We start from the raw sequence: 56,309 nt of genomic DNA, 5'->3' as shown, positions 1-56,309 counted from the left end.
TCGTTGAGACCGGCGGCGTTGCCCGCGGTGACCCGGCCGTGCGTACGGAACGGGGTCTTCAGGCCGGCCAGGTTCTCCAGCGTGGTGCCCGGGCGCATCGGCTCGTCGGCGGTGACCAGGCCCCAGCCCGTCTCACCGGCCTCCGCGTTGGTGTTGCGCACCGAGATCGGCACCAGGTCCTGCTGGATCTTGCCGTCGGCGTACGCCTTGGCGGCCTTCTCCTGCGAGCGCACGGCGTACTCGTCGGCGCGGAGCTTGGTGATCGTGGGGTACCGGTCGTGCAGGTTCTCGGCGGTCATGCCCATGAACAGGGCGGACTCGTCGACCAGCTTCTCGGAGACGAAGCGCGGGTTGGGGTCCACGCCCTCACCCATGGGGTGGCGGCCCATGTGCTCGACACCGCCGGCGAGGGCGACGTCGTACGCACCGAAGGCCACACCGCCCGCGACGGCGGTCACGGCGGTCAGCGCGCCGGCGCACATGCGGTCGATGGAGTAGCCCGGGACGGACTGCGGGAGGCCCGCGAGGATGCCGGCCGTGCGGCCCAGCGTCAGGCCCTGGTCACCGATCTGCGTGGTCGCGGCGATGGCGACCTCGTCGATCTTCTTGGGGTCCAGGTCCGGGTTGCGGCGCAGCAGCTCCCGGATCGCCTTCACGACGAGGTCGTCGGCGCGGGTCTCGTGGTAGATGCCCTTCGGGCCCGCCTTGCCGAACGGGGTGCGGACGCCGTCGACGAAGACGACGTCCCTGACGGTACGAGGCACGTTGGCTCTCCTCCAGGTGCGGGTGTGCACTGCTGCGCGGCGGAGCGCTCCGTCTGGACTGAGCGCCCGCTCACCCGGCCCATGCTACTTGCGGGTAACCCATGTGCACACCCCCGCCCCGAACAGCGGCGAAGGTCACACCGTGAGGGGACCCGCCCCGCACGCGAAGAGCCCCCGTCCGCACTGCGGGGACGGGGGCTCTCGGGTGGGACACGGGTCAGGAGGCGGCCGACACCAGGGCCGTCACCAGGGCCGGGGTGACCTGCTCGACCTGCCACGGGCGGGCGCCGTAGCCCGCCAGGGCCTCGGCCACCGCGTCCGTGTCGATCCGGCGGGGCGGCTCCCAGCACAGCCGGCGGACCGTGTCGGGGGCGATCAGGTTCTCCTGGGGGAGGTTCAGCCCCTCCGCCAGCGCCGAGACGGCCGCACGGGCCGCCGACAGCCGGGCCGCGGCGGCCGGGTCCTTGTCCGCCCAGGCGCGCGGCGGCGGCGGGCCCGACGGGGCGGCGCCGGGCTGCGGCAGCTCGCTCTCCGGCAGGGCCTTCGCCCGGTCCACGGCGGCCATCCACTGCTCCAGCTGACGCCGGCCCATCCGCTGCCCGTACCCCGGCAGGGCGGACAGCGCGTGCACGTTCGCCGGAACGGCCAGCGCCGCCTCGACGATCGCGGCGTCACCCAGCACCTTGCCCGGCGAGACGTCGCGGCGCTGCGCGATCCGGTCGCGGGCCTCCCACAGCTCCCGCACCACGGCCATCTGCCGGCGCCGGCGCACCTTGTGCATACCGGACGTACGGCGCCAGGGGTCCTTGCGCGGCGGGGCGGGCGGGGCGGAGGCGATGGCGTCGAACTCCTGGCGGGCCCACTCCAGCTTGCCCTGCCGGTCCAGCTCCTTCTCCAGCGCGTCCCGCAGGTCGACCAGCAGCTCCACGTCCAGCGCGGCGTAGCGCAGCCAGGGCTCGGGCAGCGGGCGGGTGGACCAGTCGACGGCGGAGTGTCCCTTCTCCAGCACGTAGCCGAGGACGCCCTCGACCATCGCGCCGAGCCCGACCCGCGGGAAGCCGGCCAGGCGGCCCGCCAGCTCGGTGTCGAACAGGGTGGTGGGCGTCATGCCTATGTCGCGCAGGCAGGGCAGGTCCTGGGTGGCGGCGTGCAGGATCCACTCGGTGCCGGACAGGGCCTCGCCCAGGGCGGAGAGGTCCGGGCAGCCGACCGGGTCGATCAGCGCCGAACCCGCGCCCTCGCGGCGCAGCTGCACCAGGTAGGCGCGCTGCCCGTAGCGGTAGCCGGAGGCGCGCTCGGCATCGACGGCGACGGGTCCGCTGCCCGCGGCGAAGGCCGCGACGACCTCGGCGAGCGCCTCGGCGTCGGCCACGACGGGCGGGATGCCCTCACGGGGCTCCAGCAGGGGAATCGGCAGCCCATCGGACGAAACCTCTTCGTCCGGGGGGCCGCCCCCGGTGGTGGTGCGCAGGTGTGCTGCGGTCTCTTGGGCGTCGGTCACCGGTCAAGGGTATCCGGGTATGTGACGCGCCCGTCGCCGGAACGTTCCGTCGACGGGCGCGAGGGGGAGGGTACGGGCCCTGCCGGGATCGCCGGCTCCGGCCCGGTGGGCTCAGGGCCGGATCAGTGGATGATTCCCGTCCGCAGTGCGACGGCGACCATGCCGGCGCGGTCGCCCGTGCCGAGCTTGCGGGCGATGCGGGCGAGGTGGGACTTGACGGTCAGGGCGGACAGGCCCATCGAGACGCCGATGGCCTTGTTGGACTGGCCCTCCGCGACGAGGCGCAGGACCTCGACCTCGCGGCCGGACAGCTCGCGGTAGCCGCCCGGGTGGCTCGGGGCACCCGGGGGGCGGCGGTGCATACGGGCGGCGGCGGCACCGATGGGGGCGGCGCCGGGCCGGGAGGGGAGGCCGATGTTGGTACGGGTGCCGGTGACCACGTAGCCCTTCACACCGCCCGCGAGGGCGTTGCGGACGGCACCGATGTCATCGGCGGCGGACAGGGCCAGGCCGTTCGGCCAGCCGGCGGCGCGGGTCTCGGACAGCAGGGTGAGACCGGAGCCGTCCGGCAGGTGGACGTCGGCCACGCAGATGTCGCGCGGGCTGCCGACGCGGGGGCGGGCCTCCGCGATGGACGACGCCTCGATCACGTCGCGGACCCCGAGGGCCCACAGATGGCGCGTCACGGTGGAGCGGACGCGCGGGTCGGCCACGACGACCATGGCCGTCGGCTTGTTGGGACGGTAGGCGACCAGGCTTGCGGGCTGCTCGAGAAGAACGGACACCTGAGCCTCCTGGGGGAGTGGCGGGACGGGCCGGCTCGGGGAAGGAAGCCGGTGCGCCGTGCGGATGGTCACTGACTCCTTCGGCACGTCACCCGCCCGGCTTTAGGGAATGATCACGATTTGGTGAGTAACAATTCGGGCAATTCGGACGCACGATCGATCAAGGGATGATCAGAAGCCCGCATCACCGCAAGGCTTTGACCCTCCGTCACGACCGTGAACGATCGCTCCCCGCCGCCGGACACCGCCCGCATGTCCCCCGCACCCTCCGGACAGCCGTACGGGGCCGCCCGCTACGGGTGGTGCGGACCGCGCCGCTGTGGCAGGGACACCACGCCCGGCGCGCCCTCCGCCGGCCCCACCGGCGGCAGCCCCGCGACCTGGCACAGCAGCTCGCACCAGGCCGCCAGGTGCGCGGAGGTGTCCGGCACCCCGCCCACCCCCTCCCGGGGCGTCCAGGAGGCCCGGATCTCGATCTGGGTCGCCGGACGCCGCTCGCCGAGCCCGCCGAAGTAGTGCGAGCTCGCCCTCGTCACCGTGCCGCTGGGCTCCCCGTACGCCAGCCCGCGCGCCTCCAGCGCCCCGGTCAGCCAGGACCAGCTGACCTCGGGCAGCAGCGGGTCCGCGGCCATCTCGGGCTCCAGCTCCGCCCGTACCAGCGTCACCAGCCGGAAGGTGCCCTGCCAGGCGTCGTGCCCGGACGGATCGTGCAGCAGGATCAGCCGGCCGTCGGCCAGGTCGTCCTCCCCGTCCACGACCGCGGCTTCCAGCGCGTACGCGTACGGGGCCAGCCGCTGGGGCGGTTTCGTGGGGTCGATCTCGATCCCGGGCCGCAGCCGTGCCTTGCGCAAGCCGTCGACCGCCCGTCGGAACGGGAGCGGGACCGAGCTCTCCTTCGCGCCGTCCATACCGTCAGCGCCATCTGAAAATCGTCCCTGAGCCGCAGCCATGCCGGGAAGACTAGGCGGAACGGGCGCCCGTGCGGCGCAGGGACACCCGCCCCGGGGCGGGCTCTTCTTCATACGTGCGAAGATTTGCCGCGTGAGCGCCACTACCAGCCCGCAGGGCCAGCCGAGTCAGACGTACGATTCCGCCTTCCTGAAGGCATGCCGGCGCGAGCCGGTGCCGCACACCCCCGTGTGGTTCATGAGGCAGGCCGGCCGCTCACTGCCCGAGTACCGCAAGGTCCGCGAGGGCACGGCCATGCTGGAGTCCTGCATGCGCCCGGACCTGGTCACCGAGATCACCCTCCAGCCCGTGCGGCGCCACGGCGTGGACGCGGCGATCTTCTTCTCCGACATCGTCGTGCCGCTCAAGGCCATCGGCGTGGACCTCGACATCAAGCCCGGCATCGGCCCGGTCGTCGCCCAGCCCATCCGCCGCCGCGAGGACCTCGCACAGCTGCGCGACCTCACCCCGGAGGACGTCCGCTACGTCACCGAGGCGATCGGCATGCTCACGGGTGAACTCGGCGGCACGCCGTTGATCGGCTTCGCCGGTGCGCCTTTCACCCTCGCGAGCTACCTCGTCGAGGGCGGTCCGTCCAAGAACCACGAGCACACCAAGGCCCTGATGTACGGGGACCCGGAGCTGTGGTCGGCCCTCCTCGACCGCCTCGCGGAGATCACCTCCGCCTTCCTCAAGGTCCAGATCGAGGCCGGCGCCTCCGCCGTCCAGCTCTTCGACTCCTGGGTCGGCGCGCTGTCCCCGGCGGACTACCGCCGCTCGGTGATGCCGGCGTCGGCGAAGGTCCTCGAGTCCGTCGCCTCCTACGGCGTCCCGCGCATCCACTTCGGCGTGGGCACCGGCGAGCTGCTCGGCCTGATGGGCGAGGCCGGGGCGGACGTCGTCGGCGTGGACTACCGGGTCGCGCTGGACGAGGCCGCCCGCCGGGTGGGCCCCGGCAAGGCGCTCCAGGGCAACCTGGACCCCGCCGTCCTGTTCTCCACCCCGGAGGCCGTCGAGGCCAAGACGGACGAGGTCCTGGCCGCGGCGGCGGGCCTGGAGGGCCACGTCTTCAACCTGGGCCACGGCGTCCTGCCCACGACGGACCCCGACGCCCTGACCCGCCTGGTGGACTACGTCCACACCCGCACGCAGCGCTAGCGTCCGCGCGCTACACCCCCGCGGCCCGCACCGCCGAGACGGCCTTGCGGGCCGCGACCAGGACCGGGTCCCAGACCGGGGAGAACGGCGGGGCGTAGCCCAGGTCCAGGGTGACGACCTGGTCCACCGTCATCCCGGCCGTGAGGGCCACCGCCGCGATGTCCACCCGCTTCGCGGAGCCGGCGCCGCCCACGATCTGGACGCCCAGCAGCCGCCCGGTGCGCCGCTCCGCCAGCATCTTCACCGTCATCTCCGCCGCCCCCGGGTAGTACCCGGCGGTGTTGGTCGAGCGGATCGCGGCCGTCACGAAGCGCAGCCCCGCCGCCAGCGCGTCCTTCTCGCGCAGGCCCGTCCGGGCGATCTCCAGGTCGCAGACCTTGCTGACCGCCGTGCCGACCACGCCGGGGAAGGTCGCGTAGCCCCCGCCCACGTTGGAGCCGATCACCTGGCCGTGCTTGTTGGCGTGGGTGCCCAGCGGGATGTGCCGGTCGCGGCCCGCCACCAGGTCCAGCACCTCCACGCAGTCGCCGCCCGCCCAGACGTCCTCGTGGCCCCGGACCCGCATCGACAGGTCCGTCAGCAGGCCCCCCGACTCCCCGAGCGGCAGTCCCGCCTCCCGGGCCAGTGCGGTGCGCGGCTCCACGCCGAGGCCGAGGACCACCACGTCCGCCGGGTACTCGTCCCCCGTCGCCGTGGCCACCGCCCGGGCCCGGCCCTCCTCGTCCGCGAGGATCTTCACCACCTCGGCGCCGGAGACCGTCACGATGCCCATGGCGTTCATCGCGCTGTGCACCAGGGCGCCCATGTCCGGGTCCAGCGTGGCCATCGGCTGCGGGCCCCGGTGCAGGACGGTGACCTCGTAGCCCCGGTGCACCAGGGCCTCGGCCATCTCCACGCCGATGTAGCCCGCGCCGACCACCACCGCCCGGCGGCCCGGCGTCCGCTCCAGGGAGTCCATCAGGCGCTGGCCGTCGTCCAGGGTCTGCACCCCGTGCACCCCGTGCGCGCCGATCCCCGGCAGCTTCGGGCGGACCGGGCGGGCGCCGGTCGCCAGGACCAGCTTGTCCCAGCCCGTCCAGGACTCCTCGCCGCTGTCCAGGTCCCGGGCGCGCACCCGGCGGCCCGGCAGGTCCAGCTCCAGGACCTCCGTGCGGGTGCGCAGGTCGATGTCCCGGGCGCGGTGCTCCTCGGGGGTGCGGGCGACCAGGTCGTCCCGCTCGGCGACCTGGCCGCCGATCCAGTAGGGGATGCCGCAGGCCGAGTACGAGGTGAAGTGCCCGCGCTCGAAGGCGACGATCTCCAGCTCCCCGGGCCCCTTGAGCCGCCGTGCCTGGGAGGCGGCGGACATTCCCGCCGCGTCACCGCCGACCACCACCAGTCGTTCCGCCGCCATCTCTCGTCCGCCCTCCGCGCCGTGCGCCGTCGTCTGTCCAGTACGGGGACACGCTACGGGCGGACGGGCCGTCAGTCCTCGCCGCCCTCCGTGCCGCCCTCCGCGCCGGCCGCCGGAGCCGGGGCCGGCCCTGCGGCCCGGCGGGGTACGAGGATCCACCGCGGGCCCGTCCCCGGCTTCGCCGGGCGGAACCTGCGGTAGACCCGGAACCCGAAGGCCAGCAGGGCGGCGGTGACGGCGAAGGGCAGCACCGCCGCGACCGCGAGCCCGAGGTAGCCCACGAGCCGTACGAACACCGACCAGCCGCCGGCCAGGGCATCGCCCAGGCCCGGCCGCCGACCGTCCTTGGGCTCCTTCTCCACCGGCGCCGGAGCGGGTTGCGAGACCGACACCGTGATCGTGCCCATGGCGGTCTGGTCCTTCAGCGCGTTCTGCTGGGCCAGCAGGGACTCCAGGTCCGACTGGCGCCGGCTCAGCTCGCTCTCCAGCATGACCACATCACTGAGCGCGGACGCCTTCTCCATCATCTCCCGCACCCGCGCCACGCTGGCCTGCTGCGACTTCACCCGGCTGTCGACATCGGCGACCTTCTCGGTGACGTCCTGCGCCTCCACCTTCCGGTTCAGCAGCTTCCCGCTGCCCTCCACAGCGGCCAGCACCGCGTCGAACCGCTCCCCGGGCACCCGCAGGGTCAGCGTGGAGGTGACGCGCCCGTCAGCGCCCCGGTCGGTGGTCTCCGCGCCCACGTAGCCGCCCGCGCCCTCGGCCGCCGTCCGGGCGGCGGCGACGGCCTTCTGCGGCTCGGCCGTCTCGATGCCCAGCTTCCCCGTACGGATGACGTTCGGCCGGACGGGGGCCGGGGCCTGGCCCTGGGCCGCCGGGGAAGCGGCCGCCCCCGCTCCCGGCTTGCCCTGGGCCGCCTCCCCGGGCCCCGCCGCGGCCGGGCGGGCGGAGGAGGAGGTCCCGTCTCCGGCGCCGCAGCCCGCGAGCGCGAGCCCTCCGGCGAGGGCCAGGCCGGCCAGGGCGGCCGTCGCGCGGTGCCGTCCGCTGAACGTGTGCATCGTCAAGTACCCCCGGATGTGCGGCGGATGTCACCGCTTCGACGTACGCGTCGCCGCCCCGGGTTTCGCCTCCCGGATCCCGACCCGGTTCCGATGCGGTCACGTTCGGGCCTCGGACGCGTTCTGGCCGCGGCGGCCGGTCTGCGACCATGGGTCCATGCACGAAGCGGACACGCGTACGGAAGCGGGCGCGCGCACGAGCGGGACGGGCCGGCCGGCCCCGTCCCGTCATGTCGTCGTCATCGGCGGCGGCATCGCGGGCCTCGCGGCCGCCCACCGGCTGCTCGCCGACGGCGTCCGCGTCACCCTCCTGGAGGCCGGCCCGCGCCTCGGCGGCAAGCTGTACGCGGGCGAGCTCGCCGGCCTGCCCGTCGACCTCGGGGCCGAGTCCGTCCTGGCCCGGCGCCCCGAGGCCCTGGACCTGGCCCGAGCCGTCGGCCTCGGCGAGGACCTCCAGCCCCCGGCGACGGCCACCGCCCGGCTGTGGACCCGGGGCGCGCTGCGCGACATGCCCCGCGGCCATGTGATGGGCGTCCCCGGCGACACGGCCCCGCTCGCCGCCTCCGGGGTGCTGTCCGCCGAGGGCCTGGCCCGGATCGGCGCCGACACCGGCCTGCCGCCCGCCGAGGTGGGCGAGGACGTCGCCGTCGGGGCGTACGTCGCCGCCCGGATGGGCCGCGAGGTCGTGGACCGGCTGGTGGAACCGCTGCTCGGCGGGGTCTACGCCGGTGACGCCTACCGCATCTCGATGCGCGCCGCCGTCCCCGCCCTCTTCGACGCCGTCCGCACCCACCCCACCCTGACCGCCGCCGTCCGCGCCCTCCAGGAAGGGGCCGCGGCCCGCGCGGCCGCCGAGCGGACCACCGTCACCGGCGCCGGCGCCACCGGCGCCTTCTTCGCCGGGATCTCCGGCGGCATCGGCCGGCTCCCGCTCGCCGTCGCCGACGCCTGCCGGGCCGCCGGGGCCCACCTCCTCACCTCCACCCCCGCGCGCGCCGTCAGCCGTACGCCCCGGGGCTGGCGGGTCACCACCGACACCGAGGCCCTGGACGCCGACGGCGTGGTCCTCGCCACCCCCGCCGCCCCGGCCGCCGTGCTCCTCGACCCCCTCGCCCCCGCGGCCGCCGCCGGGCTGCGCGAGGCCGAGTACGCCTCCATGGCCCTGGTCACCCTGGCCTTCCGCCGCCGCGACCTGCCCCCCGCGATCGCCGACGGGAGCGCCAGCGGGTTCCTCGTACCGCCCGTGGACGGCCGCACGATCAAGGCGTCCACCTTCTCCAGCAACAAGTGGGCCTGGGCCGGCGCCGATCCGGACCTCTTCCTGCTGCGGACCTCCGTCGGCCGCCACGGGGACGAGGCCGATCTGGGGCGCGAGGACGCGGAACTCGTCGACGTCTCCCTCACCGACCTCGGCGAGGCCGTCGGGCTGGCCGCCCGCCCGGTGGCGTCCACCGTCACCCGCTGGGACGGCGGACTGCCCCAGTACCCGGTGGGCCACCTCGCCCGCGTCGCCCGGATCCGGGCGGCCGTGGCCGCCCTGCCCGGCCTCGCGGTCTGCGGAGCCCTCTACGACGGCGTCGGGATCCCGGCCTGCATCGCCAGTGCCGCAAAGGCGGCGGACGCCGTCACGGCCTCGATGGCCACCCCTGGCACCGACCACTGATCAGCACACGGGACAATGGACACATGACTGCACCAGAGAAGATTCCCAATGCGGGGAAGAAGGCGAAGGACCTCAACGAGGTCATCCGCTACACCCTGTGGTCCGTCTTCAAGCTGAAGGACGTCCTGCCGGAGGACCGCAGCGGCTACGCCGACGAGGTCCAGGAGCTGTTCGACCAGCTCGCCGCCAAGGACATCACCGTCCGGGGCACCTACGACGTCTCCGGCCTGCGCGCCGACGCGGACATCATGATCTGGTGGCACGCCGAGACCTCGGACGAGCTGCAGACCGCCTACAACCTGTTCCGCCGCACCAAGCTGGGCCGCGCGCTGGAGCCGGTGTGGTCGAACATGGCCCTGCACCGCCCCGCCGAGTTCAACAAGTCGCACATCCCGGCCTTCCTGGCCGACGAGGTCGCCCGCGACTACGTCAGCGTCTACCCGTTCGTGCGCAGCTACGACTGGTACCTGCTGCCCGACGAGGACCGCCGCCGCATGCTCGCCGACCACGGCAAGATGGCCCGCGGCTACCCGGACGTGCGCGCCAACACCGTCGCCTCCTTCTCCCTGGGCGACTACGAGTGGCTGCTGGCCTTCGAGGCCGACGAGCTCTACCGCATCGTCGACCTCATGCGTCACCTGCGTGCCTCCGAGGCGCGGATGCACGTCCGCGAAGAGGTGCCCTTCTACACCGGTCGCCGCAAGTCCGTCGCCGATCTGGTGGCCGGGCTCGCCTGATACCTCCCCTGGGGGGAAGGACCGGAGGACGACCGCGCTCCCGCGACGGGAGCGCCCTCCGGTGGATCGGGAGGCCCTGCCCCCGAAACGACGCAGCCGGAGATCCCGCCCGGAAGTTCAGACGAGTGGCGGCAGCAGCGCCCTGGGAGCGCTCGCTGCCCCCTCGTCCAGTGTCACCGGTGCGGGCTCCGGATGCGGCGCACATGTCACACGCCACCCCGGGGTGGCCCCTGTGAGCAGGTACCGCTCCACATGCCGGTCCACGCACGCGTTGCGTCCGCCGGCCACGCCGTGGGCGCCCGCCGCCCGCTCCGTCACCAGCGCGGCCCCGGCGCCCAGGCGCCGTTGCAGCTCCAGCGCTCCGGGGTACGGAGTCGCGCCGTCCCGTTCCGCCGCCACGATGAGCGTGCCCGGGAGCGGCCCGTCCGGCGCTTCCCCGACGGTGACTGGCTGCTGCCGCTCGCGCACCGGCCAGTCGGCGCAGGGCAGGTTCAGGAAGGCGTTGGACCAGGTCTCGAAGGGGGCGCGGCGGGCCAGTTCGCTGTTGTCGCGGTCCCAGGTCTGCCAGTCGGCGGGCCAGGGGGCGTCGTTGCAGAGCACCGCCGTGTACACCGCCGTCGTGTTGGCCGCCTCCCCGGCCGACGCCGGGTCACGGGCCGCCTGGCCGACCAGCGGGGCCGGGTCCCCGCGCAGGTACGCCGCGAGGGCCGCCGCCCGCTCCGGCCACACGTCGTCGTAGTACGCCGCCTGGAGGAAGGCCGCCTGGAGCTCACCGGTGCCGACGAGGCCGCCGGCCGGGGTACGGGCCACGGCCGCGCGGACCTTGTCGTAACTCTCCTGTACCGCCCGGGCGGTGGGGCCCAGCCCGTACACGGCGTCGTGGCGGGCCGTCCAGGCGCGGAAGTCGGCCCAGCGGCGTTCGAACGCCTCTGCCTGGCCGAGGTTGTCCAGGTACCAGACGCGCCGCGGGTCCGGGTCCACCGCCGAGTCGAACACCATACGGCGCACCCGGTCGGGGTGGCGGGTGGCGTACACCGCGCCGAGGTAGGTGCCGTACGAGGCCCCGACGAAGCTCAGCCGCCGCTCGCCCAGGGCGGCCCGCAGCACGTCGAGGTCGCGGGCGTTGTTCAGGGTGGTGTACTGCGCCAGGGCGGCTCCGGCGTGCCGGGCGCAGCCCTCGGCGTAGGCCCGGGCGGCCGCCAGCCGCTCCCGCTTGTACGCGGCGGAGGGCTCGGCGGGCACCTGCGTGGGGCCTTTCGGCTGTTCTGCGGGGTCCTGGCAGGTCAGCCCGCCGGAGCGGCCCACTCCGCGCGGGGCGTAGCCGACCAGGTCGTAGGCGGCGGCGATCCGGGTCCAGGCGGGGCGGCCGGCCAGCAGGGGGAAGTACGTCCCCGAGGCCCCCGGGCCGCCGGGGTTGAACACGAGCGCGCCCTGCCGGACGGCGCCCCCGCGGCCGGAGGCGGGGATCCGGCTGACGGTGAGGGAGATCTGCGGGCCGTCGGGGCGGGCGTAGTCCAGCGGGACCCGCAGGGTGGCGCACCGGACGGGCGCGGGGAGCTCCTCGGCGGCGGGGCACGGCTGGAACTCCAGCGGGCGGGTGCCCTCGGGGGCGGCGGGGCGGGGCATGGGGCGGATCACGGGGCGGGAGCCCTGGGTGGGCCGGGTGCCCGGCGCGGGGGCACCGGCGGCCCCGGTGACCGGCCGCAGGGCGGCGGCCGCGGCCACCCGGCGGGCCACCAGCTCGGCCCCCGCGTCCTCGGCGGCGACCCGGTCGGGGCCGGGGCCGTGAACGCCGGGGCCGTCGGGACCGCCGGGGCCGCTCGCCCGGGCCGGGGCGGCGGGGGCGCACAGGGTGAGGCAGAGGGCCGCCGAGGCGGCTCCGTAGCGTGCGAGCGTCGTCCGCGTCCGCATGGCGACCCCTTCGTCTCATCGTCTTGTCTGATGAGACGTCAGGAGTGCCCCGCTGTACAGGCACGCCGCCGGGGTGTCGGCCCGGGTCCCCCCGGTTGCACCAAGCCGGCCTCAGGAACTGCTGGAGCAGCTGGAACCGGACGAGCTGCCGCAACTGGACCCGCTGGAACAGCTGGATCCGCTCGAACAGCTCGACCCGCTGGAACAACTGGACCCGCTGGAGCAGCCGCTGGACCCTCCGCAGCCAACGCCGCCGGAACCGGAACCGCCGCAGCTGGAGCCCGCCCCGCAGCCTCCGGACCCGGAGGACCCGCCGCCGTCGCTCGCGGCGCACCACAGCACGGGTACCAGGTCGGCGGACGAGGACCCGCAGGAGTCGGACGAGTCCCGCCCACGGGAGGACCGCGCGGCGCCGGCCCGCCCCCGCGCCTGGGCCGCCGCCAGCCGGGTACCGCGCGCCGCGGGCACCAGCTGCGCCCGCAGCCCCGGGTCCCGCAGCCCCCGCAGCCCGAACAGCGCCGTCCGCACCGCCGGGCTCTGGTCGGCGGCGTACCGCGCCCGGGCCCGCTTCAGCGCGGCCCGGCCCGCCGGGGTCACCCGCCGCCGGGCCCGCCCGGCGCAGACCGCGCCCACCACGACACCGCCCACCAGGACCGGCGGCAGCGGAAGGAAGGACACCGCCCGCGCCCCCTCCGCCAGCGCCAGGGCCAGGAACACCAGCGGAAGCGCCAGCGGGATCAGGGCCCCGCACACCACCGTCTGCACCAGCGCCCAGCGCCGCAGGCCCCGCCCCGTCCCGGGCGGTGCGACCAGCCCCCGCGCCGCGAGGGCGTCCCCGGTCTCCTGCACCGCCGGGTCCAGCATGGCGGCGTACCGCACCTGGTACAGCCAGCCGGACGGCGCCGCCCGCAGGGCCGCCAGCACGGCCCGCTCGGCGGGGTCCGCCCCGCCCGCCCGCCGCCCCTCCTGGACGATGCCCGGGCCGCCCGCCACCAGCCGGCCGTCGCCGAGCAGCGCGACCAGCGCGGCGTCCACCACCGCTCCGGGCCCGCCCGCCAGGAACGCGGCCTCGGACAGGTCGTACACCTCCGGGGCCCCGGCCGACCGCCCCCGCCGGAGCCCGAGCAGCAGCCCGAGGCTCGACAGGAGGACGGGGGCCCACACCGCCACCGCCAGCACGTTCACCGCGCCCGCCCCGCCAGCGCGCGCGCCCAGCGCACGATCCGCCGGGGCGGCCGGGCCCCGGCCCGCTCCCGCCACCAGGCGGTGAGCCGGCGCCGCGCGGCCGGGTCCTCGGGAAGGTCGCGGACCAGCAGGTGCTCCGCGAAGTCCAGTGCGTCGCGCCGGTATCCGACCGTCATCGGCCGCCGCCGCGCGTACGCCAGGAAGGCGGTGCGGTAGGCGTCCGGTCCGCCGAGGATCCCCGGCAGTTCGGGCGCGACCTTCGCCACCACCGAGGCCCGCTTGGCGGCCAGCGCCCGCGCCTGGATCCGCACCCGCTGCCGGTCGAACCCCTCGGGCACCGGCGTTCCGGCGACCAGCGCCGACAGCAGCGCGGCCTGCCCCAGCCCCACCCGCGTCCGTGCGGCCTCGCCGGCGCTCCCGGCGGCCCCGTCCCGTACGGCCACGGGCTCCCGTACCGACGCCCGTACGCCGCCGTCCGCCACCACCGCGCGGATCCGCTCCAGCTCCCCGGCCAGCTCCCGCTCCCCGGGGAAGTCGTCGTCCCGCTCCAGCAGGACGCCCGGCGGGTCGACCCGCTCGCGCAGCCGCGCCAGCACGTCGAGCACCACCGGCGGCACGGGGTGGGCGTGCGTGTCGTGCCAGACGCCGTCGCGCTCCACACCCCCCGCCACGTGCACGTACGCCAGGGCCTCCAGCGGGATCGCGTCCAGTACGGCGGCGGGGTCCTCGCCGCGGTTGACCCGGTTGGTGTGCAGGTTCGCCACGTCGATCAGCAGCCGTACGCCCGTCCGCTCGACGAGTTCGGTCAGGAACCGGCCCTCGGTCAGCTCCTCCCCGGGCCAGGACACCAGCGCGGCGATGTTCTCCAGTGCCAGCGGCACCGGGAGGGCGTCCTGGGCGATCCGCACGTTCTCGCACAGGACGTCCAGGGCGTCCCGGGTCCGGGGCACGGGCAGCAGGTGCCCGGCCTCCAGCGCGGGCGAGGAGGTCCGCACGAAGGCGATGTGCTCGGTGACCAGCGGCGCCCCCAGCGCCACCGCCCGCTCCCCGAGGGCGGCCAGCTTCCCCGCGTCGGGCCGGTCGGCGCCCCCGATCCCGAGGGACACCCCGTGCGGCACGACCCGTACGCCCCGCTCGCGCAACCGCACCAGGGACTCGGGCAGATGGCCCGGGCACACGTTCTCGGCCACCACCTCGACCCAGTCCAGCCCCTCCAGCCGCTCGACCGCCTCGGCGATCTCCGGCCTCCACCCGATGCCCACCCCCAGGCGTGCCATGGGCTTCATGTCCCCCTCGCCCCCTCTCCAGGACTCTGTGCCGAAGTGATGGCCCGCCCGCGAACGGGCCAACCACCGCGAGGGGACGTTCAGAGCAACATTTGAGGTTCCCGCCCCACCGCCACGGCGGCGGATCGCCTCAGCCCCGGTACCGGTCGCCGGCCGCGGGCGGCGGCCCGGACACCGGCTCCCGCCGGTTCACAGCCGGGACCGCAGGGCCGGGTGGTCCGCCACGAGGGTGCAGCTGCCCGGGGCGATCTCCGTGAAGCCCGCGTCACGGACCACCGGGAGGCCGCTGGTGGTCAGTTGCGCCCACTGCTCGCGCGGGGCGGTGCGGACGGCCAGGCGGAAGCCCGAGACCCGCCACAGGGCGCGTTCCGCCTCGGTCAGCTCCCACCAGGCCAGCTGCGCCGCGTGGCCCGCCTGGGCCATCGCCTTGCCGGCCGACATGCCGAGTTCCGGGTTCAGCCACAGCACCGGCACGCCCGGCTCCGGAGCGGGCGGCGGCTGCGGGTCGTCCAGGTCGGTGCCCGACACCTGGAGCTTGGCCAGCTCCTTGGGCCAGCCGTCCAGCGGGACCGGCGGGAAGACCCGTACCTCGGAGGCCGCCCCCTGGACCGTGACCCCCGGCAGGGCGGCTGCCTTGCGCCACTCCGCGCCGCGCGCCCGGCGCACCACCTTGCGGATCCGCGCGTCCTGCCAGTCCCGCACCGCCCGCGCCCAGTCGCCCTCGCCCTGCGCGCGCTCGTCCGTGAGGAGGACCAGCACCGCCCGGGCCGCCGTCTCCAGCGCGTCCGTCCGGGCCGGCGGCTCGGCCTTCTCGATCCGCACGACCAGCGGCAGGACGAACTGCGGTGCCTCGTCGCGCCGTTCGTGGTCCTTGCGGAAGGGGCTGTCCGCCCCCACCGCGGGTACCCCTGAGGTCGGGTTCGTGTGCTGGCTGCTCATCCCGCCAAGGATGCCAGGCTCCGCCTTGAGGAGGATGTCCCGGGGGGCCGGGGCGGGTGAGGATCGGGTCCATGAAGAGCGACCTTTTCGCCGGTGAGAACCTGGCCCAGCCCGCCGCCGCCCCCGGGATGACCCTGCAGAACGCCAAGTCCGTCAAGTACGCCGTCAACGGCGAGATGCTCGCCCGGCAGGGCTCCATGGTCGCCTTCCGCGGCAACCTCCAGTTCGAGCGCAAGGGCCAGGGCATCGGCGGCATGCTCAAGCGGGCCGTCACCGGTGAGGGGCTCGCCCTGATGTCCGTACGCGGGCAGGGCGAGGCGTGGTTCGCCCACCAGGCCGGCAACTGCTTCCTCATCGACTTCGAACCCGGCGACGCCCTCACCATCAACGGGCGCAACGTGCTGTGCTTCGACGCGACGCTGTCGTACGAGATAAAGATGGTCAAGGGCGCCGGGATGACCGGCGGCGGCCTCTTCAACAGCCTCTTCACCGGCACCGGCAAGCTCGCCGTCGTCTGCGACGGCAACCCGATCATCATCCCGGTCACCGCGCAGTCGCCGGTCTACGTGGACGCGGACGCGGTCGTCGGCTGGAGCGCCCACCTGGAGACCGGGCTGCACCGTTCCCAGTCTGTCGGCTCGATGATCCGCGGCGGCTCCGGCGAGGCCGTCCAGCTGATGCTGCGCGGCGAGGGCTTCGTCATCGTCCGGCCCAGCGAGCTCACCGAGACGGCGGCGGCGCACTGAGGCTGACGGGCGTGGGCCGCCGCTACGGCAGGCGGGGGCCCTGGGTGCTGCGCGGGGTCGAGGCGGAGCTGCCGCCCGGCTCCCTCGTCCGGATCGAGGGCGGCAACGGCGGCGGCAAGTCCACCCTGCTGCGGATTCTTGCCGGTATCGACACCCCGACCGAGGGGCGGATCACCGGCCGCCCGCGCCGGACCGCGTACGTGCCCGAGCGGTTCCCCGCCGCCCTGCCGCTCACCGTCCTGGCCTATCTGACCCACCTCGGCCGGGTGCACGGCCTCACCGGCGCCGAGGCGGCCCGGCGGGCGGCCGAGCGGCTGGAGCGGTTCGGCGCCGCCGCGTACGGCCGCACCCCGATGGCCGCGCTGTCCAAGGGGACCAGCCAGAAGGTGGCCGTCGCCCAGGCCCTGCTCGCCGAGCCCGGGCTGCTCGTCCTGGACGAGGCGTGGACCGGCCTGGACACGGCCGCCCGGGCGGAACTTGACCGCGCCGTCGCCGAACGCGCCGCCGCCGGGGGCACGGTGGTCTTCGTCGACCACGACCCCGGCCGCCTCGCCGGCCTGCCCGACGCCCGCTACCGGGTGCGGGCCGGGACGCTCGTGGCCGCCGCCGCGGAACCCGCGGCGGGGGCCGGCGCGGTGGCCGCCGGGGCCGGGGGAGACCGGCCGCCGGCGGAAGGGGACCTGCGGTCCGGCGCGGGGGAGCCGGCGCCCGCCGCGCGGAACACGGCGTCCGCGGTACGGATCCACGCGGCCGGGCCGCCCGGCAGTCGCCCGCCGCGGGGCGCCGTGCCCGCCCCCGGCGGCGGGATCCTGCTGACCGTCGGCGCCGACCGCTCCGACGCCGTGCTGCGCGAGCTGCTCACCGCCCGGCCGCCCTGGCACATCCGCGCCGTGGAGGAACTCCCGTGACCGCTCTGCTCCGCTACCAGGGCGCGCTGCTGCTGCGCTCCCAGCGCTGGCTCGCCCCGTTCGCCGTGTACGCCGCCTTCGTGGCGATCGGCGTCCGGCCCGGCGACCGGACCCTGGACTCCCTCGGCTACGCCGCCGCCGGGCTGGTCCCGCTGACGGCCTGGCTGGTGCGGATCTGCGTCACCGCCGAGCCCCCGGCGGCCCGCGCCTGCGCCGCCGCGGCGGCAGGCCCCTCCCGGGTGCGCGCGGCGGCCCTGCTGACCGGCCTGGGCGCGGCCCTGCTCACCGGCGTGCTCGCCGCGGCCTACACCCTGCTGGCGGGCGACCTCGGCGGACACGCCGCCGGGCCGGCCGTCCTCGCCGGGGCGGGGGCGGTGGCGGTGTGCGCGCTGACGGGGGCGGCCGTGGGGGCGGTGTGGAGCCCGCCGCTGGTGGCGGGGCGCGGCTTCGCCGTCCTCGGGGCGGCCGTCTGCTCCCTGCTGGCCTGGGTGGCGCCCTTCTCCCCGGCCCGGGCCGCGGTGTCCGTGCTGATCGGCGCCGCGCGGGCGGGCGCCGCGGAGCCGGCCCTGTCGCCGGCCGCGCCGGCGGGGGCGCTGCTGCTGGCCGGCGCGGCGGGGGCGGCGGCGTGCCTGGCGAGCGCCCGCCGGGGCTGAGAAGACTCGCTCTCCAGGCCGCCGAACCTGGCGGAACGTTACTTCCCCATCAGCTCCGACACCTTCACGAAGCGGTACCCCCGCTTGCGCAGCTCCGGCACGATCTTCTCGACGGCCTGCTCCGTGACCGGCGCCGCGCTGCGCGTGCAGTGCATGACCACCACCGAGCCCGGCTTCACCCCGGCGAGCACCTGCTCGGCCACCGCGTCGGGGTCCTTGGCGAAGGCGTCCCCGCTGACCACGTCCCACTGGACGGCGGTCACCTTGGCGGGGGCGAGCGCGCGCAGCGCCCGGTCGTCGTAACAGCCGCCGGGGAAGCGGAAGTACGGCACGGTGTTGACCGCCCCGGCCTGCTTGAAGGCGGCGAAGGCCCGGTCCACATCGGCCCGGGCGGCGGGCGCGTCGAGCGCGGGCAGCCCGTAGCAGGGGGACTTGAAGGCGTGGTGGCTGTAGGAGTGGTTGGCGACCTCGAAGCCCGGGTCGGTGCCGATGGCCTTCGCCTGGTCCGGGTACTCCTCCGCCCAGCGCCCCGTCATGAACACGGTGGCCGGCACCTTCAGCCGGCGCAGGGTCGCGATCAGCTCGGGGTTGTCGAAGCGTTCCCCCGAGGCGGCGCGGGGGCCCTGATCGGAGGTCATGTCGGCGTCGAAGGTCAGGGCCACGGTCTTCTCGGTCCGCTGCCGGGCCCGTTCGAAGACCGGGGTCAGACCGTTCGGCCCGGGCGCCAGCGTGGGCACCCGGGCGGGCGCACCGGCCTGCGGGGAGGCGGAGGCGGAGGCGGACGGGGTGGACGCGGCGGCGGGTCCGGAGGCGGCGGGGGTGCCCATCCGGGCCTGGCCCGCGCCCTGGGGGGCGCCCGCGCCGCCCCCGCATCCCGTGAGGACGGCGCCGAGCGCGGCCGCGGCGGCCACTGTACGTACAGAAAGGGTCACTCAGGCAAAATATATGACTATCCGGCCATCAGCCGGGCACGGCACGCCTCGACGTCGAACCGGGCCGGCGGGTAGTGCGGATCCATCTCCTCCAGGTGCTCCAGAGCAGCAGCCCGCTGACCGCCCAGTCGCGGTACCACTTGCGGTTCGCGGGGACCACGTACCAGGGCGCGGCGGGCGTGGAGCAGCGCTCCAGGACCCGCTCGTACGCCTCCTGGTACGCGGGCCACAGCCGGCGTTCCCCGATGTCGCCGGGGTCGAACTTCCAGCGCTTGTCGGGACGGTCCAGCCGCCGCAGCAGCCGGGCGCGCTGCTCCTCGAAGCCGATGTGGAGGAAGACCTTCACCAGTGTCACGCCGTCGTCGGCGAGGGCGCGTTCGAAGGCGTTGATTTCCTCGTACCGGCCTTCCAGGACCTCGGGCCGGGCCAGCGCGCGGACGCGGGCGATCAGGACGTCCTCGTAGTGCGACCGGTCGAAGATGCCGATCTCCCCCGCCCGTGGCAGCGCCTTCTCGACCCGCCAGAGGAAGGGGTGCTCCTTCTCCTCGGGGGTGGGCGCCTTGAAGCCGGTGATGCGGCAGCCGGAGGGGTTGAAGAGGCCGATCACGTGTTTCACCGTGCCGCCCTTGCCGGAGGTGTCCATGCCCTGGAGCACGAGCAGCAGCCGGCGGCGGTCACCGGCGGTGGCGGCGGCGTACAGCCGTTCCTGGAGTCCGGCGAGCGGCTTGGCCAGGGCGGCGGTGGCGGCCCGTCCGGCGGCCTTGTCCCGGGGGCCCGCCGGGAGGGCGGAGGGGTCGTACGCCCCCAGGCCGACGAGGCCGTCCGGCTCCGGCCGGACCCGCAGCAGCTCCCGCAGCGGGGTCCCGCCCGCACCCTTGACGCTCTTGCTCCCGCTCATGGCGTCACCTCCCCGGTCAGGTGACCGTGGTACCACGCCGGATACCGCGCCGCACCCGCGCCGCCGCCCGGGCGGCGGGTGCGCGCGCCCGGGCGCTTCACCCCGCGGGGCCCCGTCCGCACACCACCGGCCCGCGCGCGGCGTACGCGCCCGGGCCCGGCGGTGACGAGGGGGCAGGGATCAGACGAGCTCGGCGCTCAGGGTGATCGTCGTACCGGCCAGGGCCTGGCTGACCGGACAGTTCTTCTTCGCGTCCTCGGCGGCGGCGGCGAAGCCCTCCGCGTCCAGGCCGGGGACCTCGGCGCGCACGGTCAGGTGGATGCCGGTGATGCCCTCACCGGGCTGGAAGGTCACGTCGGCCTTGGTCTCCACGCGGGTGGGCGGGGTGCCGGCACCGTCGAGGCCGTGGGAGAGCGCCATCGAGTAGCAGCTGGAGTGCGCGGCGGCGATCAGCTCTTCGGGGCTGGTCTTGCCGTTCGCGGCCTCGGCGCGCGAGGGCCAGGAGACCTCGAACGAGCCCCGGCCCGAGGAGTCGAGGGTGACGGTGCCGGCGCCCTTGAGCAGGTTGCCTTCCCAGACGGTGTGGGACGTACGCGTGGTGGCCATGGTGATCCCTTCGCAGAAGTGGAAACGGCCGGGCCACGAGGAGCGCCCGGCCGTCCCAACCTACTGGGACACCAGGGGTTTTGCGTCGCGGGCGAGCGCGGTGAGCCGCGATATGGCTCGGAAGTACTTCTTCCGGTAACCGCCGGCCAGCATCTCCTCGCTGAACAGCCGGTCGAAGGGCATACCGGAGGCCAGTACCGGCACCTCCCGGTCGTACAGCCGGTCGGCCAGCACGACCAGGCGCAGCGCCGTCGACTGGTCCGGCACGGGGACGACGCCGGTCAGGCAGACGGCGGCGATGCCGTCGGTGAGCGCGCCGTAGCGGCTCGGGTGCACCTTGGCCAGGTGGTCCAGCAGCCCCGGGAAGTCGTCGAGGCTCGCGCCGGGGGTGGCGTACGCGGCCTTGGTGACCTGCTCGTCGGAGAAGGGCGCGGGGGCCTCGGGCAGGCCGCGGTGGCGGTAGTCCTGGCCGTCGATGCGCAGCGGCCGGAAATGCGCGGACAGCCCCTGTATCTCGCGCAGGAAGTCGGCGGCGGCGAACCGGCCCTCGCCCAGCTTCCCGGGCAGCGTGTTGGAGGTGGCGGCCAGCGCCACGCCCTGCTCGACCAGGCGGCTGAGCAGGGAGGAGACGAGGACGGTGTCGCCCGGGTCGTCCAGCTCGAACTCGTCGATGCACAGCAGCCGGTGCCCGCCGAGGGTCTGCACGGTCTGCTGGAAGCCGAGCGCGCCGACCAGGTTGGTCAGCTCCACGAAGGTGCCGAACGCCTTGAGCGCGGGCTCGGCCGGGGTGGCGTGCCAGAGGGAGGCCAGCAGGTGGGTCTTGCCGACGCCGTAGCCGCCGTCGAGGTAGACCCCGCGCGGGCCGGCGGCCTGGGCGGGTGCCTTCTTCTGGAACCACCTGCGCTTGCCGGAGCCGCTGGCGTGCGCCCCGCCGAGACCGGCGGCGAAACCGCTCAGCACGGTGACGGCCTCGGCCTGGCTCGGCTGGGCCGGGTCGGGGTTGTAGGTGTCGAAGCGCACCGAGTCGAAGCGCGGCGGCGGGACCATCTCGGCCACCAGCCGTTCGGCGGGCACACGCGGCTCGCGGGCGCACAGGGCCAGGGGGCCCGCGTCGGCTATCGGGGGCTGCCCGGAGGCAGGACCGGAGGTGGAGAGTGATGTTGACACAGCTCTTAACTCTACGGGGCGTGTCACACTGCACCGATGCGACGCCTGTTCCCTGTGACCGATCAGACATCCGCCCCCGCCGGGGCCCAGGCCGACCGCGAGTGGTCGCTGGACGAGCTGGCGGAAGCCTACGCCTACCCCGATCTCGCCCCCGGCGGGCACTGGCTGCGCGCCAACATGGTCTCGACCCTGGACGGGGCCGCCCAGCACGACGGACGCTCGCACCCCATCTCCGGCGAGACCGACATGCGGATCTTCGGCACCCTGCGGGCGCTGGCCGATGTGGTGATCGCCGGCGCGGAAACGGTTCGCCAGGAGGGCTACCGCCCGGCCCGCGCCCGGGACGCCTTCGCCGCCCGCCGCGAGGCCGCCGGGCAGGGCCCCGCCCCGGCCATCGCGGTGGTCACCGCCAGCCTGGACCTGGACTTCGGCCTGCCCCTGTTCACCTCCCCCCTGGTGCCCACCCTGCTGCTGACCGGCGCCGGCGCCCCCGCCGACCGGGTCGCGGAGGCCACCGCGGCCGGGGCCCAGGTCGTGGTGGCGGGCGAGGGGGCGGCGGTGGACCCGGCGCGAGCCGTACGGGAGCTCGCCGCGCGGGGGCTGTGCCGGCAGCTGACCGAGGGCGGCCCCCGGCTGCTGGGCCAGTTCGTGGCCGCCGACGCGCTGGACGAGCTGTGCCTGACGATCTCCCCGATGCTCACCGCGGGAGACGCCCAGAGGATCGCCGGCGGGCCCTCCGTCACGGTTCCGCACCGGCTCGCGCCGGCCTCCGTGCTGGAAGAGGCCGGGTTCCTCTTCACGAGCTACCGTCGGATCTGACAAGGAGCGGAATTTCGCGTTCCGCTTAGCTTCCGACGGGTACGTAGCTGGGCACGTATACCTGCGCACGCCCCGTGCCACAGCGGGGCAGGATGGTTTCCGCAGGGGCCGGCCGACCGGCCTGCGCGCATGAAGGAGAGGGCGTCCGTGTTCACGAGCGTATTGATGATCGAGCAGCCGCTGACCACGGTGGACGTGGACTTCGTCACCAGCCTGCACGGAGACGACCCCGTCTCCTTCGTCGTCCTCATGCAGCCCCGGGGCGACCAGGACCGGCTGCTCCGCGCCATCGACGACGTAGCGCTCGGCGAGCTCCCCGAAGCCCTCCGCGAGGCGGACGTGCCCGAGGGCGACGCCGCCCGGGGGCCCGCCGCACAAGCCCTCGAACATTCGCTCGGGGCCCTGCGGAAGAAGGGGGCCACGGCCGTCGGGCAGATCGTCGAGCACGGCCCCCTCGACAGACTCAAGGCCGTCGTCGACGAGACGAACGCCGACGAGGTGATCGTCCTGACCGCCCCGCACTTCGTCGAGGAGTTCTTCCACCGGGACTGGGCCTCCCGCGCGCGGCACAAGGTCGGCGTTCCGGTGCTCAAGCTCTTCGCCCACAACGAATAGGCTGGGGCGGGAGCGCCCCACCCCTGGGGCCGCCGAACACCCTCGATCCTGGAGCGACCTGAATGAAGCCCGGCCTGCCGACCGCGATGGAACGGCCCCACTTCATCGGCATCGGCGGCGCCGGCATGTCCGGCATCGCGAAGATCCTCGCCCAGCGCGGCGCGCGGGTGGCCGGCAGCGACGCCCGTGACTCCGAGACCGCCGGGGCCCTGCGCGCCCACGGCGCCACGGTCCACATCGGGCACGCCGCCGGCCACCTCGCCCCCGACTCCACCTGCGTGGTCGTCTCCAGCGCCATCCGCGCCGACAACCCGGAGCTGACCCGGGCCGCCGAGCTCGGCATCCCCGTCGTGCACCGCTCCGACGCCCTCGCCGCCCTGATGGACGGCCTGCGCCCGATCGCGGTCGCCGGCACCCACGGCAAGACCACCACCACCTCGATGCTGGCGGTCTCCCTCTCGGCGCTCGGCCTGGACCCCTCCTACGCCATCGGCGGAGACCTGGACGCCCCCGGCTCCAACGCCCACCACGGCGAGGGCGACATCTTCGTGGCCGAGGCGGACGAGAGCGACCGCAGCTTCCACAAGTACACCCCGCAGGTCGCGATCATCCTCAACGCGGAGCTCGACCACCACGCGAACTACGCGTCCATGGAGGAGATCTACGAGTCCTTCGAGACCTTCGTCGGCAAGGTCGTCCCCGGCGGCACCCTGGTCGTCGCCCACGGCCAGGCCGGCGCCGCCGAGATCGCCCGCCGCGTCGCGGACCGCGACGGCCTGACCGTCGTCACCTACGGCGAGGACGAGACCGCCGACGTCCGTATCACCAAGATCACCCCGCGCGGTCTGACCAGCGAGGTCACCGTCCTCCTCGACGGCCGCCCGCTCACCTTCACCGTCTCCGTGCCCGGCCGCCACTACGCCCACAACGCCGTCGCCGCCCTCGCGGCCGGCGTCGCCCTGGGCATCCCCGCGCACAACCTGGCCTCCGCCCTCGGCAAGTACACCGGCGTCAAGCGCCGCCTCCAGCTCAAGGGCGAGGCGGCCGGGGTCCAGGTCATCGACTCCTACGCGCACCACCCCACCGAGATGACCGCCGACCTGGAGGCCATCCGCGGCGCCGCCGGAGACGCCCGCATCCTGGTGGTCTTCCAGCCGCACCTGTTCTCCCGCACCCAGGAGCTCGGCACGGAGATGGGCCAGTCCCTCGCCCTGGCCGACGCCTCCGTCGTCCTCGACATCTACCCGGCCCGCGAGGACCCGGTCCCCGGCGTGACCAGCGAGATCATCATCGCCGCGGCCCGCGCCGCCGGTGCCGACGTCACCCCCGAACACGACAAGGCCGCCGTCGCCGACGTGATCGCGGGAATGGCCAAGCCCGGTGATCTCGTTCTCACGATGGGCGCGGGCGACGTCACGGATCTGGGACCGCAGATCCTCGCCCGCCTGTCGGACTGAGCGAGGGAGCGGGAACGTCATGGCGTACGAGGTCCAGAAGACGGACGAGCAGTGGCAGGCGGAGCTGACCCCGTCCGAATACCAGGTCCTCCGCCTCGCGGGCACCGAACCGGCCTTCCGCGGCGAGTACACGGACACCAAGACGGAGGGCGTGTACTCCTGCCGCGGCTGCGGCGCCGAACTGTTCCGCTCGACGGAGAAGTTCGAGTCCCACTGCGGCTGGCCCTCCTTCTACGACCCGAAGGACTCCGACGCGGTCGAACTGCGGGCCGACACCTCCCACGGCATGGTCCGCACGGAGGTCCTCTGCGCGAAGTGCGGCTCCCACCTGGGCCACGTCTTCGAGGGCGAGGGCTACCCGACCCCCACGGACCAGCGCTACTGCATCAACTCGATCTCCCTGCGCCTCACCCCGTCCGAGGGGTGAGGAGGCAGGACCCGAGGTAGTCCTCCAGGGTGTGGCGGGGGGTCCAGTGCTGGGTCCGGGAGCGGGTGAGGTCCAGGATCACCGGGTGGGCCAGCTGGTCCACCGCGTAGCGGCTCAGGGGCGGTTCCCCGCCCGTGAGGCGGGCCGCTGCCTCCGCCGTGCGGGCCGCCGCCGTGGCCAGGGGGAGGGGCAGGTGGCGGATGCGGGCGGGGACGCCGTGGGCGTGGAGGACCGCCGTGAGCGCCGCGTCCCGGCCGTACGGGGCCGCGTCCGCGATGTTGTACGCACCCGGGGTCCAGCCCGGGGCCGCCAGGCAGGCGGAGGCCAGGTTCTCCACCGCCGTCAGGCTGAGGCGGACGTCCGGGCCGGGGAGGAAGAGGGTCCCGGCGCGGACGCGGGAGAGCAGGCGCGGCAGGAGCTGGGTGTCACCCGGGCCGTAGACCGCGCGCGGGCGCAGCACCACCGCGCCCGCCGCCAGGGCCAGGGCCTCGCCCTCCGCCTTGGTACGGCCGTAGGCGTTGAGGTGGTGCGCGCGGGGGTGGTCCTCCGTCACCCGGGACCGGTCCCGGCGCGGGTCGTAGACGCTGGCGCTGCTCACCCACACCACCGGCCGGCCCGCCGCCGCCCGCAGCAGCCGGGCGGTGCCGTCCACGTTGACGGCCCGCATGGCGGCCTCCGCCCGCGAGCCCGGGGCCGGATCGCCCACCGCCGCCGCGCAGTGCACCACCGCCTCCACCCCAGACAGGTCCGGCTCCGCCACGGCGGCGTCCCAGTACCGGTACGCGCCCAGCGGGCCCGGTCTGCGGCCCAGGCACACCACGGAGTGCCCGGCCGCGACGGCCGCACGGGCGACGTGGCCCCCGCAGAACCCGCTCGCCCCGGTGACGGCGATCCTCATGCGTCAGCCTTTCCTGAGGGAGGGGGGAGTGGTGGGGCGCGGGTGGCCGGTCGCTCTCAGGTTCAGGGTGCGCCAGCCCGGGAGGGCCGCCCGGCGGGCCGGGCGGGCGGTGGTCACCACGGGGCGGTACGGGGCCAGGGCCGCCAGGGTGTCGGCCAGCTGGAGCGTCGCCAGACGGGCGCCCGGACAGGCGTGCGGGCCCGCCCCGAACACCAGCCGCGCCACCGCCGGCCCGGCCGGGGCCCGGCCGTCCGGGTCGCGCCGGTGCGCCCGCGCCGCGTGCCGGGCGACCAGCAGCAGCCGGTCCCCGCCGCGCACCGGGCAGCCCCCGACCACCCCGTCCGCCGCCACCACCCGGGGCAGCACCGGCGAGGCCGCCGTCACCCGCAGCAGCTCCCCGGCCAGCCGGGGCCGCAGCTCCGCGTCCGCGGCCTGCTCCCACAGCCCCGCGTCCGCGCACCACGCCACCGCCCGGGGCAACGCCGCCACCGTGGTGTTCACCGCCGCCACCGCGAGCATCGCGGAGAGGGGGTCCGCGTCCCCCAGGAGCCCGCGCAGCCGCTCCGCCGCCCGGGCCGCCTCCGCCGCCGCGCCCGGCCTGGGCGGGCCCGGCAGGTGGTCCCGTACCGAGGCCGCCGCGGCCTCGGCGGCCGCCTCCGCGAGGGCGCGCGGGTCGGCCGCGCAGTCCAGCAGGGCGCACACCACCGACCCCGCCAGCTCCCGCGCCAGGGCCACCACCTCGACCTCCCCGCCCCGGCCCAGCGGCGCCAGACCCCGCACCAGCAGCGGCCGCCACACCTCCCGCAGCCGCTCCACCCCGGCCGCGCCCAGCCCCTCGGACAGGCCGCGCCGGTCCGCCCGGTGCCCGCCGCCCTCCTGGTCGAACAGGACGCCGCCGGCGCCGCCCAGTGCCTCGCGCGCCGCCCCGCCCGTCGTTCCCGCCGCCGTCCGGTCCAGCGGCAGCCGCATCAGCGCCTCCCGGTACGCCTCCGCGTCGTGCACCAGCACCGTCCCGCCGAGCCGGCGCACCCCGCGCCCGCGCGTCGCCGCCAGCAGCCCGAAGAGCAGGGGATGGCTGCCCAGGTAGACCCGGCGGTCCCGGCTGCGGGCCCGGCGCTGAGGGGTGCTCATCTGACGTGTACCTCTTCCGTGTCGGCGGGCCGGTCACACCGGTCCCGGTACCAGAGCAGGGCGCGCGCGGCACCCCGGGAACGCAGCCGCCGCAGCGCCCGTGCGGCCCGGCGGTGATGCCGAGGTCGTGGCCGCGGCGCCCGTCGGAGCGTGCCGGCGGCCAGCCGTCGCGCGGCCGCCGCCGGGGTCTCCCCGGGCGGGCCGGCCTCGTCGTACGCCCGGACCACCACCCCCCGGCTCATCCCGCCCCCCTTCCCAGCCGGGCCGCCGCCAGGGCCGAGGCCGCCGCACGGTCCGGTTTGCGCGAGCGGCCCGACAGGGGGATGTCCGCGAACAGCAGCGCGTCCGGCCGGGCCGTCCCCATCGCCCGCAACGGCCCCGACAGGGCCGCGCGCAGCGCCGGTTCGGGCACCCCGCGCTGCGGCTGCACCACCGCCACGAGCCGCTCGTCCCCGTCGCCCGCCGGAACCCCGACGAGCACCCCGAGCTCCACCCCGGGCACGTGCAGGCCCGGCTCGTACAGCCCCGGGTAGATGTTCTCCGCCCGCCGCAGCACCATGTCCTTGCAGCGCCCCTCCAGCACGATCCGCCCCGCCCCGTCCAGCCGCGCCCGGTCGCCCGTACGCACCCACGGATCGGGTTCCTCACCCAGATAGCGGTCCCGCGCCGCCGGCCCGGTCAGCAGCAGCTGCCCCTCCGCGTCCACGGCCGTGCGCACCCCGGGCAGCGGGGCGCCCACCAGGTCCCCGGCCTCACCGAAGGCGGCCTTCTCCCGGGACTCCACCGCGGCGGCCGGGAACAGCTCGGTCAGCGCGTACACCCCCCACGCCTCCCGCGCCCCCGCCGCCCGGATGCGCCCCAGCAGGGCCGCGCTCGCCGGAGCGGAACCCGTCCACACCCGCCCCCCGAACCGGGCCCCCGCCCCCAGGGCGTCCCGCAGCTGCGGCGGGGTCAGGTAGGTGTCCCGGGGAGCCAGCCGCGCCAGCTGCCGGGCCAGTACGGCGGGGGAGCGGGCCGGCAGCGCGACCGGCGCGCCCTGCGCCAGCGAGGGCACCAGGACGAAGAAGGTCCCGCCCAGGACGGGCCCCCCGGCGGAGCCCCCGCCCGGGGAGTCCGCCGTGAACAGCCCGGACACCGTCTCCATCCCCGCCGCCAGCCCCGCCCGGGTGTGCACCACCGCCCGAGGCCGGGAGGTGGTCCCGGAGGTGAACACCACCACCGCGTCCCCGTCCCCCTCGTACCCGGCCGGCACCCCCGCCCGGGACGCCCCCAGGTCCAGGGCGGGCGCGCACCCCGGCAGCCGGGGCCCGACGGTGGCCACCGGCCCCAGCGAGGCCAGCTCCGGCAGCTCCAGCCGGGCCCGCCGGGCCAGCGGCCGCGCCCACCCCGCCACCGCCTGCGCGGCGGCGTCCGCCAGCACCAGCGCGGGCCGGGCCAGCTCCAGCCGGGCCCGCAGCACCTCCGCCCCGGCCCCCGGGTCCAGCACCGCCCCGCGCAGCCCCAGCCGCCACAGCGCCAGCAGCACCGCCAGCGCACGCGGCCCCGGCCGTACGGCCACCCCGACGGTGTCCCCGGGCCGCAGCCCCCGCGCGTGCAGGGCTGCGGCGAACGCGTCCGCCAGCGCGGCCAGTTCGCCCCGGGTGGCACGCACCCGGGTGGCGCCGCCGCGGGTGGCGGTGAGGAGGGCCGGCCGCTCGGGCCGGGTACGCAGCGCGTGATCGAGTCGGTCCAGCATCAGCGGGGGTCGTCCGTTCCGTGCGTGCCGCTGCCCCGGCCGAGGTACCAGCGGGCGGTGCCGGCGAGCCCGTAGGCGCGCAGCCGGCGGGTGGAGTTCTCCACGACCATGCCCCGGCAGCGGGAGATCCGGTCGGTGTGGCGGCGGACCGCGTTCAGGAACAGCCGGTCCGTCGGCGAGGGGCGCCTGGGCATCCCGCCGACCGCCAGGTACAGCTCGGCGGTGATCGCCATGTTGTTCCCCGCGTGCATCCGGTACGGCGCCCGGTAGCCGTGCCGGCGCGCGTGCTGCGGCCGCAGCCGCCCGAACAGCGCGGCCAGCCCCACCAGGGCGGCGAAGGCGGCCCGGCCCAGGGGGCCGTGCTCGTCGCGCCGGGCGGTGATCCGCCCGCACACCAGCCCAGGCCGGGCCAGCAGCGCGGCCCGCGCCGCACCCGTCCAGCCGGGCCCGGGCAGGCAGTCGGCGTCCGTCCGGGCCAGCAGGCCGGCGCCGCGCGCGATCGCGTACCGGAACCCGGTGTCCACCGCCGAGCCGACCCCCTTCTCGGGCTCCTCGATCACCTCCACCGGGAACGGCGCCCGCGCCGCGAACTCCCGCGCGACGGCGCCCGTCGCGTCCGCCGAGGCGTTGTCGACCACCAGCAGGGTGAAGTCCCGGTCCCGCTGCGCGGCCAGCGCCCGCAGCGTTCCCCCCAGCCGCGCCGCCTCCTCGTGCGCGGGCACCACCACCCACATCCGGCCGCCGCTCACGACTTCTCCCAGACCATCGTCATGATGCTGATCCCGCCGCCCAGCCCGACGAACAGCACCCGTTCCCCGGGAGCCAGTTCACCGAACACCCGGTCCAGCTGCACCCCGATGCTCGCGCTCGCCACGTTCCCCAGCTCCGGCACCGTCACCACCAGCTTGTGCTCCGGGACCCCGGTCAGCTCCGCGAACCGCTTCAGGTAGGGCACCGTCACCTGGTGCACCAGCACCTTCGCGAAGCCGTCCCAGTCCATGCCGGCGCGGTGCAGCGTCCGGTCGACGACCGCTGTGCCCACCTTCTCGAACACCCCGCGCAGCTCGTGTCCGTCACCCCGGAAGTAGGTGTACGCGTCCCCGCGCGGGTGCCGCGACCCGCCGCCCGGGATCCCGCCGACCTCCCAGTGCTCCGAATGCGTCTCGCAGTCCACGTCCAGGATCCCGCCGCGCTCCACCGCCTCGACGACGACCGCCGCGCCCGCGTCGCCGAAGGTGTAGCCGGCGAAGGCGCCGCGGAACTCCGCGAAGGAGGCGGGATCCTTGCGCACCGCCCGGCTGGGGGTCTCCCCGGTGACCACCAGCGCCCGGCGGGAGCGGCCGGCCAGGACCATGCTGCGGGCGAGGTCGATACCGTTGACGAAGCTGTTGCAGGCGTTGGTGACGTCCACGGCGTGCGCCCGCGATCCGAGTTCCGCCTGCACGATGTGCGCGGTGGCGGGCTCCACCAGGTCCCGCGAGGCGGAGGCGAACACCAGCAGGTCCACATCGAGCGGGTCCAGTCCCGCCGAGTGAAGCGCCCGGCGGGCGGCCCCCGCCGCGAGCGTGGACGCGTAGACGCCCTCGGCCGCGACCCGCCGCGAGACGATCCCGGTGGCCAGCGACAGCGTCCGCGCGGGCAGCGCGATACCGCTGCGCCGGGTGACCTCCCGCTGGAGGTCGTCGGAGGACAGCACGTCCTCGGGCAACAGGCTGCCGACGGCGGTGATGCCGGCGCGCCGGGGCGGATCACAAGGCTGTAGTGACATGTCCCCCACGATGGCGGCGCGGGGCGGCCGGGTCCTGAGTACGGGTGCTCAGATCGCCTCCGGGGGTGTGCTGAGTAGGTGCCCGTACACCACCCCAGGCGCCGGACCCCTCCCTCAGGCCGGCTGACGTGCCGTCAGGGTCTGTCGCTCGGCGGTCACTTCCCCTTACCGTCGTGGCGCGAACCGTTCCGGAGGCCGGCGCGGGCGCTTCGGGAGGTGCGCTCCGGGGCCTTTCGTTCGCCCGCTGTACGGCCCGACGTCAGACGGGGATCTCCGTCCGGTACCCCGGGGCCGCTGTCCTTGGGGCGCCCGGCTCCCCCCTCCACCCCCAGAGGTCGTCACACCATGGCTGAACTGAACCGACGCAGGTTCCTCCAGATCGCCGGCGGCACCGCCGCCGCCGCGATGCTGAACGAGAGCATCGCCCGCGCCGCCTCCATACCGGCGCAGGGCAGCACCGGAACCATCCAGGACATCGAGCACATCGTCGTCCTCATGCAGGAGAACCGGTCCTTCGACCAGTACTTCGGCTCCATGAAGGGCGTCCGGGGGTTCGGGGACCCGCGGCCCGTACTCCAGGACAACGGAAAGTCGGTCTTCTACCAGTCCAACGGGACGAAGGACATCCTCCCCTTCCACCCGCAGGTCAACGACCTCGGCATGCAGTTCGTCGAGGGCCTCAACCACGACTGGGCCGGCGGCCACCAGGCGTACAACAACGGCAAGTACGACAAGTGGGTGCCCGCCAAGACCACCACGACGATGGCGTACATGACGCGGAACGACATCCCGTTCCACTACGCCCTCGCCGACGCCTTCACCGTCTGCGACGCCTACCACTGCTCCTTCATCGGCGCCACCGACCCCAACCGCTACTACATGTGGACCGGCCACACCGGCAACGACGGCACCGGCGGCGGCCCCGTCCTCGGCAACCAGGAGGCGGGCTACGGCTGGAAGACCTACCCCGAGCGCCTGGAGGCCGCCGGCGTCTCCTGGAAGATCTACCAGGACATCGGCGACGGCCTGAACGCCGCCGGCGGCTGGGGCTGGATCGGGGACGCCTTCCGCGGCAACTACGGGGACAACTCCCTCCTGTACTTCAACAGCTACCGCAACGCCCAGCCCGGCGACCCCCTGTACGAGAAGGCGCGTACGGGCACCAACGCCAAGGCCGGCGAGGGCTACTTCGACAAGCTGCGCGCGGACGTGGTGGGCGGCACCCTCCCGCAGGTCTCCTGGATCGCCGCCCCCGAAGCCTTCAGCGAGCACCCGAACTGGCCGGTCAACTTCGGCGCCTGGTACATCTCCCAGGTCCTGGACGCGCTGACCGCCAACCCGGCGGTGTGGGCGAAGACGGCGTTCTTCATCACCTACGACGAGAACGACGGCTTCTTCGACCACGTCGTGCCCCCGTACCCGCCGGCCTCCTCCGCGTGGGGCCTGTCCACGGCGGACGTCACCCGCGACCTGTACCCCGGCAGCGCCGGCTACACGGCCGGCCCCTACGGCCTGGGCCCGCGCGTGCCGATGATCGTGGTCTCGCCGTGGAGCAAGGGCGGCTACGTCTGCTCCGAGACCTTCGACCACACCTCGGTGATCCGCTTCATGGAGAAGCGGTTCGGCGTGCAGGAGCCCAACATCTCGCCCTGGCGCCGGGCCGTCTGCGGCGACCTCACCTCGGCGTTCGACTTCACCCGGGCCGACGCGTCCCCCGCCGCCCTGCCGTCCACCGCGGGCTACGTGCCGCCGGACCACAACACGCACCCCTCCTACCACCCGGTCCCGCCCGCCACGGGCACCCTGCCCAAGCAGGAGGCCGGCTCCAAGCCGACCCGCGCCCTGGGCTACAGCCCGTACGTGGACGGCACGCGCACCGTCTCCACCGGCAAGTTCACGCTCACCTTCGCCTCGGGCCCCAAGCTCGGCGCCCACTTCCACACCACCTCCGGCAACCGCACGGACGGCCCCTGGCCCTACACGGTCGAGGCGGGCAAGACCCTCTCGGACACCTGGAGCACCAGCAGCAGCACCGGTAACAAGATCGACCTCACGGTGTGGGGTCCCAACGGCTTCCTGCGCACCTGGAAGGGCCCGACGAAGAAGGCGGGCCCGGAGGTGACGGCCCGCCACAACGACTCCACCGGCAGCCTGGACCTGAGCCTGGCCAACGGCGGCTCGGCCGCGGTGAACCTCACGGTCACCAACGCCTACGGCGGCCTCGCCCAGACCTTCAAGGTCAACCCGGGCGCCACCGTCCCCTACACCGTCGACCTGCGCGGCTCGGGCCGCTGGTACGACGTGACGGTGGTCTCCGACGCGGACAGCACCTTCCTGCGCCGCTTCGCGGGGCACGTCGAGACGGGCGCTCCCGGCGTCTCGGACCCGGCGATCAAGACCGTCTGACCCGGACGCCCGGCCCGCGCGCCGGCCGCCGCCCCGGGACCGCGAGGCCCGGGGCGGCGGCCGCGGGCGCAGGGGGGCGGCGGCCAGGTCGCGGCGGCGCGGTGTGAGCGCGGGGCCGATGGGCAGAACGTCGGCGTCGGTTTCCGCACGCCCGTCACCGAGGGAGAACGCATGGCCATCGCCCACCGCAGGATCGGCACCGGCCCCGTCCGCGTCATCGTGCTGCACGACTGGTTCGGGACCTCCGCCCACTGGGGCTCCGCGCTGGACTCCATGGACCCCGAGGGGTTCTCGTACGCCTTCCTCGACTACCGCGGCTACGGCGAGCGCCGTGACGTTCCCGGCCGCCACACCCTTCCCGAGATCGCCGACGACGTCCTGGAACTCGCCGACCAGCTCGGCTGGGACACCTTCTCCCTGCTCGGCCACTCCATGGGCGGCAAGGCCGCCCAGCAGGTCCTGGCCCGGGCTCCCGAGCGGATCGAGAAGCTGATCGGCCTCTGCCCGGTCCCCGCCGCGCCGTACGAGATGGACGACGCCACCCACGCCCTCTTCTACGGTGCCGCCGAGGACCCCGCCAAACGCCGCGCGATCCTCGACCTGGTCACCGGCCACCGGGCGAGCCGCTACTGGCTGGACCGGATGGTGGCCCGTTCCCTGGCCGACTCCCGGCCCGAGGCGTTCGCCGGATACCTCGCCGACTGGCAGCCCCGCGACCTGTCCTCCGCCGTCAAGGGGAACACGGTGCCGGTGCTGGTCCTGGTGGGGGAGTACGACCTCGCCCTCACAGCCGATGTGATGCGCGCCACCTGGCAGGCGTGGTACCCGCACTGCACGGTCATCACGCTCCCGGGCGCCGGCCACTACCCGCCCCAGGAGACGCCCGTGGCCTTCGTCACGGAGGTCGAGACCTTCCTCCGCGGCTGAGCGGCGGCACAAACGCCCGTAGGGGTACGAGGCGGACCTCGTACCCCTACGGGACGGAAAAGGGTGAGTGACGGGACTTGAACCCGCGGCCACCTGGACCACAACCAGGTGCTCTACCAACTGAGCTACACCCACCACGAAGGGCGGCGGACCACCCGTTCGTCGTGCAAACACAGCATAGCCGATCAGACGGGCACCTCCGCGACGTGCCCCGCCCCGCCGCCCCCGCCCCGCGTCCGGAGACCGTCCGGCGCGGTCGCTGCGCCGGGCGGGGGCCTCGCGGGAGGATCGCCGTATGACCACCGCATCCAGCCCCGAGCCCGCCCACCCCGCTCCGGCCCCCTTCACCACCGCCGACTACGCCGCCCGCATGGCCGCCGCCGCGCGGGCCGCGGCCGACGCCGGGCTGGCCGGGCTGCTCATCGCCCCCGGGCCCGACCTCGCCCACCTCACCGGATACCGCCCCACCGCCGAGACCGAGCGGCTGACCCTGCTCGTCCTCGCCGCCGGGCAGGACCCCGTCCTCGTCGTCCCCGCCCTGGAGGCCCCCGACGCCGCCCAGGCCCCCGGCGCGGGCGCCCTCACCCTGCGCGACTGGACCGACGGCAAGGACCCGTACGCCGTCACCGCCCCGCTCCTCGACGCCCGCGGCCGCTTCGGCGTCAGCGACAACACCTGGGCGCTCCATCTCCTCGGCCTCCAGCGGGAGTTGCCCACCACCTCCTACGCCCCGCTCACCACCGCCCTGCCCATGCTGCGCGCCGTCAAGGACGACCGCGAACTGGCCCGGCTCGCCGCCGCGGGCGCCGCCGCCGACGCCGCCTACGCGCAGATCCTGCACGTCCCCTTCGCGGGCCGGCGGGAAAGCGATGTCGCCGAGGACCTGGCCGGCCTGCTGCGCGCCCACGGCCACTCCCAGGTCGACTTCACCGTCGTCGGCTCCGGCCCCAACGGCGCCAACCCGCACCACGAGGCCGGAGACCGCGTCATCCGGCGCGGCGACATGGTCGTCCTCGACTTCGGCGGCCTCAAGCACGGCTACGGCTCCGACATCTCCCGCACCGTCCATGTGGGTGAGCCCACCGCCGAGGAGCAGCGCGTCCACGACATCGTGCGCGAGGCCCAGCAGGCCGGCTTCGCGGCCGTCCGCCCCGGCGCGGCCTGCCAGGACATCGACCGGGCCGCCCGCGCCGTCATCACCGAGTTCGGCTACGGTGACCGCTTCATCCACCGCACCGGGCACGGCATCGGCGTCACCACGCACGAGCCGCCGTACATGGTCGAGGGCGAGGAGCAGCCCCTCGTCCCCGGCATGTGCTTCTCCGTCGAGCCCGGCGTCTACCTGCCGGGCCGCTTCGGCGTCCGCATCGAGGACATCGTCACGGTCACGCAGGACGGCGGCCGCCGCCTCAACGAAGCCCCCCGGGAGATGGCGGTCGTGGAGTAGCGGCCGTACGCGGGCGCGGGACTACGGGCCCAGGACCACCGCCGACTCGCCCGGTACGCGGATGCGCCCGTCGGGGCCGGGCCGTTCCACCGGCTCCCACGCGGCCAGCACCCGCACCCCGTTGCGGCCCAGCGCCACCGTCACCTGCTCCGTCCCCAGGTTCACCACCACCCGGACGTCACCGCGCCGGAACGTCAGCCACCGGCGCTCCTCGTCGAAGGCGACCCGGACCGCCGCCAGGTCCGGGTCGCGCAGGTCCGGCTGCGTGCGGCGCAGCCGGACCAGCGTCCGGTACCACTCCAGCAGCCGGGCGTGCGTCTCCCGTTCCGGCTCCGACCAGTCCAGGCAGGACCGCTCCCGGGTCGCCGCATCCTGCGGGTCGGGCACCTCCTCCGCCTTCCAGCCGTGCTCCGCGAACTCCCGCCGCCGGCCCGTGCGGACGGCCTCGGCCAGCTCCGGATCGGGGTGGTCGGTGAAGTACTGCCAGGGCGTCCCCGCCCCCCACTCCTCGCCCATGAACAGCATCGGCACGAACGGCCCGGTCAGCGCCATCGTGGCCGCGCAGGCCAGCAGACCGGGGGAGAGGGAGGCCGAGAGGCGGTCGCCCAGGGCCCGGTTGCCGACCTGGTCGTGGGTCTGTGTGTAGCCGAGGAAACGGTGCGCGGGGGTCCGGCGCCGGTCCACCGGCCGGCCGTGGGAGCGGCCCCGGAAGGAGGACCAGGTCCCGTCGTGGAAGAACGCCCGGGTCAGGGTCTTGGCCAGGGCGGCGAGCGGGGCGGTGGCGAAGTCGGCGTAGTAGCCCTGGGATTCACCCGTCAGCGCGGTGTGCAGGGCGTGGTGGAAGTCGTCGTTCCACTGCGCGTGCAGCCCGAGGCCGCCGGACGGCCGGGGTGTGGTGAGGCGCGGGTCGCCCTGGTCGGACTCGGCGATCAGGAACAGCGGGCGCCCCGACTCGGCGGCGAGGGAGTCCACGGCCGCCGAGAGCTCCTCCAGGAAGGTCAGCGCCCGCCCGTCGGCCAGCGCGTGCACGGCGTCCAGCCGCAGCCCGTCGATGCGGTAGTCCCGCAGCCAGGCCAGGGCGCTGCCGATGAAGTACGCGCGCACCTCGTCGGAACCCGGCGCGTCCAGGTTCACCGCCGCGCCCCAGGGCGTGTGGTGGGTGTCGGTGAAGTACGGTCCGAAGGACGGGAGGTGGTTGCCGGAGGGGCCCAGGTGGTTGTGGACCACGTCCAGTACGACCCCCAGACCCGCCGCGTGCGCCGCCTCCACGAACCGGGCCAGCCCCGCCGGACCGCCGTACGGCTCGTGCACCGCCCAGGGCGCCACCCCGTCGTAGCCCCAGCCGTGCCGGCCCGGGAAGGGGCAGACCGGCATCAGCTCCACGTGCGTCACGCCCAGCGCGGTCAGGTGCCCCAGCCGGGCGGCCGCGGCGTCGAAGGTGCCCTCGGGGGTGAAGGTGCCGACGTGCAGCTCGTAGAGCACCGCGTCCTGGAGCGGGAGGCGCGGGGGCGCGCCGCGCGGGGTGAGGGGGGCGAGGTCGACCACGGCGGTCAGGCCCTCCGTGCCGTCGGGCATCCGCCGGCCGCGCGGGTCCGGGCGGACGGCCGGATCACCGCCCAGCCGGAACCCGTACCGGTCGCCGTCGGCCGCCGGGGCCGCCACGGTCCACCAGCCCGCCCGGTCGGGGGCGGGATCGGGCGTCATCTCGTAGTCGGTGTCGTTCAGCCGCAGCGCGACCCGGTCTGTCAGCGGTGCCCACACCTCGAACTGCACGGACGGTCCCCTTGTCCTCGGCCGACGTGGCATGCGTATCGTGCCCATCATTCCGGGCCCGGCGGGGGAGTTCTGGACACTCCGCACCCGACGGGCCGACAATCACCCTGTGACATCCAGTTTCGAGTTCCCCGTCTACCCCGCCCCGCGGCTTTCCGACGCGGAGCGGGACCGGGCGCTGGGCCAGCTCCGGGAAGGCGCGGCGCTGGGCAGGCTGTCGCACGACACCTTCCTGCGCCGTATGGAACTCGCGCTGGTCGCCCGGCGTTCGGAGGACCTGGCCGTGCTCCTGGCCGACCTCCAGACCCGCGAGGAGCCGCTCGGAGCCGAAAGTCCTTGGACGCACCGGCTGTTCGGCTGGGTGGGGCGTGCCTCGGCCGTCTCGGCGGGGGTCCGGCGGGCCTGGCAGGCCGAACGGCTGCCGAAGCTGCTGCTCCCGCATCCGGCCGCCGGCCCGCTGCGGATCGGCCGCGACCCGGGCAACGGGCTGCGGCTCAGCCATGACACCGTCTCGCGGGCCCATGCGGAGCTGAGCCTGCGGGACGGGGTGTGGCTACTCAAGGACCTCGGCTCCACCAACGGCACCACCGTCAACGGGCGCCGGGTCACGGGGGTGGCCGTGGTGCGGGTGGGGGACCTGGTGGGGTTCGGCAGGATGTCCTTCCGGCTGACCGCTGGGTGATCCGCACGACCGCCCGGGCGCCGCTACGCCCCGTCCGGGCGCCGCTACGCCCCGCCCGCCCGAAGGCACCGCCGGGCGGCGAGGACCACCCGGCACTGGTGCTCCACCTGGGTGGCCAGCGGCAGCCGGCGGGCCCGGAAGCGGGACGAGAACTCCTCGCACCACCCCGTCACCAGCCGGTCCAGGCCCTGCGCCGACGGATGCCCCTGCGCCCGGGCCACCCGCAGCAGCATGGCGGCGGCGCGCAGCGGCAGGCGCCTCCCGAAGGCGTCGAGGCTGGCCAGGGCTGCCGTGGTCCCCGCCGGCGGGGTCACGGGCACCGCGCCGGGCCCCGTCCATCCGGCGGTGACCTGCGGGATGAGCAGCAGCGTCCAGTCCACCGCCCGCAGCAGCGCGGCGCCGTCCGGGCCGTCCGCCCCCACCCCCTCGCGCAGCTCGGCGACGCGTGCCGCCTCCCCGGTCAGCCGCCCGGCCAGCGCCCGCAGGGCTCCCGGCGGGTCCGGGTGCGGGGCGGGATCGCCCACCAGGAGGGAGGCCCACATGGGCACCTCGACGATCGCGGTGGTGGTCTCGCGGTGGCACCAGGTGCTCAGCCGGGTGTCCTCGGCGTGCCCGGCTCCGGCCCCCGCCTCCGGCATCACGAAGATCCCCGGGCCCGGGGAGGCCCAGCCCGCGGCGTCGGACGCCCCGGTCTCCACGGGGATCCGCAGTTCGGCCGCCGACTTCCCGAACGGTTCGGCCAGCCCGGGCAGGTCCCGGGTGAGCTGGACCCATGAGCCGCCGAGGTCCGTACCGTGCAGGGAGACCTGGAGGACGGGACGCAGCTCGTCGATGAGCCCGGTCAGTGCGGCGGTCTCGGGCGGGAGCCGGTCCGGGGGCAGCCACGACGGGGCCCACTCGGGCTGTTCGGGGCCGGGCGGCCGGTAGAAGTGCCGGTGGTAGTCGAGGAGGGAGTGCGGGCGCGGGGTGCGGTGCAGCTCCGCGCCGTCGGGGTCGGCGCAGAGCAGGAAGTGCCACCCCGTCCCGTCCCCCCGCGTCCCGCACACGCGCCGGGCGAGCTCCAGCACGGTCGCCCCGCCGACGGGCTCGTTGGCGTGTGCCCCGGCGACGACCAGCACCTCACCCCCGCCCCGCCGCCCCGCCACGGAGAGCACCCACAACGGCCGCCCGCCCCGGGACTGCCCCACCTGGCGCAGCCGTGCCCGGCCGGGGTACTCGTCGGCCATCGCCCGCGCGGCCAGGGCGAGTTCGTGCGGGGCGGGATAGGGCATGTCACGGAGGAGGCTCACCCCCATGCCATGCCCGCCCGGCCCCCGCCCTACTGCCCCGAACTTCTGTGCCGGTGCGGCGGCGGGGCCGTCAGTCCGCCCTCACCAGTGCGGCCACCGGCGCCGACGCCAGGAGCCGCGCGAGGCGGACCTCGCCCTCGTGCGGGGCGGCGGGGCGGGGGCCGTGGGCCGGGAGCCACCGGCCCGGGGGCAGGGAGAGGGTGGTGTCGCGCCAGCCGCCCGCCTGTGCCAGGCGGTGGGACAGGCGGGTGGCCACCGCCACCAGGCCGCCCGGGCGGGCGAAGGCCAGGCAGTGGCCGGAGGCCGGGCCCCGGGCCGTCAGGGGCGCGTACCCGCGGAACAGGGCCGGGCGGGAGCGGCGCAGCCGGAGCAGGGCGGCCGTCAGGGCGAGCTTCTCCTCCGCGAGGGTCAGCGGGGCGGTGCCCGCGTCCAGCGAGTCCAGGGTCCGGCGGGGGAACTCGACCGGGCGGCGGTTGTCCGGGTCCACCAGGGCGCGCAGCTCCGTCTCGGAGCCCTGGTAGACCTCCGGCACGCCCGGCATCGTCAGGTGCAGCAGGGTCATGCCCAGCACGTTGGCCCGGGCCGCCTCCTCCAGGTGCGGCGGCAGCTCCACCGGCTCCCGGGGGACGAGATGCGCGATGCCCGCCTCGTACGCCTCGTCCGGGTCGGTCCAGGAGGTGCGCAGCCCCGCCTCCCGGGCCGCCTTCAGCAGGGCCGCCGCCAGCCGGGGGCCCCGCTCGGGGACGTCGCCCAGCCCGAGCGCGCTCTGCCGGGCCACCCAGGCCAGCTGCGGGTCGGACCCGGCGGCGCCGGACGCGCCGCGCCCGGGCCCGGCACCGCCGCCCGGCTTCACCATCGCCTCCGGGTCCTGCGACAGCGCCGCCACCCGGGCCCGGACGTCCGCGCTGCGCTTCGTGTCGTGGGTGGACAGCACCGTGCCCGAGGCGGGCCACTGGCGTTCGCGCTCCGCGCAGTACGCGTGGAACTCCTCCACCGTTACCGCCGGGGTCCCCGGCTCCCCGCCGACCTCCGTGGCCGACAGCAGCGGCGCCCAGCGGTAGAAGGCCCGGTCCTCCAGGGACTTGGCGCGCAGGGCCGCCGAGGTCTGGGCGAAGCGGGCCCCGAAGGCCGGGTCGCGCTCCAGCAGCTCCCGTACGCCGTCCACCGCGGCCGTCCCGGCCCGCGCGGCGGCCCGCTCCAGGGTCCGCGCGTCCGGGCCGGGGCCGCCCGGGTAGGTCCGGTACACCGGCGAGGCGATCAGCAGCTCCCTGACGGCCGGCGCACGTTCCGGCCCCGCCCAGCGCTCCAGTGTGCTGAGCTCGGCAGCCAGGTCTCCGGTCAGGACCTCCCGGGCGGCCGTCGAGGCCGTCTCCCCCCAGGAGGGCGAACCGGTCGACTCCTGGTAGGTGAGGGCCAGTTCGGCGGCGCCCGCCGGATCCGTGAGGACCCCGTCCACCCGGTGCAGCGCGTCGTAGCCGGTGGTGCCCGCCACCGGCCAGGACGGCGGCAGGCCCTCCTCGCGGGCGAGGATCTTCTCCACCACCACCCAGCAGCCGTCGCCCACCGCCGAGCGCAGCCGCCGCAGGTACTCCCCGGGGTCGGCCAGTCCGTCGACGTGGTCGATGCGCAGGCCCGCCACGACCCCGTCGCGGACCAGCTCCAGCACCTTGGCGTGGGTGGCGGCGAAGACCTCGGGATCCTCCACCCGGACCCCGATGAGGTCCGAAATGGTGAAGAACCGGCGGTAGTTGAGGGAGGTGCGGGCCTCGCGCCACCAGGCCGGCCGGTACCACTGCGCGGCCAGCAGCTCCGGCAGCGGCAGCCCGGCCGTCCCCTCGCGCAGCGGGAACTCCCTTTCCCCGCACCGCAGCAGGCCCGCCCCGGCGTCCACCGTGAACGGCTCGTCCGGCTCCGCGAGCACCGGCAGCAGCACCTGCCCGCCGCCGGCTTCCCAGTCGATGTCGAACCACCGCGCGTACGGTGAGCCGGATCCCTCCCGCAGGACCTCCCACAGCGGCCGGTTCAGGCGTAGCGGCGACGGCACCGCCATGTGGTTCGGGACGATGTCGAGCACGAGGGCGAGCCCCCGCTCCCGCGCGGCCGCCGCCAGGGCGCGCAGTTCCCGCTCCCCGCCGAGCTCCTCGCGCACCCGCCCGTGGTCGGTGACGTCGTACCCGTGGGCCGAGCCCGGCACGGCCTCCAGGACGGGGGACAGGTGGAGGTGCGACACGCCGAGGGAGGCGAGGTACGGTACGGCGGCCCGGGCCGCTGCGAACGGGAACGCGGGCGTCAGCTGGAGACGGTAGGTCGACGCCGGGACGGCGGGGGCGGTCGGCACGTCGGGGGTGGCCGGCACGTCGGATTCCGAGGGGCTGATTGAATTCCGCTGGCTCATGAGAACGTACGTACCCAGCCCGCGCGATTCCGTGCCATGACCCAATGCATCCGGGTGACTGCGCCACGTAATGTCGATCAAGTGGCTTCCCCCGTGAGCACCTACCGACACGTCCTCGCCCTGACCGGGCCCCTCCTTCCCCTCGTCTCGTTCCTCGCCCGCCTGCCCGTCGCGATGTCGCAGTTCGGGAGCGTCCTGCTGGTGGCGCGGACCAGCGGCTCCCTCGCCACCGCCGGAATCGTCGGGGGCTGCCTCTCCGCGGGCCAGGTGGTCTGCGGGCCCGTCCTGGGGCGGCTCGCCGACCGGCACGGGCAGCGGCCCGTCGTCCTCGCCGCGGCGGCGGTCAACGCCGTGGCCACCACCGCCCTGGTCGCCGGGGCCCTGGCCGGCCTGGCGACCGTCCCGCTCGCCGCCCTGGGCGCCGTCACCGGGGCCTCCGTACCGCTGATCGGGCCGCTCGCCCGGACCCGCTCGGTGGCGCTCGCGCACCGGGCGGGGGCCGGCGAGGGGGTGGTGGGGGCGGTGCACTCGCTGGAGGGCACCCTCGACGAGGTCTCCTTCGTCTTCGGCCCGGCCCTCGTCGGCCTCGCCGCGCTCGTCCTGCACCCGGCCGTCGCCCTCGGCGGCGCGGCCGCCCTCGTCGCCGTCTTCGGCGCCGCCTACGCCCTGCACCCGACGGCCGCCGTCACGGCGGGCGGCCCCCGGCGGGCGGGCGGCAGGAGGGCCGGGGCGCCCCGTCAGCCCCGGGTGGTCCACGCCGTACGCGGCTCCCTCGCCCTCCAGGGCGCCATGTTCGGCGCCTGCCAGGCCGGGATCGCCTCCCTCACCGCCGCCCTGGGCGTCCCCGGTCAGGCGGGCCTCGTGTACGCCGCGATGGGCGTCGTCAGCGCCGCAGTGGGCCTCGCGCTGGGCGCGCTGCCCGCCCGCTACGGGTTGCGGCTGCGCTGGCGGACGGCGACGGGCGCGGCGCTGGTGCTGTCGGTGCCGCTGCTGTTCACCCAGACGCTGTGGCCCCTGTACGCGGTCGTGACCGTCCTCGGCGCCGCCTACGCCCCGCACCTGATCACCGCGTTCGCCCTGACCGAGCGGGTGGTGGAGCCGGCCCGGCTCGCCGAGTCGATGGCCTTCGCCGCCAGTTCGCTGGTGGCCGGGCAGGCGGTGGCGCTGGCCGTCTCGGGGCGGCTCGCGGAGGCGTACGGGCCCTCCGGGGCCTTCGCCGTCGCGGTGGGCGCGGCGGCGCTGTGCCTGGTCATCGCCCTGGCCACCCGGGTGCCCGCGGAGCGGCCCGGGGGCACGGGCGCGCGGCCCGTGCGGGAGATCGCCGCCGTCCAGGGGCTGTCCGGCGGCTACGCGGGCCGCTGAAGCACCGCCAGGCAGCGGCCCTTGAGCGCCACCCGGTCCCCGGCCGCGTACTGCGGGCCGGTGCCGGGCGGCAGTACCTCCGCCCGGGCCGTGTCCACGACGAGCCGCCACCGCGCGCCGTGCCCGGCCGGAATGGTGAAGTCCTGCGGCTCGGCCCCCGCGTTGAACATCAGCAGGAACGAGTCGTCGGTGATCCGCTCACCGCGCGAGCCGGGCTCGGAGATCGCCTCGCCGTTGAGGAACACCGTCAGGGCCCGCGCGTGCTGCGCCTGCCAGTCCCGGGCCCGCATCTCCTCGCCGTGCGGGGTGAACCAGGCGATGTCGGAGAGCTCGTCGTGCGTGCCCTCCACCGGCCGGCCGTGGAAGAAGCGGCGCCGCCGGAACACCGGGTGGTCGCGGCGCAGCCACACCATCCGCCGGGTGAACTCCAGCAGGGAAGGCGCGGGTTTGCCCGGATCGGGCCAGGTCAGCCAGGACAGCTCGTTGTCCTGGCAGTAGGCGTTGTTGTTGCCGCCCTGGGAGCGGGCGAACTCGTCGCCGTGGCTGAGCATCGGCACGCCCTGCGAGAGCATCAGGGTGGCGATGAAGTTGCGCATCTGCCGCTCGCGCAGCTCCAGCACCTCGGGGTCCTCGGTCGGCCCCTCGACCCCGCAGTTCCAGGACCGGTTGTGGGTCTCGCCGTCCCGGTTGCCCTCCCGGTTGGCCTCGTTGTGCTTCTCGTTGTAGGAGACGAGGTCGTGCAGGGTGAAACCGTCGTGGCAGGTGGCGAAGTTGATGGAGGCCAGGGGGCGGCGGCCGTCGTCCTGGTAGAGGTCCGAAGAGCCCGTCAGCCGCCCCGCGAACTCGGCCAGGGTGCGCGGCTGCCCGCGCCACAGGTCCCGTACGGTGTCCCGGTACTTGCCGTTCCACTCGGTCCACAGCGGGGGGAAGTTGCCCACCTGGTAGCCGCCCTCGCCCAGGTCCCAGGGCTCCGCGATCAGCTTCACCTGGCTGACCACCGGGTCCTGCTGGACCAGGTCGAAGAACGAGGACAGCCGGTCGACCTCGTGGAACTGCCGGGCCAGCGTGGCCGCGAGGTCGAAGCGGAAGCCGTCCACGTGCATCTCGGTCACCCAGTACCGCAGCGAGTCCATGATCAGCTGGAGCACGTGCGGGGAGCGCATCAGCAGGGAGTTGCCCGTGCCCGTGGTGTCCATGTAGTGCCGGGGATCGTCCGCGAGCCGGTAGTACGAGGCGTTGTCCAGCCCCCGGAAGGACAGGGTCGGGCCCAGGTGGTTGCCCTCGGCGGTGTGGTTGTAGACCACGTCCAGGATCACCTCGATCCCTGCCTCGTGCAGGGCCCGTACCGCGGACTTGAACTCCAGCACCTGCTGGCCCCGGTCGCCGGAGGCGTAGCCGTTGTGCGGGGCGAAGAAGCCGATGGTGTTGTAGCCCCAGTAGTTGCTCAGCCCGTCGTTGACGAGCCGGTGGTCGTTGACGTACTGGTGGACGGGCATCAGCTCCAGGGCCGTCACCCCGAGCTTGACCAGATGGCCGATGACCGCCGGGTGCGCCAGCGCGCCGTAGGTGCCGCGCAGCTCCTCGGGGAGGTCGGGGTGGCGCATGGTCAGGCCCTTGACGTGGGCCTCGTAGAGGACCGTGTGGTGGTACTCGTGGCGCGGGGGCCGGTCGTTGGCCCAGTCGAAGTACGGGTTCACCACGACCGAACTCATCGTGTGCGGCGCGGAGTCCAGGTCGTTGCGCGAGTCGGGACGGCCGAAGTGGTAGCCGTAGACCTGCTCGCCCCAGTCGATCCGCCCGCTGATGGCCCGGGCGTACGGGTCCAGCAGCAGCTTCGCCGCGTTGCAGCGCAGCCCGCGCTCGGGCTCGTACGGGCCGTGCACGCGGAAGCCGTACCGCTGGCCGGGCATCACCCCGGGGAGGTAGGCGTGGCGGACGAAGGCGTCCGTCTCGCGGAGTTCGACGGCGGTCTCGGAACCGTCGTCGTGGAGCAGGCACAGCTCGATACGGCGGGCCACCTCCGAGTAGACCGCGAAGTTGGTGCCGGCGCCGTCGTACGTGGCGCCCAGCGGGTACGCATGTCCCGGCCAGACCTGCATGGGCAACGACTCTTTCCCTTCGGGTCCGGTCGATCCGGCGCGGATCACGTCTCTGCCGAATCTTCCCCGAAAGACGCTCCGCACGCGTGGACTTGGGTTGCTCCTCCCGGGTGAACCGGAGACCCGACGGTCGGATCTGCGGACCGTACGGGCATCACATAATGGTCTGACGGACAGTCGGCCGGGGTGTGCACGATCACCTCGGCCGGCTTCGGGCTGCATCGGGCCGCGCGCGCGGAGTACCCTTCCGTGATCACTGGAGACGGGCGTCCGGACGCAGAAGGCGGTGCACGAGTGAGCTCGGGAGGTCTGGAGCTGCCCCCTGGTGACAGCGGTCATGAGAGCGGCCCGGCGGACGCCCCAGGCGGTGTGCCGGGGGCGTCCGCCGGGGCGGCCGTCTCGCTGGCCCCGCCGGCGGCCGGGGACGTGCGCGCCGGCGCGGAGCTCGAGTGGAGCCCGGAGGCGTGGAGCGAGGTGCGTACGCGCGCCCAGCGCGCGGGCCGTGCCTACATCTGGCTGAACCTCATCGAGCAGCGGCTGCGCTCGGTGGTCGGCGCCGTGCTGCGGCCCGTCTACGAACCGGTGCACGGCGGGGACGACTGGGTGGTCGCGGCCGCCGGCCCCGCCGGGCAGGAGTGGGTGCAGCGGGCGGTGGCGGTGCGCGAGGTCAGCCGGCGCAAGGGCTACCTCCTCGACCCGGCCGACGACAACGTGCTGAGCTTCCTGACGCTGCCGCAGCTGCGCGAGCTGATGGTCCAGCACTGGCCGTGCTTCGAACCGTACTTCGACGACCGGCGCGAGATCGAACTGGCGCTGGACGAGCTGGAGGTCACCCGAAACGTGGTCTCCCGCAACCGGGCCCTGTCGCGGGCGGTGCTGGAGCAGGCGGAGCGCGCGTCGGCGCGCCTGCTGGAGGTGCTGGGCGCGGGGTCGGGCAGCCCGTCGGCGGACCGGCTGCCGATCGACGCCGTGGAGGACCTCGTCGGGGACCGGTACGCGGACGTCATCTCCGTCCACCCCGACCGGGTGCGCCTCCAGCGGCAGCTGCCGGCGGAGGACCTGTTCGGGGGCGCGCGCCGGCTCGACGCGATCGGCATAGGTCTCAACCTGCTGGTGCAGAACTTCTCGGGCCGGCGGCTGGTACGGCTGTCGGAGGCGGGCTGCCGGGTGCGGCTGCTGTTCCTGAATCCGGCCAGCAGCGCGGTCAAGCGGCGCGAGCGGGAGCTGGGGCTGCGCAAGGGCGAGCTGAGCCGGTCGGTGGAGATGAACATCCTGCACGTGCGCCGGGTGCGGGCGGGGCTCACGGACCCCTCGCGCTTCGACATCCACGTCTTCGACGAGACCCCCCGGTTCACGGCCTACCTGGTGGAGGGGCAGTCCTCGGGGATCGCGGTGGTGCAGTCGTACCTGAGGCGGGCCCGGGGCATGGAGGCGCCGGTGCTGGTGCTGCGCGGGGGCGGCCGGGGTGTTCCCAAGGACGCGGACCACGGGCTGTTCCAGACCTACCGCGAGGAGTTCGAATCGGTGTGGGAGGACTCGCGCCCGGTGTCCTGACGCCAGGCCCGCCGGGGCCGCGCCCGGGGGGTGGCTCCGGGCGGTGTCAGTGCCCCGTGGCAGGCTGAAACGCGTTGACCGGAATACGGGGGAGGGCGCGTCATGGAGGCGTGGCACGGGGGAGTGCCGGCCGGGTCCGGCCTGGAAGCGGCGGGTCCGCGGGGCCGGCGGGCGGTGGCGGTCGTCACCTGCCGGCGGCGGGCCGCGGCCCGCGCCGGGGCGGGGGCCGTCCGATGAGCTGGCTCGGCGGGCCGCTGGTGGCCTTCGACCTGGAGACCACCGGGACGGACGTGGAGAGCGACCGCATCGTCACGGCGGCCGTCGTGCGCCTCGGTCCGGACGGGTCCGTCGCGGGGGAGCGGACCTGGCTGCTCGATCCCGGCGTGGCCATACCCGAGCAGGCGTCGGCGATCCACGGCATATCGACGGAGCACGCCCGCGCGCACGGCCGGCCGGCCGCCTCGGCCGTCGGGGAGATCGCGGAGACCGTCGCCGGGGGGCTGCGGCTCGGGACGCCCCTGGTGGTGATGAACGCGCGCTACGACCTGTCGCTGCTGGACCGGGAGTGCCGGCGCCACGGGGTCGCGTCGGTCAGCGAGCGGCTGGGCGGCGCCCCCTGGCCCGTCATCGACCCGCTGGTGATCGACAAGCACGTGGACAAGTACCGCAAGGGCAAGCGGGCCCTGCACGCGCTGTGCGCCCACTACGGGGTGGCGCTCGACGACGCGCACGACGCGCGGGCCGATGCCGTGGCCGCCGCCCGCGTGGTGCGGAGCATGGCCGAGCGGCACCGGCCCGTCGGCATGATGGCGCTGGCGGACCTGCACGAGCTCCAGGTGCGCGCGGCGGCCGAGCAGTCGGTCTCCCTCCAGGCGTACCTGCGGCGCACGGCGGACCCGTCGGCGGTCGTGGAACCGGCGTGGCCCCTCATACCCCGCCCGCGCTGACCCTCCCTCAGAAGGGGTACCAGCGCACCTCCGGATCCCCGTCCCGCAGTGAGGCCACGCGGCGGCGGAACTCCGCCAGGGCCTTCGGGTTGCCCGGTGCGTGCTGGGCGACCCAGGCGCAGCTGGCCGTCTCACGGGCGCCGCGCAGCAGGGCGCAGCCCTCCCACGCGCGGACGTCCCATCCGTAGGCGGCGGTGAAGGCGTCGTAGTCGGCCGCGGGCAGCCCGTACCGGTCGCGGGAGAGGGCCATCACCACCAGATCGTGCTCGCGCAGGTCGGACGAGACGGTCTCCAGGTCGACCAGGACCGGCCCGTCCGGGCCCACGTGGACGTTGCGGGGCAGGGCGTCGCCGTGGACCGGGCCCGGCGCCAGGTGCGGGGTGAGGGCGGCCACCTCGCCGGCGTAGGCGTCGCGGCGGGCCCGCAGGTAGGCGGCGTCCTCCGGGTCGACGGCCGCCCCGGCCAGCCGGAGCCAGCGCTCCACCCCGCCGAGGAGGTCCCGGGCGGGCAGCGCGAAGGGCGGGGCGGGCAGGGCGTGCAGTGGCCGCAGCAGGGCCGCGAGGTCCCGCGGGCCGGCCGGGCGCACCGCCGCGGGGAGGCGGTGCCACAGGGTGACGGGGTGTCCGGCCACCAGCCGGGGCTCCGGCTCGGCGGCGCGCACGGCCGGGATCCCGGCGCCGGCCAGCCAGCCGGCGACCGCCAGCTCCCGTGCGGCCCGCTCCAGCAGCGCCGCCTCCCGGCCGACCTTGACGACGAGGTCGCCGAGGGCGAAGACGGCGTTCTCGCCGAAGGCGAGCAGCTCGGCCGGTCCCGTGAGACCCGCCTGCGTCAGTACGTCCCTGGCTCGTGCCTCGTCCATGTGTGCGTCTCGTCCTTCGCGGGGGTCGTCGTGATCGTGAGGGGCGGGCTCAGTGTCGCATCCCGCCCCATTCCATTTGTACGAGACGTATCGTCTCTCTAGAGTCGACGGCATGACCTCAGTCAAACCCGCACACATCGCCATGTTCTCCATCGCTGCCGCCGGGCACGTGAACCCCAGCATCGAAGTGATCCGGGAACTCGTCGCCAGGGGCCACCGCGTCAGCTACGCCATCCCCGCCTCCTTCGCCGAGAAGGTCGCGGAGACCGGAGCCACGCCGGTGATCTGGAAGTCCGTCCTGCCCACCGACGACGACCCGGAGGCATGGGGCACCGAACTCATCGACAACATCGAGCCCTTCCTGAACGACGCCGTACAGGCGCTCCCGCAGCTCGTGGCCGCCTTCGAGGGCGACGAACCGGACCTCGTCCTGCACGACATCACCGCCTACCCGGCCCCCGTCCTCGCCCACCGCTGGGGCGTCCCCGCGATCTCCCTCTCCCCGAACCTGGTGGCCTGGGAGGGCTACGAGGAGGAGGTGGCCGCGCCGATGACCGCCGAACTGCGCGCCACCGAGCGCGGCAGGGCGTACTACGCCCGCTTCCGCGCCTGGCTCGGCGAGAACGGCATCGACGAGGACCCCGACCGCTTCGTCGGCCGGCCGCGCCGCAGCATCGTGCTGATCCCGCGCGTCCTCCAGCCGCAGGCGGACCGGGTGGACGAGTCGGTCTACACCTTCGTCGGGGCCTGCCAGGGCGACCGCAGCGCCTCCCAGGGCACCTGGGAGCGGCCGGCTTCCGCCGAGGGGAAGAAGGTGCTGCTCGTCTCGCTCGGGTCCACCTTCACCAAGCAGCCCGCCTTCTACCGCGCCTGCATCGAGGCGTTCGGCGGGCTGCCCGACTGGCACGTGGTCCTCCAGATCGGCAAGTTCACCGACGAGGCCGAGCTGGGCGAGATCCCGGCCAACGTCGAGGTCCACCGCTGGGTTCCCCAGCTGGACATCCTCCGCAAGGCCGATGCCTTCATCACCCACGCCGGCGCGGGCGGCAGCCAGGAGGGACTGGCCACCGCCACCCCGATGGTCGCCGTCCCCCAGGCCGTCGACCAGTTCGGCAACGCCGGCATGCTCGCCTCCCTCGGCGTGGCCCGGCACGTCTCCATGGAGGAGGCCGACGCGACGACCCTGCGCGAGGCCGTCCTCGGACTGCTCGCCGACCCCCGGGTCGCGGCGCGGGCCGAGGAGATCCGCGCCCAGATGGCCGCCGAGGGAGGCACCCGCAAGGCCGCCGACCTCATCGAGGCGGCCCTGCCGTAGCGGGCTAGGGTGCGGGCATGACGAAGCGACCGGCCCCCGTGAAGAAGTACGCGGCCCTGCTGCGCGGTATCAACGTCGGGGGGAACAAGAAGGTCCCCATGGCGGAACTCCGCTCCGTGCTGGAGGCGCTCGGCCACGACGACGTGATCACGTACCTGCAGAGCGGCAACGCCGTCTTCAGCAGCGCGGAGCAGGACACCGCCGCCCTCGCCCGGGAGATGGAGGCGGCCGTCGAGGCCCGCTTCGGCTTCCCGGTGAAGATCCTCGTGGTCGACGGCGCGTACCTGCGCGCCGTCGCCGACGCCTGCCCCTTCCCGGCCGCCGAGCTGGAGGGCAGGCAACTGCACGCCACCTTCTTCTCCGGGCAGCCCGGCCCGGAGCGTTTCGCCGCCTTCGACCCGGCGGCCTACCACCCCGAGGACTACCGGCTCGGCGACCGCGTCCTCTATCTCTACACCCCGGACGGAATGGGCCGCTCCGTCCTCGGCGCGGCCCTCCACAAGCCGTCCGTCCTCAAGGGCCTCGACGCGACCACCCGCAACTGGAACACCGTCGTCAAACTCGTGGAGCTGACGGCCTGACAAGTCGCCGGCACGATACGGCGCATCCCGGTGGGCCCGCCGCGCACACCGTGTGCCAGGCTCGGGGAATGCGTTATCTCATCATCGGCGCCGGAGCGATCGGCGCGACCCTCGGGGGACGGCTCGCCGAGGCGGGCCGGGAGGTCGTCCTCGTCGCACGCGGCACGCACGCCGAGGCGCTGCGGGCCAACGGGCTGCGGCTCACCACCGCCGACGGCCAGCGCGTCCACCGCCTCCCCGTGGCCACCGGCCCGGCCGACCTCGGCCCCCTGCGCCCCGACGACGTCCTGCTGCTCACCGTCAAGACCCAGGACGCCGTCGCCGCCCTGGACACCTGGGGCGCCGCCGAGGTCGCGGGCGGCGGCACCGCCGCCCAGCGGCTGCCGGTGCTGTGCGCCCAGAACGGCGTGGAGAGCGAGCGCCTGGCCCTGCGCCGTTTCGCCCGCGTCTACGGGGTCTGCGTCTGGCTCCCCGCCACCTTCCTCGAACCCGGCGTGGTCACCGCGCTCTGCACCCCGCTGACCGGCATCCTCCACCTCGGGCGGGCCGCCGGCGGAGCCGACGAACGGATCCGGGCGATCGCCGCCGACCTCGGCAAGGCCGGTTTCGAGGCGCCCGTCGTCGAGGACGTGATGCGCTGGAAACACGCCAAACTCCTCAGCAATCTCGGCAACGCCATCCAGGCGACCACCGGCCCCGAACCCGACCCCGCCAAGGCGGCCCTGCTGCTGCGCGCCGTCCGCGAGGCCAAGGCCGTCTTCGCCGCGGCGGGCATCGCCCACACCTCGGACGCCGAACAGGCGGCGGCCCGCGACGGCAAGGTGGAACAGCCGGCGGGCGTCCGGGGAGGCTCTTCCTGGCAGAGCCTGGCCCGGGGCACGGGCTCGGTGGAGGCCGACTACCTCAACGGCGAAATCGTCCTGCTGGGGCGCCTCCACGGCGTCCCCACCCCCGTCAACGACGTCCTGCGGCACGCGGCGAACATCTTCGCCCGCGAGGGTCTGCCCCCGGGATCGATGTCCGTCGCCGACCTGACGGCCCTGGCCGACGAGGCCGAAGGGCGAGGATAGTCCGGGCGTGCGGCTGGCCTATATTGTTCTGGAAACCGTAAAGGCCACACACAGATCAATTGCATCTAAATGATCGCTTCCCGACGCGGTCGAGACGTCATGCACCAGCGTTCCACCGCGAAGGCTGTACGTGCCATGGCGATTTCGGCGTGCGGAGCGTTCGACGGCGCATCCGCGGCGCTGCCTCGTGGATGAGCAGAACAACTTGACGAACGGCTTGAATGTGCAGAACGCCATGGCCCAAGCTGCCACCATCACGGGCGAACTCCACGACCAGGGACCCGGGTCTGTCGGCCTCTCCGTGGTTATCCCCGCGTACCGGGAGGAAGAGCGCCTGGCCCCCACCCTGGAGCTGGTCCGGGACTACCTCGACGAGCACGTGGGCAGCGGTCCGGCCGCCTGGGAGGTCATCGTCGTCGACGACGGCTCCCCGGACGGAACCGCCGCCACAGCGCTCAAGGCCGCGGCGGACGAGCCCCGCATCCGGCTCGTGCAGTCCGAGGAGAACAAGGGCAAGGGCAGCGCGCTGCGCCTGGGCGTCCGGGCCTCCCTGGGCCGGCGCGTACTGATCATGGACGCCGATCTGGCGACGCCGATCGAGGAACTCGGCAAGCTGGAACAGGCGCTGGCCGACGATCCGGCCCTCGACGCGGCCATCGGTTCGCGCGCACACCGCGATTCCGCCATCGAACGCCAGCAGAGCGTGCTGCGCGAGGTGCTCGGATGGGCCGGCAACCGGGTCATCCGGCTGGTGGCCGTGCGCGGCATCCGCGACACCCAGTGCGGGTTCAAGCTGTTCGACGGGGACCAGGCCCGGGCCGCGTTCGGCGCCGCCCGGCTCGACGGCTGGGCCATCGACGTCGAGATCCTGCAGTACTACCACCGCAAGGGATGGCCCGTGGCCGAGGTCCCCGTGCGCTGGGCCCACCAGGACGGCTCCAAGGTGCGCATGCCGGACTACCTGCGCACCCTCGGCGAGCTGATGCGGCTCAACGCGGGCGGCATCGCCGTCGCCGCCCTCTACCTGCTGACGGCGCTCTTCCTCTACAGGGGGCTCTGGGGCGACCTGGACGGGGCGATCCTGGCCCACTCGCTCCAGGACCAGAACCAGTGGGAGTGGTTCTTCGGCGTCACGGCCGACAACGTCGCACATCTGCGGAACCCGTTGTTCACCGACCTCCAGAACATGCCGGACGGCGTGAACCTGATGGCCAACACGGTGATGCTCGGGCTCTCGGTGCCGATGACGCCGGTCACCCTGCTGTTCGGCCCGACCGTGGCCCTGGCCTTGGTCTTCACCCTCGGCATCGCCGCGACGGCCTGGTCCTGGTACTGGCTGATCCACCGCCGTCTGACGGACAGCCGCTGGGCCGCCGCCGTCGGCGGAGCGCTCGCGGCGTTCGCGCCGCCGATGATCTCCCACGCCAACGCGCACCCGAACTTCGTGGTCCTGTTCATGCTGCCGGTCATCATCGACCGGGCCCTGCGCCTGTGCGCGGGCAAGAACGTCGTCCGCGACGGCGTCCTGATGGGGCTGTTCTGCGCCTACCAGGTCTTCCTCGGCGAGGAGCCCTTCCTCCTGGCCGCGATCGGCATGGCGGTCTTCGCCCTCGTGTACTCCTCGTACGACCGGAGCACCGCCCGCGCCGCCGTCAAGCCGCTGGCCAAGGGGCTGGCGATCGCCGCGGCCGTCTCCCTACCGCTGGCCGCCTTCCCCCTGTACTGGCAGTTCTTCGGACCGCAGAGCTACCACTCCGTGCTGCACGGCGACAACGGCGCCGGCAACCCGCTGCGCGCCCTGAGCGAGTACCCGGCCCGCTCGCTGTTCGGCGACGCGGAGACCGCGGGCAGGCTGTCGATGAACACCACCGAGCAGAACGCCTTCTACGGCTGGCCCCTGCTGGCCCTGGCCATCGGCATCACCCTGTGGATGTGGCGCCGTCCCCTCGTCCGCGCCCTCGGCCTCACCGCCGCGGCCGCGGCCGTGCTGTCCCTCGGCCCGCGCGTGGAGCTCGACAAGTTCGGCGTCACGCTGCCCGCCCCCTGGCTGCTGCTGCGCCACCTTCCGCTCCTGGAGTCCGTGATCGAGAGCCGGGTGGCGATGGTGTGCGCCCCCCTCTTCGGCATGCTGCTCGCCCTCGCACTGGACCGGATACGGGGCTTGCGGTCCAGCGACCACCGCGCGGTCGGCTACCTCGCCGTCGCGGCCGCCCTGGTGCCGATCCTGCCGCTGCCCCTGGTCACCAAGGACCGCGACCCGGTGCCGTCCTTCATCACCGAGGGCCGTTACGAGGAGTACGTCAAGGACGGCCGCTCGCTGGTCGCCGTGCCCCTTCCCGACCCGGGTGCGGCCGCCGCCCTGCACTGGCAGAGCAGCACGGGATTCGGCTTCAAGCTGGCCGGCGGGTACTTCAACGGCCCCGACGGCCCCGACCGCGTCGGGATCTACGGGGCCAGGCCGCGGATGCTCTCCACCCTGCTCTACGACGTCCGCTGGGGCACCGTCCCGGCCCCCGACGTCATCACCCAGGAGATGCGCGATCAGGCCCGCCAGGACCTGGCGTACTGGAAGGCGGGCGTGGTGGTCCTGCCCGTCAGGGAGGAGCGCGCCGCGGAGCTGCGCAGCACGCTCACCGGCCTCCTGGGCGCCGAGCCGCAGCTGGTCGCGGACTGCCTGGTGTGGCCGGTGACGAGCGCGTAGCCGGAGAACGTCGAGGGGGTCACAGCGCCAGGCGCTGTGACCCCCTCACGTATGTGGTGCCTCAGGCCGTCAGGGCGGTGCGGGCGGCGTCGGTGCGGGCCGCCGCGTCGTAGCGGTGCAGGAGGAGCCGGGCCAGTTCCGGGGCCGGCCCCAGGACGTCCGCCACCGTGTCCGCGCCGGCCTCCCGGGCGCCCGTCGCGATGCGGTCGGGCAGGAATCCCGGGGCGATGACGTACGGGGCCACCGCCACGTGGCGGACCCCCTCCGCGCGCAGGGCGCGGACGGCGTCCTGCGTACGGGGAAGGGCCGCGGAGGCGAACGCAGGCCGCACGGCGCACCAACCGGTGTGCCGCCACTCCCGCGCGATTTCAGCGATCACTGCGATCGCCTCCGGGTCTGAGGATCCGGCGGACGCGAGGACGACACCGGTCGTCGCGCGGTCCGCCGGGGTGAGGCCGGCGCCCGCCTCGGCGAGGCGGCGTTCCAGGGAGGCCACCAGCAGCGGGTGCGGGCCCAGGACGCCGGCCACCCGGACCGAGAGCTCGGGCAGCCGCACGGCCGACTCCGCCAGGACCGCCGGGATGTCGGCCTTGGCGTGGAAGGCCCGGGTGAGGAGCAGCGGCAGGGCCACGACCTCGCGGACGCCCGACAGGTACAGGGCGGCCAGGGCCTGCGGGACGGTGGGGCCGTCGAAGTCCAGGAAGGCCGTCTCCACGCGCAGGTGCGGCCGCAGCGACCGGACCCGCCCGACGAGGGCGTGCACGGTCGCCGCGTGCCGCGGATCGCGGCTGCCGTGGGCTATGACCAGGAGTGCTGGGCAGGACATGGGAGGTTCCGGTTCAGTTCTTGACCAGCAGGCCGCGGCTGCGCAGCACCCAGCGCTCGACCGGGCTGAAGATCAGCAGGTCGATGGCGATGCCCACGACCAGGATCAGCGTGATGGCGAGGAAGACGCCCGGCAGGTCGATGTTGTTGCGGCCGTTCTCCAGGAGCTGGCCCAGGCCCAGGCCGAGGTCGGGGGAGCTGGCGATGATCTCGGCGGCCATCAGGGAGCGCCAGGAGAAGGCCCAGCCCTGCTTGAGCCCGGCGACGTAGCCGGGCAGGGCGGCCGGCATGACGACGTGCCAGGCGCCGCGCAGACCGGTGGCGCCCAGGGTGCGGCCGGCCCGCAGGAACAGCGGCGGGACCTGGTCGATACCGGAGACGAGGCCGTTGGCGATGGACGGGACGGCGCCCAGCAGGATCACCGTGTACATCATGGCGTCGTTCAGGCCGAACCAGAGCACCGCCGGGGGCACCCAGGCGACCGAGGGCAGCGACTGCAGGCCCTGGAGGATCGGGCCGATGGCGGCGCGGACGAACCGCACCCGCGCGACGAGCAGCCCCAGCGGGGTCCCGATGGCCAGGGCGAGGAGGAAGCCGAGCAGGCCACGGGAGACCGAGGTCCAGATGACGTCGAGGAGGGTGCCCTTCAGCCACATGTCGGCCAGGCTGTCCCAGACGGCGGACAGGGCGGGCAGCTTGGTCTCGTCGGCGACCTTCGCCGAGACGAGGACCTGCCAGACCACCAGGACCAGGCCGACGGCCAGGAGCGGGGGCAGGACCTTCCTGGTGAGGACCTCGCGCACCGGGGTGCGGTGGGTCTGGACCGCGTCGAGGGCGTCGAGGCCGGCCTCCAGGCCGGCGAGGTCCTCGCCCTTCGCCGCCTTGGGGGTGGTGTCAGTGCTGGCCATGGCGGCGGATCTCCCCACGCAGGTGTTCGGTGATCTCAAGGGAAAGCTCGGCGACGTCCGCGTCCTCGATGCGGCGCGGCTGGGGAATGTCCACGGTCCACTCCTTGGCGACCCGGCCGGGGCGTGAGGAGAGCAGGACGACGCGCTGGGCGAGGCGTACGGCCTCGCGGACGTTGTGGGTGACGAAGAGGACGGAGAGCCCCCCCGCGGCGGAGCCGCTCGTGTTCGCGGCCTCCCAGATGCGGGTCAGTTCACCGTGGAGGACGTCGCGCGTGATGGCGTCCAGGGCCGCGAAGGGCTCGTCCATCAGCAGCAGACGGCTGTCCTGGGCGAGGGCCCGGGCCAGGGCCACGCGCTGGCGCATCCCGCCGGACAGCTCGTGGACGCGCTTGCCGTGGGCGCCGCCGAGGCGGACCAGCTCCAGCAGCCGCTCGGCCTCCGCCTTGCGGTCGGCCTTGGCCACCCCCCGCAGCCGCAGGGCCAGTTCGATGTTCTTGCCCGCCGTCAGCCAGGGGAACAGGGCGTGCTCCTGGAACATCAGTGCCGGACGGCCGCCCGGGGTCTCGATCGACCCCGCGGACGGCTTGTCCAGACCCGCGACCAGGTTCAGCAGGGTGGACTTGCCGCACCCCGAGGCCCCCAGGAGGGTGACGAACTCGCCGGGAGCGACATCGAGGCTGATGTCGTCCAGGACGAGCTGCGATCCGGCCGGGCCGGAGAAGGACTTCGAGACGTGCTCGATACGGGCGGCGTGCGACAGCTGCGTAACCGCGCCGTCGGCAGCCGTGGCGAGAGTGGTGGCCATGGTCGTCACCTCCTGGGTTTGCTGGACTTTCGGATTACTTGGCGCCGAGGCCGGCGTCGGTGACCTCGGGCTTGCCGGCGGTCTTGAGGACCTTGTTGAGGAGGGTCAGGTCGTAGATGCCGGTGAGGTCGGGCTTGTCCAGGAGCTTGGCCTTGACGGCCCAGTCGGACTCGGTCTCGAGGGTGGTGGCGAGGGGGTCGTCGGTGACGAGGATGGACTGCCAGGCGGGGTCGAGGATCTTGGCGTCGAGTTCCTTGCCGCTGTCGGCCTTGA

47 protein-coding genes, 1 tRNA gene and 2 pseudogenes (1 of these 50 running past the window's edge) are annotated in these 56,309 nt (G+C 74.8%); 21 read left to right on the top strand and 29 right to left on the bottom strand.

What is annotated here, in order from left to right:
* The 4 genes from ABZ716_RS06750 to ABZ716_RS06735 all read right to left on the bottom strand — a co-directional run.
* Window positions 1-764, bottom strand: the 5' portion of a protein-coding gene (locus ABZ716_RS06750) for an acetyl-CoA C-acyltransferase (protein WP_358812145.1). It extends 463 nt beyond the left edge of the window; the window shows 764 of its 1,227 coding nt (coding positions 1-764); its start codon is at window positions 762-764; the stop codon falls past the left edge of the window.
* A gap of 217 nt (window positions 765-981) precedes the next feature.
* A complete protein-coding gene (locus ABZ716_RS06745) occupies window positions 982-2,265 on the bottom strand; it encodes a ribonuclease D (protein ID WP_358812144.1) in 1,284 nt (427 codons plus the stop codon).
* 122 nt (window positions 2,266-2,387) lie between these two features.
* On the bottom strand, window positions 2,388-3,050 hold the full coding sequence (locus tag ABZ716_RS06740) for a response regulator transcription factor (RefSeq protein ID WP_069922445.1): 663 nt from the start codon (window positions 3,048-3,050) through the stop codon (window positions 2,388-2,390).
* 293 nt (window positions 3,051-3,343) lie between these two features.
* Window positions 3,344-4,000, bottom strand: a complete 657-nt coding sequence (locus ABZ716_RS06735; RefSeq protein WP_358812143.1) for a DUF3000 domain-containing protein — start codon at window positions 3,998-4,000, stop codon at window positions 3,344-3,346.
* Window positions 4,001-4,091: 91 nt separating this feature from the next.
* Between ABZ716_RS06735 and hemE the strand changes: the two genes are divergently transcribed.
* Complete coding sequence (gene hemE / locus ABZ716_RS06730) at window positions 4,092-5,156, top strand: uroporphyrinogen decarboxylase (RefSeq protein ID WP_351890000.1); 1,065 nt, start codon at window positions 4,092-4,094, stop codon at window positions 5,154-5,156.
* Between the two features lie 10 nt (window positions 5,157-5,166).
* Here hemE and ABZ716_RS06725 read toward each other — a convergent pair whose 3' ends face one another.
* Both ABZ716_RS06725 and ABZ716_RS06720 read right to left on the bottom strand, forming a co-directional pair.
* On the bottom strand, window positions 5,167-6,549 hold the full coding sequence (locus ABZ716_RS06725; protein WP_358812141.1) for an FAD-dependent oxidoreductase: 1,383 nt from the start codon (window positions 6,547-6,549) through the stop codon (window positions 5,167-5,169).
* Between the two features lie 71 nt (window positions 6,550-6,620).
* Window positions 6,621-7,610, bottom strand: a complete 990-nt coding sequence (locus tag ABZ716_RS06720) for a DUF4349 domain-containing protein (RefSeq protein ID WP_358957159.1) — start codon at window positions 7,608-7,610, stop codon at window positions 6,621-6,623.
* A 157-nt stretch (window positions 7,611-7,767) separates the two neighbouring features.
* Between ABZ716_RS06720 and hemG the strand changes: the two genes are divergently transcribed.
* Window positions 7,768-9,273: a protoporphyrinogen oxidase gene (gene hemG / locus ABZ716_RS06715; protein ID WP_358957156.1), complete on the top strand. Its 1,506-nt coding sequence runs from the start codon at window positions 7,768-7,770 to the stop codon at window positions 9,271-9,273.
* A gap of 23 nt (window positions 9,274-9,296) precedes the next feature.
* On the top strand, window positions 9,297-10,010 hold the full coding sequence (hemQ, locus tag ABZ716_RS06710; RefSeq protein ID WP_042813891.1) for a hydrogen peroxide-dependent heme synthase: 714 nt from the start codon (window positions 9,297-9,299) through the stop codon (window positions 10,008-10,010).
* Between the two features lie 117 nt (window positions 10,011-10,127).
* On the opposite strand, the gene ABZ716_RS06705 is transcribed toward hemQ, so the two are convergent.
* The 4 genes from ABZ716_RS06705 to ABZ716_RS06690 all read right to left on the bottom strand — a co-directional run bounded on the left by ABZ716_RS06705 (window position 10,128) and on the right by ABZ716_RS06690 (window position 15,331).
* Window positions 10,128-11,921: an alpha/beta fold hydrolase gene (locus ABZ716_RS06705; protein ID WP_358957153.1), complete on the bottom strand. Its 1,794-nt coding sequence runs from the start codon at window positions 11,919-11,921 to the stop codon at window positions 10,128-10,130.
* Between the two features lie 111 nt (window positions 11,922-12,032).
* Window positions 12,033-13,106 (bottom strand): TIGR04222 domain-containing membrane protein, encoded by a 1,074-nt coding sequence (locus tag ABZ716_RS06700; protein ID WP_358957150.1) that lies wholly within the window; start codon window positions 13,104-13,106, stop codon window positions 12,033-12,035.
* Window positions 13,103-14,392 (bottom strand): DUF692 domain-containing protein, encoded by a 1,290-nt coding sequence (locus tag ABZ716_RS06695; RefSeq protein WP_358957147.1) that lies wholly within the window; start codon window positions 14,390-14,392, stop codon window positions 13,103-13,105. Before ABZ716_RS06695 ends, ABZ716_RS06700 begins: the two co-directional genes overlap by 4 nt.
* Window positions 14,393-14,581: 189 nt before the next feature.
* Window positions 14,582-15,331, bottom strand: a complete 750-nt coding sequence (locus tag ABZ716_RS06690; RefSeq protein WP_358957143.1) for an aminoacyl-tRNA hydrolase — start codon at window positions 15,329-15,331, stop codon at window positions 14,582-14,584.
* Window positions 15,332-15,402: 71 nt separating this feature from the next.
* Between ABZ716_RS06690 and ABZ716_RS06685 the strand changes: the two genes are divergently transcribed.
* From ABZ716_RS06685 to ABZ716_RS06675, 3 genes are read left to right on the top strand one after another with little or no spacing between them, the layout of a single operon-like run.
* Complete coding sequence (locus ABZ716_RS06685) at window positions 15,403-16,077, top strand: AIM24 family protein (RefSeq protein ID WP_358957141.1); 675 nt, start codon at window positions 15,403-15,405, stop codon at window positions 16,075-16,077.
* Window positions 16,074-16,985, top strand: coding sequence for an ATP-binding cassette domain-containing protein (locus ABZ716_RS06680; RefSeq protein WP_358957444.1), 912 nt, complete (start codon window positions 16,074-16,076; stop codon window positions 16,983-16,985). The genes ABZ716_RS06685 and ABZ716_RS06680 overlap by 4 nt, the downstream gene beginning before the upstream one ends.
* Window positions 16,982-17,638: an ABC transporter gene (locus ABZ716_RS06675; protein ID WP_358957138.1), complete on the top strand. Its 657-nt coding sequence runs from the start codon at window positions 16,982-16,984 to the stop codon at window positions 17,636-17,638. Before ABZ716_RS06680 ends, ABZ716_RS06675 begins: the two co-directional genes overlap by 4 nt.
* Window positions 17,639-17,676: 38 nt before the next feature.
* Here the strand turns inward: ABZ716_RS06675 and ABZ716_RS06670 are convergent, their stop codons facing one another.
* From ABZ716_RS06670 to zapE, 4 genes and pseudogenes are all read right to left on the bottom strand, one after another.
* Window positions 17,677-18,570 carry a polysaccharide deacetylase family protein gene (locus tag ABZ716_RS06670; RefSeq protein ID WP_358957135.1) on the bottom strand — a complete coding sequence of 298 codons (894 nt, stop codon included), beginning with the start codon at window positions 18,568-18,570 and terminating at the stop codon, window positions 17,677-17,679.
* 17 nt (window positions 18,571-18,587) lie between these two features.
* A pseudogene (locus ABZ716_RS06665) lies at window positions 18,588-19,468 on the bottom strand (PPK2 family polyphosphate kinase).
* Between the two features lie 180 nt (window positions 19,469-19,648).
* Window positions 19,649-20,074, bottom strand: a complete 426-nt coding sequence (locus tag ABZ716_RS06660; protein WP_358812131.1) for an OsmC family protein — start codon at window positions 20,072-20,074, stop codon at window positions 19,649-19,651.
* Window positions 20,075-20,134: 60 nt separating this feature from the next.
* Window positions 20,135-21,241 carry a cell division protein ZapE gene (gene zapE / locus ABZ716_RS06655; protein ID WP_358957133.1) on the bottom strand — a complete coding sequence of 369 codons (1,107 nt, stop codon included), beginning with the start codon at window positions 21,239-21,241 and terminating at the stop codon, window positions 20,135-20,137.
* A 36-nt stretch (window positions 21,242-21,277) separates the two neighbouring features.
* Between zapE and ABZ716_RS06650 the strand changes: the two genes are divergently transcribed.
* The 4 genes from ABZ716_RS06650 (at window position 21,278) to msrB (ending at window position 24,559) form a co-directional block, all read left to right on the top strand.
* Window positions 21,278-22,060: a pyrimidine reductase family protein gene (locus ABZ716_RS06650; protein WP_358812129.1), complete on the top strand. Its 783-nt coding sequence runs from the start codon at window positions 21,278-21,280 to the stop codon at window positions 22,058-22,060.
* Between the two features lie 129 nt (window positions 22,061-22,189).
* Entirely contained in the window at window positions 22,190-22,675 is a 486-nt protein-coding gene (locus ABZ716_RS06645; RefSeq protein ID WP_355972813.1) for an indole-3-glycerol phosphate synthase, read from the top strand.
* A 62-nt stretch (window positions 22,676-22,737) separates the two neighbouring features.
* A complete protein-coding gene (murC, locus tag ABZ716_RS06640; RefSeq protein ID WP_358812128.1) occupies window positions 22,738-24,132 on the top strand; it encodes a UDP-N-acetylmuramate--L-alanine ligase in 1,395 nt (464 codons plus the stop codon).
* Between the two features lie 19 nt (window positions 24,133-24,151).
* On the top strand, window positions 24,152-24,559 hold the full coding sequence (msrB, locus tag ABZ716_RS06635; RefSeq protein WP_358812127.1) for a peptide-methionine (R)-S-oxide reductase MsrB: 408 nt from the start codon (window positions 24,152-24,154) through the stop codon (window positions 24,557-24,559).
* On the opposite strand, the gene ABZ716_RS06630 is transcribed toward msrB, so the two are convergent.
* From ABZ716_RS06630 to ABZ716_RS06610, 5 genes are all read right to left on the bottom strand, one after another.
* Window positions 24,540-25,457, bottom strand: a complete 918-nt coding sequence (locus ABZ716_RS06630; protein WP_358957130.1) for an NAD(P)-dependent oxidoreductase — start codon at window positions 25,455-25,457, stop codon at window positions 24,540-24,542. The genes msrB and ABZ716_RS06630 overlap by 20 nt on opposite strands.
* A gap of 3 nt (window positions 25,458-25,460) precedes the next feature.
* Window positions 25,461-26,588 carry a cytochrome P450 gene (locus ABZ716_RS06625; RefSeq protein WP_358957127.1) on the bottom strand — a complete coding sequence of 376 codons (1,128 nt, stop codon included), beginning with the start codon at window positions 26,586-26,588 and terminating at the stop codon, window positions 25,461-25,463.
* Between the two features lie 238 nt (window positions 26,589-26,826).
* Window positions 26,827-28,323 (bottom strand): class I adenylate-forming enzyme family protein, encoded by a 1,497-nt coding sequence (locus ABZ716_RS06620; RefSeq protein WP_358957125.1) that lies wholly within the window; start codon window positions 28,321-28,323, stop codon window positions 26,827-26,829.
* Window positions 28,323-29,072, bottom strand: a complete 750-nt coding sequence (locus tag ABZ716_RS06615; protein ID WP_358812123.1) for a glycosyltransferase family 2 protein — start codon at window positions 29,070-29,072, stop codon at window positions 28,323-28,325. Before ABZ716_RS06615 ends, ABZ716_RS06620 begins: the two co-directional genes overlap by 1 nt.
* Window positions 29,069-30,091, bottom strand: coding sequence for a 3-oxoacyl-[acyl-carrier-protein] synthase III C-terminal domain-containing protein (locus tag ABZ716_RS06610; protein WP_358957123.1), 1,023 nt, complete (start codon window positions 30,089-30,091; stop codon window positions 29,069-29,071). The genes ABZ716_RS06615 and ABZ716_RS06610 overlap by 4 nt, the downstream gene beginning before the upstream one ends.
* 345 nt (window positions 30,092-30,436) lie before the next feature.
* On the opposite strand from ABZ716_RS06610, the gene ABZ716_RS06605 reads away from it, so the two are divergent.
* Entirely contained in the window at window positions 30,437-32,497 is a 2,061-nt protein-coding gene (locus tag ABZ716_RS06605) for a phosphocholine-specific phospholipase C (protein WP_358957120.1), read from the top strand.
* 171 nt (window positions 32,498-32,668) lie between these two features.
* A complete protein-coding gene (locus tag ABZ716_RS06600) occupies window positions 32,669-33,424 on the top strand; it encodes an alpha/beta hydrolase (RefSeq protein ID WP_358812120.1) in 756 nt (251 codons plus the stop codon).
* 62 nt (window positions 33,425-33,486) lie between these two features.
* Here ABZ716_RS06600 and ABZ716_RS06595 read toward each other — a convergent pair.
* Window positions 33,487-33,559 (bottom strand) — tRNA-His (locus tag ABZ716_RS06595).
* Between the two features lie 160 nt (window positions 33,560-33,719).
* Between ABZ716_RS06595 and ABZ716_RS06590 the strand changes: the two genes are divergently transcribed.
* Entirely contained in the window at window positions 33,720-34,871 is a 1,152-nt protein-coding gene (locus tag ABZ716_RS06590; protein WP_358812119.1) for an aminopeptidase P family protein, read from the top strand.
* Window positions 34,872-34,892: 21 nt separating this feature from the next.
* Here the strand turns inward: ABZ716_RS06590 and treZ are convergent, their stop codons facing one another.
* Window positions 34,893-36,644 carry a malto-oligosyltrehalose trehalohydrolase gene (treZ, locus tag ABZ716_RS06585; protein ID WP_358957118.1) on the bottom strand — a complete coding sequence of 584 codons (1,752 nt, stop codon included), beginning with the start codon at window positions 36,642-36,644 and terminating at the stop codon, window positions 34,893-34,895.
* A gap of 109 nt (window positions 36,645-36,753) precedes the next feature.
* Here treZ and ABZ716_RS06580 point away from each other — a divergent pair, with 109 nt between their 5' ends.
* Complete coding sequence (locus ABZ716_RS06580; protein ID WP_358812117.1) at window positions 36,754-37,326, top strand: DUF1707 and FHA domain-containing protein; 573 nt, start codon at window positions 36,754-36,756, stop codon at window positions 37,324-37,326.
* A gap of 44 nt (window positions 37,327-37,370) precedes the next feature.
* Here the strand turns inward: ABZ716_RS06580 and ABZ716_RS06575 are convergent, their stop codons facing one another.
* Both ABZ716_RS06575 and treY read right to left on the bottom strand, forming a co-directional pair.
* A complete protein-coding gene (locus ABZ716_RS06575; RefSeq protein ID WP_358957115.1) occupies window positions 37,371-38,597 on the bottom strand; it encodes a M14 family zinc carboxypeptidase in 1,227 nt (408 codons plus the stop codon).
* 88 nt (window positions 38,598-38,685) lie between these two features.
* Window positions 38,686-41,010: a malto-oligosyltrehalose synthase gene (gene treY, locus ABZ716_RS06570; RefSeq protein WP_358957113.1), complete on the bottom strand. Its 2,325-nt coding sequence runs from the start codon at window positions 41,008-41,010 to the stop codon at window positions 38,686-38,688.
* Between the two features lie 81 nt (window positions 41,011-41,091).
* Here treY and ABZ716_RS06565 point away from each other — a divergent pair, with 81 nt between their 5' ends.
* Window positions 41,092-42,372 carry an MFS transporter gene (locus tag ABZ716_RS06565; RefSeq protein WP_358812114.1) on the top strand — a complete coding sequence of 427 codons (1,281 nt, stop codon included), beginning with the start codon at window positions 41,092-41,094 and terminating at the stop codon, window positions 42,370-42,372.
* Here the strand turns inward: ABZ716_RS06565 and glgX are convergent.
* On the bottom strand, window positions 42,357-44,471 hold the full coding sequence (gene glgX, locus ABZ716_RS06560) for a glycogen debranching protein GlgX (protein WP_358812113.1): 2,115 nt from the start codon (window positions 44,469-44,471) through the stop codon (window positions 42,357-42,359). The two genes, ABZ716_RS06565 and glgX, sit on opposite strands and share 16 nt — an antisense overlap.
* Before the next feature lie 294 nt (window positions 44,472-44,765).
* Here glgX and ABZ716_RS06555 point away from each other — a divergent pair, with 294 nt between their 5' ends.
* Window positions 44,766-46,025 carry an SAV2148 family HEPN domain-containing protein gene (locus ABZ716_RS06555; protein ID WP_351889917.1) on the top strand — a complete coding sequence of 420 codons (1,260 nt, stop codon included), beginning with the start codon at window positions 44,766-44,768 and terminating at the stop codon, window positions 46,023-46,025.
* Between the two features lie 233 nt (window positions 46,026-46,258).
* On the top strand, window positions 46,259-46,972 hold the full coding sequence (locus ABZ716_RS06550; protein ID WP_358812112.1) for a 3'-5' exonuclease: 714 nt from the start codon (window positions 46,259-46,261) through the stop codon (window positions 46,970-46,972).
* Window positions 46,973-46,979: 7 nt separating this feature from the next.
* On the opposite strand, the gene ABZ716_RS06545 is transcribed toward ABZ716_RS06550, so the two are convergent.
* Window positions 46,980-47,831 (bottom strand): aminoglycoside phosphotransferase family protein, encoded by an 852-nt coding sequence (locus ABZ716_RS06545; protein ID WP_358812111.1) that lies wholly within the window; start codon window positions 47,829-47,831, stop codon window positions 46,980-46,982.
* Between the two features lie 112 nt (window positions 47,832-47,943).
* On the opposite strand from ABZ716_RS06545, the gene mgt reads away from it, so the two are divergent.
* From mgt to ABZ716_RS06525, 4 genes are all read left to right on the top strand, one after another.
* Window positions 47,944-49,146: a macrolide-inactivating glycosyltransferase gene (mgt, locus tag ABZ716_RS06540; protein WP_358957111.1), complete on the top strand. Its 1,203-nt coding sequence runs from the start codon at window positions 47,944-47,946 to the stop codon at window positions 49,144-49,146.
* A gap of 17 nt (window positions 49,147-49,163) precedes the next feature.
* Window positions 49,164-49,727: a DUF1697 domain-containing protein gene (locus ABZ716_RS06535; RefSeq protein ID WP_358812109.1), complete on the top strand. Its 564-nt coding sequence runs from the start codon at window positions 49,164-49,166 to the stop codon at window positions 49,725-49,727.
* Between the two features lie 68 nt (window positions 49,728-49,795).
* A complete protein-coding gene (locus ABZ716_RS06530) occupies window positions 49,796-50,797 on the top strand; it encodes a 2-dehydropantoate 2-reductase N-terminal domain-containing protein (RefSeq protein ID WP_358957109.1) in 1,002 nt (333 codons plus the stop codon).
* 235 nt (window positions 50,798-51,032) lie between these two features.
* Window positions 51,033-53,498 carry a dolichyl-phosphate beta-glucosyltransferase gene (locus tag ABZ716_RS06525; RefSeq protein ID WP_358957107.1) on the top strand — a complete coding sequence of 822 codons (2,466 nt, stop codon included), beginning with the start codon at window positions 51,033-51,035 and terminating at the stop codon, window positions 53,496-53,498.
* Window positions 53,499-53,559: 61 nt separating this feature from the next.
* Here ABZ716_RS06525 and ABZ716_RS06520 read toward each other — a convergent pair whose 3' ends face one another.
* From ABZ716_RS06520 to ABZ716_RS06505, 4 genes and pseudogenes are all read right to left on the bottom strand, one after another.
* Window positions 53,560-54,324 carry a sirohydrochlorin chelatase gene (locus ABZ716_RS06520; protein ID WP_358957104.1) on the bottom strand — a complete coding sequence of 255 codons (765 nt, stop codon included), beginning with the start codon at window positions 54,322-54,324 and terminating at the stop codon, window positions 53,560-53,562.
* Between the two features lie 13 nt (window positions 54,325-54,337).
* Entirely contained in the window at window positions 54,338-55,231 is an 894-nt protein-coding gene (locus ABZ716_RS06515; RefSeq protein WP_358812105.1) for an ABC transporter permease subunit, read from the bottom strand.
* Window positions 55,218-56,036: an ABC transporter ATP-binding protein gene (locus ABZ716_RS06510; protein ID WP_358957102.1), complete on the bottom strand. Its 819-nt coding sequence runs from the start codon at window positions 56,034-56,036 to the stop codon at window positions 55,218-55,220. Before ABZ716_RS06510 ends, ABZ716_RS06515 begins: the two co-directional genes overlap by 14 nt.
* Before the next feature lie 34 nt (window positions 56,037-56,070).
* Window positions 56,071-56,309 (bottom strand): annotated as a pseudogene (locus tag ABZ716_RS06505) (sulfate ABC transporter substrate-binding protein); the annotation flags it as partial.

The organism is Streptomyces sp. NPDC006687 (assembly GCF_040636215.1).
In the GTDB taxonomy this organism is placed as follows: Bacteria; Actinomycetota; Actinomycetes; order Streptomycetales; family Streptomycetaceae; genus Streptomyces.
The sequence above is the reverse complement of the archived record's forward strand: the minus strand, read 5'-3'. Positions and strand labels throughout refer to the sequence as shown.

What these genes read in the sequence shown, in the direction of transcription:
- ABZ716_RS06645 (WP_355972813.1), top strand. Translation starts at nt 22,190, where the DNA reads ATGAAGGAGAGGGCGTCCGTGTTCACGAGCGTATTGATGATCGAGCAG.
- ABZ716_RS06610 (WP_358957123.1), bottom strand. Translation starts at nt 30,091, where the DNA reads ATGTCACTACAGCCTTGTGATCCGCCCCGGCGCGCCGGCATCACCGCC.
- ABZ716_RS06650 (WP_358812129.1), top strand. Translation starts at nt 21,278, where the DNA reads ATGCGACGCCTGTTCCCTGTGACCGATCAGACATCCGCCCCCGCCGGG.
- ABZ716_RS06620 (WP_358957125.1), bottom strand. Translation starts at nt 28,323, where the DNA reads ATGCTGGACCGACTCGATCACGCGCTGCGTACCCGGCCCGAGCGGCCG.
- ABZ716_RS06630 (WP_358957130.1), bottom strand. Translation starts at nt 25,457, where the DNA reads ATGAGGATCGCCGTCACCGGGGCGAGCGGGTTCTGCGGGGGCCACGTC.
- ABZ716_RS06510 (WP_358957102.1), bottom strand. Translation starts at nt 56,036, where the DNA reads ATGGCCACCACTCTCGCCACGGCTGCCGACGGCGCGGTTACGCAGCTG.
- hemQ (WP_042813891.1), top strand. Translation starts at nt 9,297, where the DNA reads ATGACTGCACCAGAGAAGATTCCCAATGCGGGGAAGAAGGCGAAGGAC.
- hemG (WP_358957156.1), top strand. Translation starts at nt 7,768, where the DNA reads ATGCACGAAGCGGACACGCGTACGGAAGCGGGCGCGCGCACGAGCGGG.
- ABZ716_RS06660 (WP_358812131.1), bottom strand. Translation starts at nt 20,074, where the DNA reads ATGGCCACCACGCGTACGTCCCACACCGTCTGGGAAGGCAACCTGCTC.
- ABZ716_RS06720 (WP_358957159.1), bottom strand. Translation starts at nt 7,610, where the DNA reads ATGCACACGTTCAGCGGACGGCACCGCGCGACGGCCGCCCTGGCCGGC.
- ABZ716_RS06525 (WP_358957107.1), top strand. Translation starts at nt 51,033, where the DNA reads ATGGCCCAAGCTGCCACCATCACGGGCGAACTCCACGACCAGGGACCC.
- ABZ716_RS06735 (WP_358812143.1), bottom strand. Translation starts at nt 4,000, where the DNA reads ATGGCTGCGGCTCAGGGACGATTTTCAGATGGCGCTGACGGTATGGAC.
- ABZ716_RS06545 (WP_358812111.1), bottom strand. Translation starts at nt 47,831, where the DNA reads ATGGACGAGGCACGAGCCAGGGACGTACTGACGCAGGCGGGTCTCACG.
- ABZ716_RS06590 (WP_358812119.1), top strand. Translation starts at nt 33,720, where the DNA reads ATGACCACCGCATCCAGCCCCGAGCCCGCCCACCCCGCTCCGGCCCCC.
- msrB (WP_358812127.1), top strand. Translation starts at nt 24,152, where the DNA reads ATGGCGTACGAGGTCCAGAAGACGGACGAGCAGTGGCAGGCGGAGCTG.
- murC (WP_358812128.1), top strand. Translation starts at nt 22,738, where the DNA reads ATGAAGCCCGGCCTGCCGACCGCGATGGAACGGCCCCACTTCATCGGC.
- treY (WP_358957113.1), bottom strand. Translation starts at nt 41,010, where the DNA reads ATGAGCCAGCGGAATTCAATCAGCCCCTCGGAATCCGACGTGCCGGCC.
- ABZ716_RS06530 (WP_358957109.1), top strand. Translation starts at nt 49,796, where the DNA reads ATGCGTTATCTCATCATCGGCGCCGGAGCGATCGGCGCGACCCTCGGG.
- glgX (WP_358812113.1), bottom strand. Translation starts at nt 44,471, where the DNA reads ATGCAGGTCTGGCCGGGACATGCGTACCCGCTGGGCGCCACGTACGAC.
- ABZ716_RS06690 (WP_358957143.1), bottom strand. Translation starts at nt 15,331, where the DNA reads ATGAGCAGCCAGCACACGAACCCGACCTCAGGGGTACCCGCGGTGGGG.
- ABZ716_RS06575 (WP_358957115.1), bottom strand. Translation starts at nt 38,597, where the DNA reads ATGCCCTATCCCGCCCCGCACGAACTCGCCCTGGCCGCGCGGGCGATG.
- ABZ716_RS06705 (WP_358957153.1), bottom strand. Translation starts at nt 11,921, where the DNA reads ATGCGGACGCGGACGACGCTCGCACGCTACGGAGCCGCCTCGGCGGCC.
- ABZ716_RS06685 (WP_358957141.1), top strand. Translation starts at nt 15,403, where the DNA reads ATGAAGAGCGACCTTTTCGCCGGTGAGAACCTGGCCCAGCCCGCCGCC.
- ABZ716_RS06550 (WP_358812112.1), top strand. Translation starts at nt 46,259, where the DNA reads ATGAGCTGGCTCGGCGGGCCGCTGGTGGCCTTCGACCTGGAGACCACC.
- ABZ716_RS06515 (WP_358812105.1), bottom strand. Translation starts at nt 55,231, where the DNA reads ATGGCCAGCACTGACACCACCCCCAAGGCGGCGAAGGGCGAGGACCTC.
- ABZ716_RS06725 (WP_358812141.1), bottom strand. Translation starts at nt 6,549, where the DNA reads ATGGCGGCGGAACGACTGGTGGTGGTCGGCGGTGACGCGGCGGGAATG.
- ABZ716_RS06695 (WP_358957147.1), bottom strand. Translation starts at nt 14,392, where the DNA reads ATGAAGCCCATGGCACGCCTGGGGGTGGGCATCGGGTGGAGGCCGGAG.
- mgt (WP_358957111.1), top strand. Translation starts at nt 47,944, where the DNA reads ATGACCTCAGTCAAACCCGCACACATCGCCATGTTCTCCATCGCTGCC.
- ABZ716_RS06520 (WP_358957104.1), bottom strand. Translation starts at nt 54,324, where the DNA reads ATGTCCTGCCCAGCACTCCTGGTCATAGCCCACGGCAGCCGCGATCCG.
- ABZ716_RS06625 (WP_358957127.1), bottom strand. Translation starts at nt 26,588, where the DNA reads ATGAGCACCCCTCAGCGCCGGGCCCGCAGCCGGGACCGCCGGGTCTAC.
- ABZ716_RS06605 (WP_358957120.1), top strand. Translation starts at nt 30,437, where the DNA reads ATGGCTGAACTGAACCGACGCAGGTTCCTCCAGATCGCCGGCGGCACC.
- ABZ716_RS06600 (WP_358812120.1), top strand. Translation starts at nt 32,669, where the DNA reads ATGGCCATCGCCCACCGCAGGATCGGCACCGGCCCCGTCCGCGTCATC.
- ABZ716_RS06535 (WP_358812109.1), top strand. Translation starts at nt 49,164, where the DNA reads ATGACGAAGCGACCGGCCCCCGTGAAGAAGTACGCGGCCCTGCTGCGC.